We start from the raw sequence: 57,671 nt of genomic DNA, 5'->3' as shown, positions 1-57,671 counted from the left end.
CACTAAATCCAGATAATCCACTCAATCCCAGTAATCCACTCAATCCAAATAATCCAAATAATCCAATTAATCCCGACAATCCCAACAATCCGAATAATCCCAACAATCCCAACAATCCAATCGATCGCAATAACCCAAATTCGTTGCCACCATCGCTAATCGATAGATTTCCATTAGATAAATCGCGATCGATTTTTCCCGATTCCAAACAACCCTTAAATCCCGAACAGCTACGGAACCAAAACAGAATATCGCGAGATATAGGAAAACCCGATGAAAGGATGCCGCCGGAAAGAATGCAATCTCCGAGAGAACTCAGAAATTTCATCGGTGGAAATCCCAGAGAACCAATTTTTGGGGCAGCATTTCGCAGCGACATCGGCAGGAACTTGGATGCAGGGAAACTATCAGCAGCTTTACCTCTGCTGGAGAAATCTTTTGGTCAAGAATTCGAGGAATATTTCGGTCGTAACATCAGCAAGGATTTACTATCGGTAGACGACATCAAGAAAAAATTAGTATCGGTGGGCGCCGAAACGAAAACGAAACCCAGCTTAATTTATCTGTTTTCGCGATCGGAAAAATTAGATTTAATGTTAGTAGATTCTTGCGGTGCAGTGGTTCACAAAACTGTGCCGGAAGCGCGCCGGGAAGAATTGCTCAAAGTTGTAACTATGTTTAGGAATGAGATTACTAATCCAGCCAGGCGTAATACTACGAGTTATCTACCATCTGCCCAACAGCTTTATAAGTGGATGGTGAAGCCTTTGGAGGAGAATTTGAAGAAGTGCGAAACTGATACTATTTCTTTTGTAGTCGATCGCGGTTTGAGAGGTATGCCCTTTGCAGCTTTGCACGACGAAAAGCAATTTTTGATCGAAAAGTACAATCTCAGCCTGATGCCCAGCATTAATTTAACAGATACTCGCTACGTCGATATCAGGAAATCTGAAGTTTTAGCAATGGGTGCATCGCAATTTTCGGAGTTGAATCCTTTACCAGCGGTTCCTGCGGAAATAGCGGCTATTTCGCGAGAATGGCCGGGAATCAGTTTTCTGAATGAGGGTTTCACTTTCGATAATTTGAAGCAACAGCATGAAAGCCGACCTTTTGGGATTATTCACTTAGCTACTCACGGCGAATTTCGTCCGGGACTGCCGAATAATTCTTTTATTCAGTTGTGGGATAGTCGGTTAAGACTGAATCAATTGCGTAATTTGGGATTGAATAATCCGCAGGTAAATCTATTAGTTTTAAGTGCTTGTCGGACTGCCGTGGGTGATGACAGTGCGGAGTTAGGTTTTGGGGGTTTGGCGCTGCAAGCGGGGGTAAAAACGGCTTTGGGGAGTTTGTGGTATGTTTCGGATGAGGGTACTTTGGGATTGATGGCTGAGTTTTATCAGCAGTTAAAGATTGCCCCAATTAAGGCGGCGGCGCTGCGAGAAGCGCAAATTGCGATGTTGCGGGGAGATGTGCGTTTGGAGGGCGGCAAGTTGCGGGGTTCGAGTCGGGGTGAGGGAGTGGAGTTGCCGCAATCTTTGCAAGGGTTTGCAGATTTGAAGTTGTCGCATCCTTATTATTGGTCGGCTTTTGTGATGATTGGGAGTCCGTGGTGATTGGTAATCGGTAGTCAAGCCTTCAAATCTGAAAACCAAATAGAAACCTCAGCATCTGGATTTTCGGGTAGCCGAGTCCATCCAGTTGATTGGGCAAATCTCTGCTTGACTAGCGCCAGTTGATTTTCATTTTTCTCCAAAGCATTGGAGACAACAAGTATGACTCTCAAATCTTGCGCTGTTGTAATTTTACTCTTAGCTTCTTCACCGTCAACTATTGGGAGTGAGAGGATTCTGTGTCTCATTTCCAGCCACGAACCAAAACGCAATTCATCGGTATCTTTAGTTAAAACGACAACATCTTTAGGTGATTTAACGGCAGAGTTTATCTGAGTAACTACCGATTTAACATTCTTTTTTGACAAGATATCGACATAGAGAAAATTCTCTGTTGTTACGTAATTTTTCCGCAAAATTATAGCCTCAGCCCAATCAACTATATAATTGAGCGGGGGCAGCAATACAAAGAATACCAATACAACAGACAATACAATTTTTGACAGTATAGATTTTTCATGATTTGAAATCCAGTAAATGTAGTAAGAAATCACAAAGAAGACAGTAAGTATAAAGAAAGGATTGCTGTAACGACCGATGCCTGCCATTAATAGATTGATTCCAGTTTTATAAGATATATATGCAATGAATATAAAAGGAATCGTTGTAATGCAGCCCCAAAGAATAATAAGTTTTTTATTGTATATATTTTTGCGAGCAGACTCTGCAACAAACCAAAAAGCTGCTAAGGTTCCTGCCAGACCTACAAATATTTTAAAAGTTTCTGCTTTCCGTGAAATATCTAAGGTAAATAACTGTTTAAGAATAGTGCTTGTAAACGTCAACAGCCTACCTTGAGTAAAAATTTCTGAATTGAATAGACCTAAACCTGGAGCTCCTATTAAACTCAATAAAAAACGCATTCCTCTTGTAGAAGGCGATGCCACAGGAATAGCAGCTTCAAATTGGTCTATAGCACTATTGACTCCAGAAAGTGCATGGTGAATAGCGCTCAGACCAATTACTGGCAAAAGGGTGAATGCCGTACAAACTGCTAACAGGATAAAACGGTTTTTCAAGGTATATTGTTTGCTGAAAAACCATAAAAATACAGCTAGATAGGCGAGCATTCCTAGAGAAACTAAAAAAGCAGAGTATTTTAACCAGTAAATTCCTCCTAAAAGTAGACCTAGTAGAGCTGCATGAACTAGAAAGCGACTGTCAAATTTATTCCCTGAGTCTAAAATTGAGCACAGATACATTGCGTACAGTAATACCCAAGGCATGACTGCCCAAGGAATCACATCTCCTGCTGTACAAACCAATAATGAGCCAATTTCTATATAATAGATAGATAACAGGACAGCTATAATTATTTTGATTTTCTGGTCAGAGGTGAGAGTATCTATTACCTTTATCCACCCCAGACCGCCTGAAACAAACAAAAAGTATGCGGTTGTTCTGACTGCGATTCCTAAAGGCAATCCGAGGGCGATTAAAGGTAAAAATGCGAAGGTGACGCCGGGAGCGTGCCAGACTATCCAGGTTTGTATATCTTGAGAGATATCTTTTTGATTTACTGTGACAACTGAGTTGATCAAACTAGATCCTCCGCTCAACCACTGGTTGATTCCTTTGATTTGAGGGATTGGATCGAACTCTATTTGGTAAGGAAATACTGAGGCGATCGCAAAAAAGACAGTGACTATAAATAGAAATATTAAATATGGCGCTAATTGCTGATAGCGAGAATTTGTTAAATTCATATTACAGTTTTAATTGCGTGAAAAACAAACTATAAGTCACCTTTGCAAAAACTGGCGAAAATGTGATATTTCTTAATAGTTATGAAAATTTTGGCTGGTAGGTATGTTCGCCAGCAAGAGGTGGGAGTGTTGGGTGGGACGATCGCGCGTATGTTCGCTATTAGTCTGTGCGATCGACCTTTTGACCTATTTTTTCGGTTTGGTGCACCACCAGGTGATGCTGGCTGCGATAAGGGCGATCGCGCAACTCAACAAATAGGAATACTTTGTCTGTACCGCTTGATGCTGCGATACCGCCTGCTGCTAAACCTACGCCGATCGCCATACAGGATCTCAAATTAATCTCGCAACTGAGTTAAAATAGTCTTGAGCTTATTGTTGCCGTTCATATTGGTTGTCGTGGATGCTGTTCGGGCGATCGAAGTCAGCTTGTCAATCTATGTACATAGTATCGTTTAAATGCACAAAACTCGGCACCTAACCCCGCACTCTTCAACCCGCTCCCGTCGGGTTTCGTCTGTGTAGACGCGGTTTCAACCGCCGAAAAAACCGCCGTCTCAACCGCCGAAAAAATCCCGAATTATCTACGAGAAATATCCCAACATTCCCGCGCAATCTCCCAATCTTCCTGAGTATGAATCACCAAAACCCGCACCGCAGAATCTACCGCCGCAACATCATCATCAACCGGCGAATTCAAATTCTTTTCCCCATCCAACCTTAACCCAATAAACCCAAAAACCTCGCAAACAGCAGCCCTGACAGCAGGCGAATTTTCCCCAACACCCGCAGTAAAAATCAAAGCATCCAACCCGCCCAAACTCGCCAACATCGCCCCAATACCGGCGCGCAAACGGTGCACGTAAATATCGAAAGCAAGTTGAGCCCGAGAATTGCCATTTGCGATCGCCTCCGCAATCAGCCGCATATCGCTAGAAACCCCAGAAATCCCCTTCAAACCAGAATTTCGATTCAGAATATTATCGAGTTCCTCAGCAGTAAAGTGCGATCGCCTTAACAGATGAATTATGATACCAGGATCGATCGCACCCGATCGACTCCCCATCATCAAACCATCCAAAGGAGTAAAACCCATAGTAGTGTCAACACTCCGGCCGTCGCGAACCGCCGCCAGAGAGCATCCGTTGCCCAAATGACAGCTAATCAGCCGCAAATCGGCAGAATCGCGGTTCAGAATTTCAGCAGCCCTGCGCGCGCAATATTGATGGCTAATCCCGTGGAAACCGTAGCGGCGAATCCCGTCTTCCAGCCATTCGTAGGGGCCCGGATAGACAAACGCAGCGGGCGGCAAATCCGAGTGAAAAGCTGTATCAAAAACTGCGACTTGCGGCACATTTTTGAGGATTTTTTCAACGGCTTCGATACCTTCCAAGTTAATCGGATTGTGGACGGGAGCAAACTGGGATAAACGGGCAATTTCCTGTTTGACTTCCGGCGAAATTCGCGTGCTTTGCTGATATTTTTCCCCGCCATGTACGACGCGATGACCGACAATATCAATCTCGTTTAAACTGTTAATAACTTGAGTTTCACCCTGCCACAGAGTCTCTAGCATTCGAGCGATCGCCCCAGCACGATAATCCGAGGCAATTTCTTTCTCAAACCTATGGCCAGCAGCAGTTGTGACTTGCAACTCCCCCGCACCTTCGCGGTGACTCCAGTCGATTTTTGCTTCCCAGAGAGGTTGTGGCGGGCGATCGGGAAGCGTGTCATTTAGTTCGTAAAAGCAGCTTTTTTGACTGCTAGAACCTGCGTTTAAAACTAAGATTTTCATGGTAATAGATAATTGGTAATAGGTAATTCAGGGCTTACTCACTTCAACCTCAGAAACCGGGTTTTTACTTTTTCTGCTGGTTGGAACCTGTGTATTTTGCTCAAAAACCCGGTTTCTGGCTACCGTATTGATTGTTAGCTATCCATTAATGACAACTTTATTAAGAAATTTATCAAAATATTAAGTATTAATGCAATCTGTAGTCAAGCGTTACGGTTATTTGATATATCTTCGTCATCAGATTTTCATTGATTAAAATTTAAGGAGCCGATCGCCATGTTGACAACAATTTTATTAACCGTTGCCCCTCGTACCGTAGAATGGAGCCCCACCATTGGGCTGATTATGATTGCCTGCAATATTCTAGCCATTGCTTTCGGCAAATTAACAATCCAGCATCAGAGCACAGGTGGGGCGATGCCTTCAGCGAATATGTTCGGCGGTTTTGGTTTGGGTGCAGTCTTGGGAACCACCTGCTTCGGTCATATTTTGGGCGCAGGTACGATTTTAGGATTGTCTTACATTGGCGCGATTTAGAATCTAGGTGCGGACTGCACACCTTTTCTAAGTACCGGGTAAATTGCGGAGGTTTTCATCCAAGTGCGATCGATCGCCCAAAACCTCCAGCATCGGCCCGCGCACATCAAACTTAACTATACTAATAGAAGCGGCTAAAGTGGCAATGCGATTGCGATAACTTCCGAGATCGATTCCCAACAAACCGCACAGAATAATGCGAATAGTCGCCTTGTGGGAAACCACCAAAACATTACCAGTCTTGTACTTTTCCTGAATTTCGGCAATAACTAAGGAAGCTCTACTAGAAATCTGCACCGAAGTTTCCCCCTCAGTCGGTGCATTCCAAGCTGGTTCCGCCAACCAATTAATGTAATCTTCAGCATATTTTTCGCGAACAGATTCAACGGTTTCGCCTTCCCACTTGCCGTACTTAATCTCCTTCAATCCATCGCGGAGTTGCATTTCAATCCCCACAGCATCGCACAAAGGTTTTGCAGTTGCGATCGTCCGTTTCATCGGACTAACATAAACAGCATCCCAAGGCAATTTCGCATAAGTTGCGGCAAATTGTTCGGCCATCATAGAACCTTCCGGCGTTAATTCTGGGTCGAGGTCGCCGCAGAAACCGCCTGTTTTGCTGTAAACTGTTTCACCGTGGCGTAGAAAGTAGATTTTTAAGCTCATAAATTCCAGGTTCGTAGTGAGGACTTCAGTCCTCATAAATTACTTAATAGTGATACCAAATCCAGTTTACTCTTCAGTCTCGCGTTGCGCGGACTTCGTTCGTGTAGAAGCGGTTTCAACCGCCGATTATTTCAACCGCCGACTCTTTTATTTTATCATATTAACAAAAAAGTTTAAAAAACTCCTTCAAATCATCAAGAGCAGGATTATCCCAATCCCAAATATCTTTTTTATGTTCCATAACATAATCAAACTTAGACATACTGCATTTCTCTCCTGCTCGTTTCTGTTCCTGCTTTGAGCAAGTATCAAATCTAATATAGTTGCTAATCCAGAATTTATCAAAATCTTTCTGGTTGATTTTCTTTCCCTGGCTTTCTAGGCAAGTTTTCCAACTATCCAAACAATCAGCATAGGGAGAATCTTTAGCCTTGATTGCCTTTAAAAGCGTTTCCAGTTCCCCTCTACCTCCAACATTTGTAAAGTAACAAGCCAATTTTGCATTTGTTCCAAGTTTTGTACAAATATCGATAAATTGTTTAGTGCTTGACAAGCTTTCAGCTTCAAACACTGGTTTTATACATCTATCTACGAATTTCAGCCGTTCCTGCTCTGAATCATTATCAATATCGATAATAATTCCAATCTTTTCGATATCTTTTCGGTCAATTTTTCTTTCTAAATTTTTTAAAGCTTTGATTAACTCTGTTTCGCTCAAGCCTTCCAAACTTTGATAATCATCTATATAAATAGGTGATGCTACCTGGATATCGCAGTTTAGTTTCTCAACCATTGCCTGCATGAAAATTTTATCATTTTTGCTTTCTACTATGACAATATTACTCACCTCTCACTCCTTCTTGATGCTCTAGTGCGTAATTCAAAGTTTCCAAATCGAGCCGACTTCCGATTATTTGATTTGTTTTGAGTTTCCTTGCCATTTCAAAATAGGCGATGCTGCATTCTTGCTCTAATTCTAAACCGACATCAGCAAATGCTTGCAGCATTTCTAAACTGTGAGTTGTGGCAAAAATCTGGGTATCAAGTTCCACCGCCAACCGAAATAACATTCTCCAAAACTCTCGCTGACTTTTATAGTGAATGCCATTTTCTATTTCATCGATTAGAAGTATTTTGTGTTCGCTGTTTACCAGTTTAAGAATAATCTCTGCAACTCGGTTCATGGCATCTCCAAATAATGATAGAGGCAAACGCTTTTCGCCTTTTCTTCTCAAGTATAGTGTTGGTTCCCCAATATAAAAACTCTCTACTGATTCGATCGCCGGATCGATAACTTGAAAAGCTTTTAAAACTTCGCTATCTTTTTCATTCAAACGAGCGCGATCGTAGGCTTCTGTGAGTTCTATTCCCGAAATCCTGATAAAGGAGGGAATGATTGGTACTACGCCAGATACTAAGGCAGTAATATAATTTTTATCAGTAAAACCACTTGCACCCGCTCCTAAACCTTTAGCACTAACATTTAAAAAGGTCGAATGAATACTTTTTTCATTGATTATTGACTCAATATTTATATTAGTTTGATCTGGATCGATTGATAATTTAATTTCTACTTTTTCGGTATTATTGTTTTCATTTTTCCCAAAAATAACTATAATTTGATGAGCTTTTATTGGCGTATAAAATAAGTTATTCCATGCTCTTTCTGGCATAGCTTCTAAGGCTTTTGAGGACTCCCTTCTAATATCTCTTAGTATTTCTAGACTGCTAATATATGGAGCAACATTGAGAAAAAGTGCTTCTAGCAAGGCTGTTTTGCCAGCATTGTTTTTACCACCGATTAAATTGACTCTTTCAAACCCAGAAATTTTGATTTGCTCGAAGCACCTAAAATTTTGGATTTCTATTTCTTTAAGCATTACCGCTCCTTTTGAATGTACAAATCTTAAATCGTGGTTGATTTATGCTAAGATGACTTAGATATTATAACGCAGGTAGCGCAGGCATGAATATCGGCTAACCCGCAAGTCCGCCGGGGGTTAAAAACCCCCGTCTCATAGCGAAAGTCCTCTGAAAGAGGACTGAAAAGCCAATTAAATAAACCATTTAATTCCTAATTTCAAGTTTCAAATCTCCAATCTCCAATCAATAATTCCCAATCTAACATCTAACATCTAAAATCGATAGTCAGTTTCAACTGACTTTTGCTATGAGACAGGGGTTTTCAACCCCTGGCGGACTCGCGGACTAACGACAAACCTGGTTCGTAGTGAGGACTTTAGTCCGCATCAATCTAGGTGAAGAAGGACTAAAGTCCTGACTACGAACCTATTACCCAGGAGCACCCGATCGCACACCTTGATCTCCTACCACCGTCGGATCCTTAGTTTCCTTCGGCATTTCCGACGCAACCGCGCCCGCGTGAGGCCACTTCCAATCGCGGATTTCCGGCAGATCGTCGCCGTGTTTGATGATATATTCCCTGTGCTCGATCAGCTTATCCCGCAGCGCCTGTTTCCCATAAGCCGCAGCATAACTTAGTTTCGGAACGCGATCGATAACATCACCAACTAAATGGAAGCGATCGAGATCGTTCATCACCACCATATCAAACGGCGTGGTAGTCGTCCCCTCTTCCTTATAACCGCGGACGTGAATATTCGGGTGATTCGTCCGGCGGTAAGTCAAGCGATGAATCAGCCAAGGATAGCCGTGAAAAGCAAAAATCACTGGCTTATCTTTCGTGAACAAAGCATCAAAATCCTTGTCAGACAAACCGTGAGGATGTTCTGTTGAAGGCTGAAGCGTCATCAAATCCACCACATTTACCACCCGCACTTTTAACTCGGGATAATCTCGGCGGAGAATGTCAACAGCAGCCAAAGTTTCCAGCGTCGGAACATCACCCGCGCAAGCCATCACCACATCCGGTTCGCCGCCTTTATCATTGCTAGCCCATTCCCAAATGCCGAGGCCCGCCGTACAGTGTTTGATCGCAGCATCCATGTCCAGATATTGCAAAGCCGGCTGCTTTCCCGCAATAATCACGTTCACGTAGTGGCGACTGCGGAGACAGTGATCGGTAACAGACAGCAAAGTGTTCGCATCCGGCGGCAAATATATCCGCACCACTTCTGCTTTCTTGTTGATTACGTGGTCGATAAAACCCGGATCTTGGTGCGAAAAACCGTTGTGGTCTTGCCGCCAAACGTGAGATGTTAGCAGGTAGTTGAGAGATGCGATCGGTCTCCGCCAAGGAATCTCGCGAGTAGTTTTCAACCATTTAGCGTGTTGGTTGAACATCGAATCGATGATGTGAATAAATGCTTCGTAACAAGAGAAAAAGCCGTGCCTTCCTGTTAGCAAATAGCCTTCCAACCAACCCTGACACAGATGTTCGCTGAGGACTTCCATCACCCGCCCGTCGGGAGAAAGGTGCTCGTCATCCTCCGGTAAAATACTACCCATCCACTCCCGCCCAGTCACTTCAAACACCGGATCGAGGCGGTTTGAAGCAGTTTCGTCTGGCCCGACAATGCGGAAATTCTGGTTCTCCTGATTGAGTTTCATCACATCCCGCAGGAAGCGGCCAGTAATGCGGGTTGCTTCTGCCATTACAGTGCCGGGTTTTTGCACATCTACGGCGTAGTCGGCAAATTCCGGCATTTTCAAATCTTTCAGCAGCAGACCGCCGTTAGCGTGCGGATTTGCCCCCATCCGTCGATCGCCCTTGGGTGCAAGTTCCGCCAATTCTGCAATCAATTTACCCTTGTCGTCAAACAGTTCTTCCGGCTTGTAGCTTTTCATCCAATCTTCCAGGAGTTGGACGTGCTCAGGCTTAGAAGCCATTTCTGCTAATGGTACTTGGTGCGATCGCCACGAACCCTCAGTTTTCTTCCCGTCAACCTCCTTCGGGCCAGTCCAACCCTTGGGGCTTTTAAGTACAATCATTGGCCACTGCGGGCGATCGGAATAGCCCTTAGTCCGCGCTTCCTGCTGAATCGACTTAATTTCGCCGATCGCCGTATCCATCGTTGCAGCCATCAACTGGTGCATCGTTTCCGGGTCTGAACCTTCCACCCAATAAGGTTTGTAGCCGTAACCCACCATCAAACTCTCCAATTCCTCGCGGGGAATGCGCGCCAACACCGTAGGATTCGCAATTTTGTAGCCATTCAGGTGCAAAATCGGCAACACGGCCCCATCCCGAACCGGGTTGAGAAACTTGTTAGAATGCCAGCTAGCAGCCAGCGGGCCGGTTTCCGCTTCCCCGTCGCCGACAACCGCCGCCACAATTAAATCGGGATTATCAAAAGCCGCCCCGTAGGCGTGGACAAGGGCGTAGCCAAGTTCCCCGCCCTCGTGAATCGAACCGGGAGTTTCCGGCGCAACGTGACTGGGAATACCGCCGGGAAACGAAAACTGCTTGAACAGCCGTTGAATTCCCTCGGAATCTTGGGAAATGTTCGAGTAATATTCCGTGTAAGTTCCTTCGAGATAGGTGTTAGCCACCAAGCCCGGCCCGCCGTGTCCCGGGCCTGCGATGTATATGGCGTTGATGTCTTGGGATTTGATGACTCGGTTGAGGTGAACGTAGATGAAATTGAGGCCTGGAGTGGTGCCCCAATGTCCGAGGAGTCGGGGTTTGACGTGTTCGAGTTTGAGGGGTTCTTTGAGTAGCGGGTTGTCGAGGAGATAGATTTGTCCGACGGACAAGTAGTTAGCCGCCCGCCAGTAAGCGTTAATTTTGCCTAGTTCTGAGTCGGAAAGCGGCTTTAATTGTGGGATCTCGGTGGTTCCTAGCATCATCGGCTATTGACTCCTGAGTTGTGGTTGTTTGGTTAAAGTTTGTCGCGAAGTTTGTCGCGCAGTTTGTCGCGAAGTGCGATCGGGATTAATTTGTTATTTGTGACGTTTGGTATTTAAACTCCCTGTCTTTCACATAAACAATTGAATTGTAGCTTGTTTTTGTCTAAATAAAAGTTTAAATTAAGGTTAATTTCTGCCTGAATCTCGCGCAATTTTGAGGCGACAAAAGCAATAAATTGCGAGGGTTCAAGGAATTCGGCAATAAAAAATAGGATTTCTAACTTTAGGGTGTGTACTGTACATTTTCTCCGTAGGTGTTGCGCCTCATTGGATGTGTTCTACAAATCCCCAAAAATACTTCTTAAGGTAGATGTCAGAATGATTCGATATCAGAAATTTATCAACAACTTCAAAAGATATCGCAATGCTATTTAAATGGTGAACTGGCTTTTTTTTAATGAACCGCAGAGGCACAGAGGGCGCAGAGGAAGAGAGTGGAGAGAAAGAGGGATATGCAGCAATTCGGCATCGATTGCTATAGTAATTCAATATATAGCCTTTCTCAAAAAGATGAGGTATGACTGACAGCTTATATAACCGCTTAAAGAGGGCCCAAGCCCAACAACGTACCTCGTCTTTCTGATAACGGCTATATATTGAATTATTTGAGGTTATATAAAAAATAAAAGCTGTACCGGGGATGTACGTTGGGAAACCTTTGGTTAGGTATTTGTTTATATTTGTGGCTGGTTATAAAACAGCGAGACGAGAATTATGAATTGAGCCAAGCGAATAGTAAAATATTTTTTACCGGGAGTTTCAGCCTTGGTTGCCGAAAGGGTTTAATGTACAGTCGCTGAATTATTGGGCAAAAATTATCATGCTTTACTGAGTGGATGAAAGGGAGGGATTTGAGTATTTTTTTTGAAGTTGCTGGATGAGTTTTGTCAGCGGGATACAAGTTTAAAGGTTGATGGGGTTGAGGCTGAGGGGAGACAATTATTAGTCAGAGATAGATACGATCCAAGAATTTAATCTATATTTAAACTCTTGATTAAATATTTAACGAATTCCGGTCAAGTGAAGTTAAAACCTGCTGTGATGTGAGCTTCTTTATAACTATAACTTAACCTAAATCCCTACTTATTTTTAATGAAAGTATGAGAAGCTTTTTGTGGATATTGATTATTGATATGCCCGCTTTTTGGATGCGACGGGCGTCAAATCCTGGCATCTACACAGATTCAGAGCAAAATTTCCAGGTAATTTCCTAAGAACTAATCGGCAAACCTATGACTAATATTAACGGCAATACCGCCGCCCCTAGTTACGTCAACAATCTCAGTGACAGCAATCTGAGTGCAGGTTACAAACTGACTCCTCTCTTGACAGTAGGCGACGAAATTCCCCAATTGACGGGAAATTTTGGCAGCTACACCGCCAACGCAACCAATCGCTATGCTTTCACAGGCATTCCCGATGGTTTAGGTATTCAACAACGTCCCAACGGTAACTTCTATGTCTGGGTCAATCACGAATTAGGTAATACAACAACCACAGACATTTCTAGCACAGCAACAAATTCCAAAATCAAAGGTGCCAGAGTCTCCTTATTTGAGTTTGACTCAAATTGGAAGGCGATCGGCGGTCGGAATTTAATTGAACGAGTTCAAGACGGTGCAAAAACATTTGCCCTGGATTTAACAAGCGGAAACTACAGCTTCCAAAGTAGCACGGGCCCGGAAACTTTTAATTTTGGCCGCTTCTGTTCGGGATACTTGGCTGATTCTGGGTTTGTTGACAGCAGTGGCAACCCTACACCGATTTGGTTTGCGCCAGAAGAAACTGATTCGGCTAGCCGTGGTTTTGCAGTCAGGCCGGATGGAACTGCGATCGCCCTTAATGGCTTGGGACGCTATTCTAAAGAAAATGTCGTTTCTGCTTCTCAGTACCGCGCCGGTAACGCCAGCAAAAAGACTGTTCTGATCTCTACTGAAGACTCCAGCGACGGCGAACTTTATATGTTCGTTGGAGATCAAACCGCTGCTGATCCCAACGGGTTTAACAACGGGAAATTGTATGTCTTGCGTGTGGGAACCATTGACAACGAAGGACAAGTTTCCAAAACTGGCGCGATGACTGGAACTTGGACTGAGGTAGACTCTAGCGTGGTTTCTGATGGTACAGCCTTGAGTAATTGGGTGAATGCCTCTGGACGTTCAACTAACTTCCGCCGATTGGAAGACATTGCTGAAGACCCCAAAAACCCCGGTACATTCTACTTTGTTACTACTGGGACGAATAATTTGCCCGGAGTAAGCACTACAACGACTACCGCTAGTCAGGCTGAAAATCCTTACGGCAAACTCTATCGTTTCAGCTTAAATGCTACTAATCCGACGGGCCAAATTAGCAATTTTGAATTGTTGCTGGAAGGAGGGCCTGGTAAGGGTGTCAGCTACGACAACCTGGCTGTAGACGCCCAAGGCAATGTCTTGCTTCAGGAAGACGAGACAGCATTTGGCGGTGAGGTGATGAAGGCAGAAAAACGCGAAGGCCGGGTCTGGTCGTACAATATTGCTGCCAATAATGGTCGGGCTTTAGGTGCTCGAACGGTGTCACCGCTGTTTGAGATTAACGAAAATGCCGGAGGTGCCAACTTTAATAACTTCACCACGCCCGGTGAATGGGAATCTTCTGGGATTGTTGCTTTTGGGTCGAACTCCAGCCAAAGTTCTTATCTGTTTGACGTTCAGGCCCACACGATCAGAAATTCGGGAACTAGCACTACAATTTTGCGGGGGAACCACGCAGAAGGCGGTCAGTTAATTTTAGCTACTCCAGTAGGGGTGGCAAAACCAACGGTCGAAACAACGCCTCCACTGTTGGACGATCCGAATGTGTCGGCACAACTGCGGGCAGATGCGGACGATCCGGCGATTTACGTTCACCCTACAGATCCTGCTAAGAGTTTAGTGGTGGCGACGGCGAAAAATGCTGGGTTGCGGGTGTACGATTTGCAGGGAAATCTGTTGCAGTCGATTAATCCTGGGGTTTCAGCTACCGATCGCATTCGCTACAACAATGTTGATGTGGTGTATGGTTTCAAGATTGGCGATCGCACGGTGGATTTGGCGATCGCTAGCGATCGGCGCAATGACAAATTAGCTATTTTCCAGATCGATCCCAATGCGGCTACTCCAGCTCAGACTCTCAAAGATATCACCGATCCTAGCATTGGTACTCTTTTCCGCACGCCGACGTTTAGCGCCGCAGCTTCTGCTGACGAAAGTAATGCCTACGGTTTAACTTCGTACCGTTCTCTGACGACTGGCAAATCTTACGTTTTTGTCAACCGCCGCAATACTGGGGATGTCGCACAGTTTGAACTGTCTGCAACTGCTTCCGGTCAAGTAGGTGCTAAGCTAGTACGGAATTTTACGGTAGCTAATCCACCGACAGTACCGGCTGGACGATCGCCTCAACTCGAAGGTATGGTTGCCGACCAACAATTAGGATTCCTGTATGTTGGACAGGAAGATGTTGGCATCTGGAAATACTCGGCCGAACCGACTGGCAATTCTACCGGCACATTAATCGATCGCACGCGGGCGCAAGGCGGTACTGTACTGGTAGATGATGTGGAAGGACTGACCATCTATTACGGAGAGAACGGTAAGGGTTATCTTCTCGCCTCCAGCCAGGGAAGCAACACGTTTGCAGTGTACGATCGCGGTGGCAGTAATGGATTTATCGGTGAATTTGCGATCGGTACTAATGGTGCGATCGACAGCAACCAGCAATCTGACGGCGCTGATGTCGTTAACGTGCCTTTAGGCCCTAACTTCCCCTCCGGTTTGTTGGTGACTCAAGATGGATTCAACGATCCGCAGGTTTTGGATAGTCAAAACGAGAATTTCAGCACGAATTTCAAGTTGACGCCGTGGCAAAACGTAGCGACGAGTTTCCCTAAAGCGCTACTCATAGATCCAACAGGCTTCAATCCTCGGAATGTTACGGCGTTGTCAACACCAACACCCGCACCAACACCCGCACCAACACCAACACCTGCACCCACACCAACACCTGCACCCACACCTGCACCCACACCCACACCTCCGATTCCACCAACACCAATACGAACATCAACACCAACACCTGCACCCACACCTGCACCTACACCTGCACCAACACCTGCACCAACACCGACGACTGTACCAACAACACCAACACCAACACCTGCACCAACACCGACGACTGTACCAACAACACCAACACCTGCACCCACACCAACACCGACGACTGTACCAACACCAACACCCACTCCCGAGATAGATACTTGCCTCTGCGATACCTTGGATTTGAGTAACATCAGCTTGTTAGTGACTGATGTTAGTCTCACCGGGACTGCTGGCAACGACTCGATCGCAGGCAGCGCACGCAAAGATGCGATCGGCGGTTTGGCGGGCAATGACAAGCTTTTTGGCTTGGGTGGCAGCGATCGCATAATTGCTGGCTTGGGCGACGACACAGTATACGGTGGCAAAGATAACGATGTCATTCTGGGCGACGCTGGCAACGATTGGCTAAGTGGCGACTCAGGTAGCGACACGATTTTGGGCGGCAGCGGCAGCGATTCTATCTTTGGTGGCAAAGACAACGATCTACTATTAGGTGAAGGCGATCGCGATACTATCTTTGGCGGTGAAGGTAAGGACACTCTCTGTGGCGGTGATGGCAACGACTGGTTATCCGGCGACAAAGACAATGATGTTCTTGACGGATGCGCTGGCAACGATACGCTGTACGGCGGCAAGGGCAATGACATCCTCACCGGTGGCGCTGGCAATGATTTGCTGTACGGCGGTGCTGGCGATGATACGCTAACGGGTGGCAGTGGTAATGACACTTTTGTGTTAGTAGGCAATCAGTCAAGCGATTTAATTATTGACTTCAGAAAAGGTCAAGATTTAATTGGATTGTCTGGCGGTTTGGCCTTTAACCAATTAAGTATTACTGCTAGTGGCAGCGACACATTAATCCGCCTTGCAAATAGCGATCGGCTGTTAGCAACTCTCAAAGGCGTGATTCCAAGTGCGATCGCCTCGACTGATTTCACCCCAATCCTGATCTAATACCGTTTTGCCGATCGCGCTTTTTGAGTAAAAAGAGCGATCGGCTAATATAATACTTGGCAACCTTGTCTGTCATCAATCAAATCACAGACCTCTCGCAAAAATAGCTAAGACGGGCAAAATGCCCATCCCACACAAATCTTTTTTTCTTGTGGGATGGGCATTTTGTTTGTCCTGAAATTCTTATCTTTCCGAATGCTGCACCTCCAACCAAGCCTCCAAATCCGCCAGAGTAGCAAAATCCAACAGCGCCTCACTCAAATCTTCAAGCACTAGCAAGGGCAGATTAGCAAGGCGCGATCGCATTTCCTCAGAAATTTCTTGCCGCAACCGACGGGTTAATTGTCGGACAATCAGGGCACAGGCTTCTGCCTGCCGCCCTTCCTGCCGTCCTTCCTGCCGGCCTTCTGCCTTAGCTTCTTGATAGAATCTCGTTTCCTGCAATGTAATTCCCAACATTGATTCCACCTCAGCTCGACTCAACGATGTAAATTTGTACGACAAAATAGTAGCTAATAGGTCTATTATGTCACGACCTGCTGCTGGTGGAACTTCTTGCTGCACTCGGCTCAGCAAATATCTTGCTTCTGCTGGTGCTTGAGTCTCCCCGACAGTCGTCAACACCATCAGCGCAATCCCTAAAGGCAAAGCGCGAATATCCCCCAACTCATCCAAGCACACCCGATGCACCTGATTGCTGTTGAGCAAAGCTCGATAAGGATAAACATCGCTTTGTTCGGCGCTGCGAGATGGATAAATCACTACAGCTTGCCAATCGCTGTAACGACTACGATTTCGGTAAAAGTATAAAAACGATTCGCCAAACAATCGTTCGTAAAGCTGTTCGTCTTTCTGAAACTGAACTTCACAAAAATAGACGATGCCCGGTTCCTCGGATTCTGGGGGCAAAAATACGCCGTCAATTTCAAATTTAGGTTCTTTGACTGCAACCGAGTCAAAGCGATAATTGGCAGCATTTGCTGGAGTTGTCGCCAGTAGATCGAACAGCAAAGTGGGCGCTTGTCCGAACAGTTTGTAGAATATGGAATCCCGCCGCATGAAAGATTTGCACTCAAAGAGAGACAAATTAATACTACTGCATAATGGTTCGCGCCAAATATGCGATCGGCCTCCATCCAAATTCCGTAACAACGGTAGATTAAGCTTTCTAGTTCTGGATTATTAATGCAGTTTTTTCGTAGCTCATTAGCTTAGCGCCTCAATCAGAGCATCTTTCTTCATCTTATCTTGTGCTAGTAATTCGCCGATCGCCAGTAAGCGTTGATTTTACCTGGTTCTGAGTCGGAAAGCTGTTTTAATTGGGGGATTTCGGTCGTTCCTAGCATCATCGGCTATTGACTCCTGAGTTGTAGTTTCTTGGTTAAACTTTGTTGGGTAAGTTTGTCGCGAAGTTTGTCGCGAAGTTTGTCGCGAAGTTTGTCGCGAAGTGCGATCGGGATTAATTTGTTATTTGTGACGTTTGGTATTTAAACTCCCTATCTTTCACATAAACAATTGAATTTTAGCTTGTTTTTGTCTAGACAAAAGTTTAAATCAAGGTTATACCATTTCTCTAAAATCGTGCAACAATCTTTAACCCCCCACCTAACCCGCCCTTACTAAGGGGGGGGGACAAGAGTATTGTTATTTCGTTTAAAATTGGTATTAGCTGATGGAGGTGCTTAAATCATACTCATCTTGAATATTCTTGATTCGGAAACTAGCATTAAATTTTTTCTTAAACTGACTTTGTAGCTGTTGTATACTTGTGGTTTGTTTTGGCACACGTGTAGACACGACAAAACATAGCTTCTTAATCTTTTGGGGATTTTCCGAAAGTAATTTAATAGTTGATTCTATTTGTTTAACCGCCTGTGCAATATCGCTTCCCTTCAACTCTACATATATTTCTACCGCATCAGAAGGAATGAGTGCGTAGTCGCAACGCAAAGTCTCATTGTCACTAATCACGCAGCCATCAACCTTAATTATTACTATTTTATCTTGATTCGGGTTAAGGAACGTTATTTTACTTTTGTTTTCCTGCAAGACAATCTTGGTGTCGGATCTATGTTCCTCACACTCGGGAATACTTTTCATATACAATTCAGACTAAGTTCAGAAGTTGATCGAATTCAATAGCTAGTTCATCAGAAACAGAATCAATCACTCGCGCATCAATCAACCCAGTATCAGGACACACAATACTATTGCATTTTCCATTCATCAAAACATATGCTGAGAGATCGGAAATATCTAATGATTTGTATTTGGATACAATCTTTTCTAGTTGATGTTGTATATCGTCGCTGGACTCTTCATAAATAAGCCCAGCCTGGAGCAGATTATTAAGTGCTGTCAGGACATAGGGACTATGGGTAGTTATGAAGAATTGAAGTTGCTCTTTGCGAGAATTAAAGACAGTAGCGATCAATTCAATAATATTACGCTGTGCACTTGGAAATAAATGCGCTTCCGGCTCCTCAATATACACTGTCTGACCGACAGGAGGGGAAGCTAGAAAAGGTAGTGCCGCTAGAATAATTGTCAGAGGTAATGTTTCCTGTTGACCGGAAGATGAGTTGACAATATTCATGCGTCTTCCATCTGCGGCCTCCAGAAAATCTTGGCCTTTTTCCTGTATATGCTTACCGCATAAAGACTGCTCTATGAGCCTGTTTATTTCCTCTAGTATGTCTTTTGTATATTTATCTTCAAGATCATATTGTATACGCACTTTTTTTATCCTTTCGTATGTTAAGCCAAACGATATTAGAAATGGATCTAAGGTATTATTACTTGAGATAATAGAAAAAATATTGCTCTGAAGATTAGAGAAAAATGAACGACCAGCAGGAATAAAAAGCTGATTGAATGCTGCCTCTCGACAAATGGATCTGCCTAAACTTTCTACTAAGTGATTTCTTAAAGTGATTTCGCTAAAAAATGAATGAAAAACATAACTCAAATCCAAGCTTTTTCCTCTTCCTTTTTTTACCAAATTTCGTAGGTCTCTCAGTTCTTTCTTGAAGAAGTCTGAATAGCTGAGAGAAATCTTAGCTTTGCTATCCTGTCTTCTAGTAACCTCTATAAAAACATTGGAAATTTCATACGTTATGGAAAAATCTTGTTTTCCCCAACAATTTGGAGGAAAATATTCCTCAAATCTCTTGGAATAGTTTAAATCTAGATTACGTTTTGTCTGCTCATTTTCTACAATAGATAAAATTTCCCATACAAAGTTTTTAAAATAAAAGAGAAGTTTAGCACAAACGCTTTTGCCACTGGCTTGAGGGCCAATGAGTATGTTAATTCGCTTGATTTCAATTTCTAAATCCTTGATGCCAGCAAAGTTTTTAACGATTAATTTTTCAGCCATAATTGAAATCAAGTATGGTAAGGGCTGCTATCATCTTAACATACATTGTTAAATTTTCTGCTTAAAGTTGCTACTTCTGTGTTCAATAAACCGAATAAGTCACCATAGGAAAAACATGAAAACCTCTCATTAATATCAAGATTAATTTATACCATTTGTACAAATATAGTCCTAGATTACCGCATTTTTTCGTGAAAGTCGATCGCACATATCGTCTTTTTGGCGACTGAGGAGAGTTTAGACCAACGCGAGGTCACGGATAGGGGGTTGGTGCGATCGGCGTTGAGTGATTACAATTTGTGATAAGCTTTCAACTCCAATCTAAAATCTAGATTGTACTTTTGGACTATCAACCAATCAGTAAACAAGCCTTATGAATTCACAAGTACAACTTGAACAGGTAAAGCCAGAGCTAGTTTGGCGATCGCATGATGGACTGTCTCACCTTTATCACGGCGATACTTTGGAACTCATGGCTTTGCTGCCTGCTGAAAGCGTAGACTGCATCTGGACCGATCCGCCTTACAACCTTTCCAATGATGGTATTACCTGCGTTGCTGGTCGTATGGTCAAGGTAAACAAGGGGGAATGGGATCGCAGTCAAGGTCCTGAGCTAGACCATGAGTTTAACAAAGCATGGTTGGCTGCTTGTTATAGGCTTCTTAAACCAACTGGTACTATCTGGGTAACGGGCACTCTTCATGTGTATCCATCAGTCGGATTTGCCATGCAGCAGATTGGCTTTCGTATTCTCAATGACATTATTTGGGAAAAACCAGCTCCACCTCCAAATCTGGGGTGTCGCTGTTTCACTCATTCAACAGAACTAATACTATGGGCAACGAAAGCACGTAAAGGAAAAGAACGTTACACATTCAATTATGAGGAAATGAAGGCTGAGAATGGCGACAAACAGATGAAGAATGTTTGGCGAATGTCTACTCCTAGCAAACATGAAAAACTCTATGGTAAGCATCCGACACAAAAACCTATTGAACTTGTTGCGCGTTGTCTTCGAGCAAGCACAAACCCAGACGATCTAGTTTTTGATCCTTTTTCCGGTTCTTCCACAACTGGAGTTGCAGCTTTATCATTAGGGCGGAAATTTATTGGTTGTGAAGCAGATGCAGGTCATGTTAAACTCTCGATTAAACGTTTAACCGGAAGTACCCCGGCCGGGGATAACTTCGGTTTAATTAATCCCACTCAAGTAGAGTTATCACTGGCATTGAAGTAAGGTCATTTATGGAAAGAGTAGAGGCAATTAAAAGACTCACTACATTAGTAGGTCAAGATCTTCGACAACTAGCAGATCATCACCGTGTAACGGTTTGGAGCAAAGAAAATAAGAAAAACAAGGGTTGGGCTGGGCATACAATTGAACGCTACTTGGGATTAGCCCTTAACTCATCTCAATCGCCTGATTTTGGCAGTTGGGAGCTAAAGCTAGTTCCACTAATAGCCAAACGAACAGGAACACTTAAAGTCAAAGAAACGATGGCGATCACGATGATAGATCCAGATGATGTGAAAAACAAAGAATTTGAGGAAAGCCATCTCTTCAAAAAACTACAGAAAATGGTTGTTGTTGCACGGGAATTTGAGAGCCAAGCAGATAATCGTTCTCTTGTGCATTCAGTTGCTTCCTTCGATCTTGATAATCCTCAAATCTACGAGCAAGTGAAAGCAGACTACAACCTTGTTCGAGAAAAGATTATAACTAAAGGATTTTCAAAACTTACTGGAACAATGGGCAAACTTGTGCAGCCAAGAACTAAAGGGTCAGGGCACGGCAGTACATCTCGTGCTTTCTACGCTCGAACTAAGTTTGTCGCACATATTTTAGGAGAGGGGTATTCTGTTCCACTGCCTGTCAAGCCTTAACCTATTTTTGATTGGCACTGCTAATTAATTAAGTGTCTAAATGACATGAGGCTGCTATAACTTTAGCGTTAATTAATATGAAAATCCGATCTAGTTCGAGTAAACTTGCTAATTCTACAACCTCTTCTGAAGTTAAAAGATTAGCCTTTTTTGTCTCGGCTAATTCTTCTAATCTGGCTTGCAGGTTTTCCGTAAATTTGAATAAGTAAAAATTTCTGAATTTCTGCATCGAAATCTCCCGATCGATCCAGTAGGAAGGTTGTACCATAAGTTCAGCTATCATGGTGATTCAATTACTCCAATTACTACATGGATAGTCTTGATTATATCATGAAAACAAAATGTTCCGATGCCACGGTTTCTACAACCTGGATGTGAATCAATATTAACCTGCTGTTGCCAAAGAACGGACAGTTAAGATTTCATCAGGGCGGAGAACTTCTACAGTAGAGATAGGGACGGCTATAACTGCAAGAGACTCACCAACAGCATTAAATACTTCCAACAGACAGCCTTCTTCACCACCACTAGGATGAGGAACAAAATCAACCAATGTGGCAATATCTCCAGCTCTGAGTTGATATTCTGGTAAGTCACGAGTTAAAGCAACTTCCTGATATCAATGGTTCGGACACTTTTTTTAGTGCTGGATGACGTATCCTCTAGGGTTTCGGGTTGCCAGCGATAATTAAATCAATGTCACGTCTGAGCCTCAGTTGCATTTTATTCGTAATTTCTACGATCTATACGCTGTAAAGCTTGTGGTTTCGTTCTAAAAACTGTCCGGAGTATTGTGATATAGCTTTAGAATCATGTTAAGTCTCCTTAATTCGTGAGTTTTGTAGGGACACAGCACTGCTCATAGGTGTCAACTTAAGCCTGAAATCCTTGATATCTCTAGTTTTTACCTAAGTCTAGATCCCCCTAAATCCCCCTTAAGAAGGGGGACTTTGAAAAGACTCCTGTCCCCCCCGACCTAAGGGGGGCTAGGGGGGATCTAGATTTAATAGTCAAATAACAGTCTCTGACTGGGTTTGACCTTAAGTTGACACCTATGAGCACTGCTGTGTCCTTAGTAATTTTAAGGTCTCCTTACTAATTTCACTCTGCTTTCTTCTTACTCGCCGTAGCAGTCGCCGCCTTCTTAGTAGTTGTTTTCTTCGCAGCAGTTTCCGACTTCGCCGCAGTGGTTTTCTTCGCAGCAGTTTCCGACTTCGCCGCAGTTGTTTTCTTAGCAGTAGTTGTTTTCTTAGCCGCAGTCTCAGACTTCGCCGCAGTAGTCTTCGTTGACTTCTTCGACTTGCTAGATTTGCCGCCGCCCGCTGCTTCCTTCGCTGCTAACAAATCCAGTGCTTTTTGTAAGGTGAAATTCTCCAAAGATTCATCCTTAGCCAAAGAAGCATTGATATCCCCATGTTTGACGTAGGGCCCGTAACGGCCGTCGTAAACATTGATTTGTTCTCCCGATTCTGGATGGGCGCCCAATTCCTTTAATGGTGTGGTTGATTTGCTTCCCCGAACGGCTTTCGGTTGCGCTAACATTTCTAAAGCCCGATCGAGCGTTATAGTCAAAACATCATCTGGCGGCTTGATCGATCGATAATCCTTACCAACCTTACCCTGGTCGTGCACCACATAAGGGCCGTACATCCCCAAATTAGCCTGCACCTTCGCCCCCGTATCCGGGTGAGTCCCCAACAGGCGAGGTAGAGTCAACAAACTCACCGCCATATCAACCGTCACACTATCCTTATCCGTCCCCTTCGGTAAAGAAGAACGCTTCGGTTTCTTATTCGTTTCCGAAACATCCCCCAACTGAACGTAGGGGCCGTAATTGCCAATCAGCACATAAATCGGTTCCCCAGTGTCCGGGTGCAAACCCAATTTTTCCGGGCCTTCAGTTTTTTGCTTTAACAGAAACTCGACTTTTTCCGGGTCTAAATCTGCCGGAGTCAAATCCTGGGGAATCGATGCCTTCACCTGGCCTTCTTCGTTTTCAGCTTCGAGGTAAGCGCCGTATTTACCGATGCAAACTTTGGCCGTGATATTTTCCAATACCACAGTTCTGGCAACTTTGGCATCGATTTGACTTTCCTGTTCTTTAACTTGAGTTGCGAGTCCCGTTTCCCCTGTATAAAACTTTTGCAAATACGGCAGCCATTTCGCCTCGCCGGTGGCAATTTCATCGAGGGTTTGTTCCATGCGGGAAGTAAAACCCGTGTCTACTAAGTCGGGGAAATGTGTTTCTAATAAAGTCGTGACAGCAAAAGCGGTGAAGGTCGGAATTAGCGCGTTAGCTATTAATTTCGCGTATCCTCGATCGACAATTGTACCGATAATACTCGCATAGGTACTCGGACGGCCCACACCCTCGCTTTCCAGCATCTTCACCAGAGAAGCCTCGGTGTAGCGGGCGGGAGGTTGAGTTTCGTGCCCCACAGCCTCCAAATCCTTGCAATTAGGCTTATCCCCCACCTTCAGCGCCGGCAAAATCACCTCTTGGTCTTCCAGCGCCGCATTCGGGTCATCGGAACCTTCCACATAAGCGCGCAAAAAGCCCGGAAAATCAATGCGTTTCCCGCTGGAACGGAAACCGGCATCTTCTACCTGAGTTAATACCGTGACGTGAGTTTGGCGCGAATCCGCCATTTGAGAAGCGACTGTCCGCTTCCAAATCAAATCGTAGAGGCGGAAGTCAACGCCATCTAGCCCGGTTTGCTGCGGCGTCCGAAAAGTGCTGCCGGCCGGACGGATAGCTTCGTGGGCTTCCTGGGCACCTTTGCTTTTGGTGGTGTATTTGCGCGGTTGGGGGCTGAGGTATTCGCTACCGTACAGTTCTTGCACGCAACTGCGGGCGGCGGTAATCGCCTGTTCGGACAAATGTACCGAATCCGTCCGCATATAGGTGATAAAACCGCGTTCGTACAAACTTTGGGCGATTCGCATAGTTTCCCGCGCACCCAGCCTCAGCTTGCGGTTAGCCTCTTGCTGTAAAGTCGAGGTCGTAAACGGCGGCGACGGTTTGCGGGTGACTGGCCGTTCTTCGATATTCCCGACAGTCCAGGGTTTGTTTTGAATGCGGGAGAGTAAAGCCCGCGCCTGTTCTTCGTTCAGCAGAAGTACCCGGCGGCCTGCGGTAATTTGTCCGGTATTTTCATCGAAATCGCTACCGTTGGCAACTTTTACATTCCCGACTGTCACGAGTTTGGCATCAAAGGCACCCCCCTGTCCCCCCTTACCAAGGGGGGTAGGGGGGGTCAAAGTTGCTTTCAAATCCCAGTAGCTACCTTGGCGGAAAGCGCGACGTTCCCGTTCCCGGCGTACCAAAAGGCGGACGGCGACGGACTGGACTCTACCGGCGGACAAACCCCAGGCGATTTTCTTCCACAGTAGCGGAGAGAGGGTGTATCCGACGAGTCGATCGAGAATTCGGCGAGTTTCCTGGGCCTGTACCACTCGATTGTCGATATCGCGGCAGTGAGTTAGGGCGTCGCGGATAGCTTCGCGGGTGATTTCGTGAAACACCATCCGCTTGATGGGAACTTTGGGTTTGAGGATTTGCAGCAAATGCCAGGAAATGCTTTCGCCTTCCCGGTCTTCGTCAGTGGCTAGAATCAGTTCTGTAGCTTCTTTTAGCGCGTCTTTGAGTTCTTTAACAATTTTCTTTTTATCTTTGGGGACAACATAGAGGGGTTCAAAGTCTGCCTCCACGTTGACGCCGAGTTGCGCCCATTTTTCACCTTTAACGGCTTCTGGTATTTCTTCGGCGGAGGATGGGAGGTCGCGCACGTGGCCCATAGATGCCTCTACCCGGTACGTAGAGGGCAGGAAGTTACGAATGGTACGGGCTTTGGTGGGAGATTCGACGATGACTAAAGTTGACATGGCATCTTTTTATATATGGATGGCGGCGCAGTTAGAGTGTCTAATTTACAGAGTGTAGGTCGGATGTCAAGACTTAGGGGAACTTTAGGGGATGATTTCAAATTACCTTAATGTTTAAGTTACTGCCGATCGGGTTGCAGGTCACAAGCTGATGGGATTTTACTGCTTTTGGGGCAAAGACCGGGAACCCTTGTCTCTGCAAGATGCACGGAATGTCTCTCACCTGACTCTAGCAGAATTGGCGGTAACTGGATGCTGAGACTGTTGGATGCGGGCGGATGGTTCCTCTGTTGTAGATTTGAGATTGTAGATTTGAGATTGGGCAAGATTTGATGGTTTCCCCACGACAAAGACTTGAAATGCGATCGAGAATTTGTCCAATAGTCGATCGCACTCACCAGCTAACATCAGATATTGTGCGACTTATTGATAGCATTTTGGGTATAAATAATTTAGAATTGCTATAATATGGCGTTGAAGTGGATATTCGATATTATTAGAATAATCAAACTTATTGTATGAAGTTTTGACCGACCGCAGATGTAAGGCTGACAGACACAAATAAACGCAGATGCTTTTTAAGAAGCGATCGAATCTTCTGTATCAGAACAGTAGGTCGCAAATTCAGCAAGTTTGAAATAATTCAGGTGCGTCGCTATGAGATTGTCGATCTTTGTTAGGGATTATATCGGAATGATTTAACCGCAGAGAACGCAGAGGGCGCAGAGAAAGAAGAGAGAGATGAATAATTCCGATGCTACCGGATTTGATATTATTCATAGCGACACACTCTACAAGTAAAGTAGTTTAATCCGATTTAACACATAACTTTTATGGCATTTGAATTCGACCATATCTTCATCTTAACTGATATTGGTGCCCCGATCGCCGATCGCCTATTATCATTCGGTTTAGTCGAGGGCTCGTCTCGCATTCACGCTGGACAAGGTACCACTAATCGCTGTTTCTTTTTCCATAACGCCATGTTGGAACTGTTGTGGGTGCGCGATCCAGACGAGGCGCAATCTGAGCCAATTTATCGGACTCGTCTGTGGGAGCGATCGACAAATCGCAATAATGGCGCCTGTCCCTTCGGCATCTGTTTGCGTTCAACCACAGGTTCTGAGGACACAGTAGCATTTTCTAGTTGGGCATATCGTCCGCCCTATTTACCTGAAACAATCAGTATCGCGGTAGCCACAAATAGTGATAATTTAACTGAGCCGATGCTGTTCCAAATTCCCTGGGGAAAACGTCCAGATTCATCCTCTGCTGAGAAATTACAGCCCCTGAATCACGGTGTTGGCTTCCGCGAAATTAGTCGTGTAGAATTAGTCAGTCCTGCTGCGAATAATCCCTCACCAGAACTGCAAGCAGTAATTGATACAAATCAGGTCAAGTTACGACTCGGAACCGAGTATTTTGTGGAACTTGGTTTTGATGGAGAAGTGCAGGGAAAACTGCTAGATTTCCGACCTGGATTGCCGCTGATTATTAGTTGGTAGCGTGAATCGGCAACCTACTCCTATAGCTGAAAGCGATTTTATGTATGACAAAAATATTGTCACTATTTCTATTCTATGGACTGTTGATTTAGTTGTAAAATAACCCTTGTAGTATCGAGAGTATCATTCGATTAAAAATAAAATTGACTGGCAGTTCAGGCAATTGCGGCCAGGATAATTTTACCATTAACTGTTATAGCCTTTCTCAAAAAGATGAGGTATGACTGACAGCTTACAAAACCACTAAACTCAGAGGGCTGAAGCCCAACAACGTACCTCACCTTTCTGAGAACCGCTATACATTTTTTATCGATTCCCCAGTCATCGATCGCAATCCTCGCGCCAATTCCTCCATACCCACAGCAACCGCTTTTATTTGAACTCCAGATGGACATAACATCGAAGCTATTTGTCACATCCCTATTTAACCTCATTTAACCTCAACCGAAGCAGTTGAAAACGAACTTTCAAAATCAACGCAAGCAGCGACGATTGACGTACACCCTGCCACCTCCGCCGATTTTGATCTGTTAATATATTATTGGGTCAGTGCTAAAAATATGCCAAAAATAAAGGTAGATAAAATGATGTTGAACCTCCGCCCGGCCACCTCCGCTGATTTGCCTGTGCTACAATATTGGGATGAACAAGCTCATGTAGTTAATGCAGATCCTAACGATGATTGGGGTTGGGAAATAGAACTCGATCGCACTCCTGACTGGAGGGAGCAATTAATTGCTGAAATTGATGGCCGTGCGATCGGATTTATCCAGATTATCGATCCAGCACTTGAGGATAGTCACTACTGGGGCGATTGCGAACCGAATCTACGGGCGATCGATATCTGGATTGGAGAAGAGACAGATTTGGGCAAAGGCTACGGCACACAAATGATGCAGCTTGCACTGACTCGATGTTTCGCCGACTCTGCTGTGACGGCTGTACTCATCGATCCACTTGCTAGCAATACCCGCGCCCACCGCTTCTACGAACGTCTTGGCTTTCAATTTGTTGAACCGCGACGTTTCGGCGAGGATGACTGTTTTGTTTATCGCCTGAACCGGGCAGATTGGCATCCCAGTAATCAGAAGAACGCTGAATAACTTGTTCTTGCACAAGCATCGCCCTGGAAAGGAGGTTAGTGAATGACAAAAATCGTACTTTATATCGCAACCAGTCTGGACGGTTATATTGCCCGTAAAGACGGTAGTATTGATTGGCTTACAGCTTTTGAGACGCACGAAACTGACCACGGGTATGGTGAGTTTTATCAGGCAATTGATGGATTGGCTATGGGCCGCAAAACCTACGAACAGGTGTTGAGCTTTGGCGAGTGGCCGCATTCCGGCAAGCCATCCTACGTTTTTACCCAGCAAAGCCGATCGCCCGATCGCGATGATGTGTTATTTACCTCCGCAACTCCCGATCGATTTCTGCACGAAATGGAGTTGCAAGGACTCAAACGAATTTGGCTAGTTGGAGGTGCCGAATTAATCGCCTCATTCCTCCAATGTCAACTGATTGATGAATACCTTCTGTCGATCGCACCGATCGTGTTAGGCGAAGGAATTCCCTTATTCTTGCCATCTCCCATGGAGATGAAATTAAAGTTAATAGAAGTACAGAAGTATCCGACGGAATTAGTTCAAGTAAGATATACCAAATATAAAAGTCAATAAAAAAGACATACAAAGGAAGCTCTCACAGGGCAAAGTTCGCATTGAATTCTGCTGGTAAATCAGTACAGGTTCTATTTGTCGAGTGATGTCTAGCTTTAAAATGATTAGATGCGTACCAATTGCATCGGGATAGCGACGGTTAACAACAACTTTGAGTGCCAGAACAGCAGCAATCAGGTAAATTCCAAACCTCTGTCCACAACCAGAAGTTTGATGAAAGCCGGCGAAGTCCCGTGATTGCTATCAGTCAAATGTGTATCTATCCCAGGGCTGATTTATTCTAATATCAATTTATGATTTAAATCTGGAAAAAGTCTTCAGTAGCAAGAAAAACAGAAATTTTTGATAATTTGCTAAGCCTGCTACAGAAAGATCTACCCAAAGCCTCATAAAATAAGCGTCAGAGAAATTGGAGAATTTTAGAAGGCATCAGTCCTGCTATCAATCCCAATCTCCTGTTGCTTAAAAAGAAGAGCTTGCCTAATATCGATAGGGAATGTTGAGATTTAGTAAAACCCCCATTACTGGTATTGTTAACAAAAAATTTGTACTACATGAGGACGATGATTATATCTATTTAGGCGATCGTCTCAATTGAGACTGATTACCAGGAATATTTGGTAAGGTGAGACAGGAAAATGTCAGTGATGCAACCGCATCAAAATCTCGCAATCGAATCGGATTTCCAGCGGTATGGTTAACGGCTTGAAAACACTCAGGCTGTTATGAGTTTCCTTGGGTGCTGCCCTACAGCTTGCTTGGAACAATTGAGATCGATGGTAATGGCACCGACAAAGTTATTGTCAAACGTGCTCTGAGTATGAAGGCACTAGCTTTGAGTTCTAGGAATACAAAATGGTCAACTCAATCGCATTTTAAGGGGTGAAGGGTACGGTTGTCAAAGTTGTTTTCCAGGAATGTAAATTCGTTGAGGATTTTATGCCAAACTCTACTTTGAAATCATCGATCCCAGAAGCAAAACTCGAAGCAGTTGAAACAGCAATTCAAACTGCTTTTAATACCAGAAACGTCGAAAGTATCCAGCTTCTAACTGGAGGGTTCTCCTCGGCGCTTGTTTATAAAATTATCGTGCGTGGTAAAGCTTATGTATTAAGGCTGATTATGCAGGTCGATGCCCTCAGCGATCCAGTTCGGCAATATGCTTGCATGAATTTGGCCGCAGAAGCTGGCATTTCACCACAGGTTTATTATTTCAGCACGGAAGATGCTTTAGCAATTACCGACTTTATCGAAGCTGTGCCTTTGTCAAAATATGTTGGCTCGCGAGATGATTTGCTGACAGAATTCGCAAAAATGATTGAATCGATTCATGCTATCTCGCTTTTTCCAAAATTCGTGAATTTCATGGATGGCATTGACGGTTTGATTCGGGAGTTTAAGGATTCAAAAATATTGCCAAAAACTGCAACAGCAGAAGTTTTCAAATATTACTCAGAAATCCAGATGGTTTATCCGCGTCACGATCGCCATTTAGTCTCAAGTCACAACGATTTGAACCCACACAACATTCTTTTTGATGGCAATAAATTCTGGGTTATTGATTGGGAGGGAGCCTTTGGGAGCGATCGCTATGTGGATTTGGCGATCGTTGCCAATAGCTTTGTGACTACCGAAAAGCAGGAAAACATCTATCTCAAGGCATACTTCGGTGACGCACTGGACGACTGCAAGCGCGATCGCTTTTTCCTGATGCAGCAAATTTGTCACATTTTCTACGCACTGCCGTTTATGAAGTTTGCTGCGGCGTTGCGTCCTCCCAATTTCGTCCATGATAGCAACATGGATACGCCTGGTTACAGACAATTTTGCTGGCAAGTTGGGGCTGGTGAAATTTCGCTCAATTCCTATGAAGGGAAACTATTGTTTGGTAAAGTATTGTTGAACGAGGCTTTGCACAATATGAAAACAGCGCGATTTGTAAGAGCGATCGAGAAAATGGCATAATAAGATATGATGTTCGCAACCTAACTCTGTGAATTCAGATTCCATCTCTGGAGAGCAAAACAGTTCCATAGATCCCGATTAAGGGGTAGCACATTGATTTCCACAGCAATGCAAAATCAAGAAATCACAGATTTTGGAATCAGGCTGATTGCAACGGTGAATGGGATTGCAGCCTTACTGCACTTGGGTTTCTGGATATTTGCTTTCCTCCGGCTGCCCCGTCCATCGGTTGTCGAGACAGAAGCAGAACGTGTTGATTTAATCGTGACTTACGGGTTGGGAGTTGCGGATCTTTTATGGTCTGTACCTCTGTTGATTGTGGGTTGTTTTTGGCTTTACAATGGCAGCGATATTGGTTGGCTAGCGGCACAAATGGCAAACGTGCTTTATTGGTACTCTTTTACCTTCATTCTGATGCGCGAACTGAATGCCAAGTCTATTCGTTTTGGCACTCTGCTATTTTCGCCGTTTGCGATGTTCTCGCTGTGGGCGGCCTGGTATTTATGGCAGGTTCGCACCATGTTTTACTAACCAGACAACAGGTTAATAGTGCAGGAAAAGTTCTAGCTGGATGATTCTGAAGCAAAACTACTGATTGGAAAAGTATTGTGAAATGAGGCTTTGCACAATATGAAAACAGCGTGATTTATAATGGCGATCGAGCAAATGGCTCGATAAGATGTACGCTTTAGTTATGACATTCTGGAAAATTGCCTGCGTTTAGTAGGCGGGATAGTTAGATCTAAATTTTACCTTGTTGCCGATCGTTAAATGAAACATACCGCAATCGGGTATTGCAGAAGGTGGGGATGCGGTTTGTGTCCGATGTTGCTCATTCTCAATTAGGTACAATCTGGCTCTGGCAGATCGATCGAGATTCTGCCAATCGTTGGTTGACAGTTGACAGTTGACAGTTGACAGTTGACAGTTGACAGTTGACATTTAAGCACGAAAATCAAACGGTTGATTTGTAAAGAAGTCTAGGCTTTATTCATGAGGTTATTTACCACAATTATTGTAGAGACGGGTTCGCGGGCGATCGCAAATATCAGCCATAACACCCGCAAACCCGATTCAACTGGGAAATTTTAAGCTCGCAAATCGCCTAAAGCTTTCAATGCAAATTGTGGCAAAGCCAACATCCGGCGCCAGCGCCAAGGTTCTTGATAAAGCCGGTACAACCATTCTAAATGATTGTCGCAAAACCACGCCGGTGCGCGGTCTTTTGTTCCCGCCCAAATATCAAAACTGCCGCCAACTCCCACCCAAATTGACTGCGGGCAAAGGTGGCGGTGTTCAGCAATCCAAAACTCTTGGCGCGGCACTCCCAAGCCGACAAAAATGATTTTTGGCTGCATTTGTTTGAGGCTTTCACAGAATTCTGTTTCTTCCTCAGCAGAAAGATAGCCGTGTTGAGCAGAAATCGACAATCGATTAACTTTTTGCTGCCAACTTTCCGCCGCCTTCGCCGTGACTCCGGGCGCACCTCCAAAGAAAAATATCGGTTCGGAATTCGGCAATTTTCCGGCCTGTTGCAGCAGCGATTCTGCTAGTTCAATCCCCGGAAACCGCTGTGCGGATTTGCCGCGCATTCGCAAATACAGCACTACTCCAGAACCGTCGGGTATCACGAGCTCCGCAGAACGAATTACATCGGCTAAAGCCGGGTTTTGCTCGGCTTGCATTGCCATTTCAGCATTCAGCGTCACGACGTGAGTGCCTAACCCTTGATGCAGGCGCTCTATCAGCCAACCTGCATAATCGTCTAATATGTGAACTGGTAGCCCCAGGACTGAGAATTGCAGGCGCGATCGATCCATATTTCTTTACTTTGAGATTCCTACATACCTAGTTGTTTAAATTAGCTTAGTTTGGCGATCGCTCCTACACAAGTCTTGAACGTCCAAAACCCGATTTTTGCCACCAAAAGTCTGTTAAGTCATCATTCCGTGGCCGATAAACCGGGTTTTGTACGAGACGCAATGCGTCACTGAGTTAGAGTTGTGGTCTAAATTACGCGCGTGCGAAGCTATCCCTCTTCGTGAATCGCCCCTTAGCGTTCAATTTTCTTTACAGAGCCGTCAGCGTACCATTCCATCGGCACGAGTTCAATTTTACCATTAATTTTCACTGTAGAGTAGACAATTTTTACCAAAGGAACGCTGTTGTTATTGTTGTTGTTGCGGCTAGACATGGCAATTACCTTGTTATGTTTGCAGAACTTGAGAAATGATAGAAACTCTGATATATTTAAAAGTCTATTCACCGCAAGTCGGCTCGCATCAGGAAAACTAAGGAAAACGAAATGGCGATCGCAACAACCCAGCGGCAAATCCGGTTAGATTATTACTACCAGCAAATCAAAACCGTCATCCTCAAACGCCAGAACCCAATAACCGGTTTGCTGCCGGCGAGTACCGCCGTTAACGCCCACGGCGACTACACCGATGCCTGGGTGCGCGACAACGTGTACAGCATTTTGGCAGTTTGGGGTTTGGGTTTAGCTTACCGCAAAATTGATGGCGATCGCGGTAGAACATTTGAACTCGAACACAGCACAGTCAAACTAATGCGCGGCTTGATGTTTGCCATGATGCAGCAAGCAAACAAAGTCGAACGTTTTAAAAATACTCAATTGCCCCTAGATGCCCTGCACGCTAAATACAATACTCAAACCGGAAATATTGTTGTGGGCGATGACGAGTGGGGACATTTGCAGTTAGATGCTACATCTATATTTTTGTTGATTCTTGCTCAAATGACGGCTTCGGGATTGCATATAGTTTTTACAATCGATGAAGTCAATTTTGTCCAAAATTTAGTTTACTACATCGGTAGAGCTTACCGCACGCCCGATTACGGGATTTGGGAAAGAGGTCATAAAATTAATCGCGGTAATGCCGAATTAAATGCCAGTTCTGTTGGCATGGCAAAAGCAGCGCTGGAAGCAATAAATGGATTGGATTTGTTCGGAGTTAACGGTTGTCAAGCATCAGTAATTCACGTTTTGCCGGATGAAATTGCTAGAAGCCGCATCACTTTGGAATCGCTTTTGCCTCGCGAATCTAGTTCAAAAGAAGTAGATGCTGCTTTATTGAGCGTGATTAGTTTTCCTGCTTTTGCTGTGGAAGACAAAGAATTAGTAGCACGGACTCGCAATAAAATTATTGACAAATTGCAGGGAAATTACGGCTGCAAGCGGTTTCTGCGGGACGGACACCAAACAGTTTTAGAAGATGCCGATCGCCTGCATTACGAACCGACAGAATTAAAGCAGTTCGAGAATATAGAATGCGAGTGGCCGCTATTTTTCACTTATCTGCTCTTGGACGGTATATTTGAGGGAAATCAAGCCCAAGTCGAAGAGTACCAGCAGCGTCTGGCATCTCTGGCAGTCGATCGCGCTGGTTTACCGCTCCTACCAGAATTGTACTACGTCCCTAGCGTAAATATAGAAGCCGAAAAATTAAATCCCCGCAGCCAGAAGCGCTTGCCCAACGAAAATGTTCCCCTAGTTTGGGCGCAAAGTTTATATTTTCTCGGTCAATTGCTGAACGAGAAATTAATTGCAGTGGGCGATATTGACCCGCTAGGAAGGCATCTGTCAGTCGGCCAGCAAAGAGAACCTTTAGTCCAAATTGCCCTGTTAGCTGAAGACGAAGATTTGCAAGCAGAATTAGCAGCTAACGGCATTGCAGCCCAAACGCCCAAGCAGGTAGCACCAATTCAAGTCCGCCAGACTAAGGAATTATCCGCTATTTACGCGGAGATTGGACGCAACGATCCCCTAGGCTTAACCGGTCGCCCCGTGCGCCGTTTGCGGAGTTTGACCACTTCCCGAGCGTTCAAAATTCGCGGAGAGGCGATCGTATTTCTCCCCTCATTTTTGGACAGAGAAGAATTTTACCTAACTCTAGACTACCATTTTCTAGTATCCAAAATCCAAAGTGAAATCGCTCACATTCACCGCCACTGGTATCAGTTGGGACGCCCCACAGTAACGCTAATGTTAACTCATGCGATGCTGGAAACCGGCCGGGAAGCATTGTTAGACTTGATGAAAGAACTCCGGGACGGACACTGCAAAAACACGCCAGTTAAACTCGGGAATCTCAACCAGTTAATGCTGACTGCGGGTACGGAAAGAATTGATTTCATGCACGATTTTGAATTCACCGAATCTCCGGTAACAGGTGCAATCGAAACCCGCAGCTATCTAGCTTACAATCCCGAAAAAACTTGGCCTTTGGGTCACACGCAAGAATTTAAACTAGAGTGCGAAACAAATACTAAATTGCTGCTCGCCAGCCTGCGCGGTTCAGAGAACTTGTACGAACAAATAGAGCTGCTGCACACATTGATCCGACTCAAAGGACTAAATTTCGATACAGGATTTGGGGGTGCTGAAGCAACAGTAAAAGTTGTGGATTTGCTCAACGAAGTTTATACAAAAGCGGGAGAAAGTTCGCAATCAAAAATCCAATGGGCAGTCATCCGCTATGCCGCAGGTTTGCTCGACAAAGTTGATATCAGCTTGTCAGATGCGGTGACAGATATTTTGGTCAGACAAAAACAAATTGCTGTCGGGAAAGCCTACAGCGAAGATTCGGTGATTTCGCGGCCTGGTTCTTACATGGAAGTGATGGATAAAATTCGGGAATTCTGCGGAGAAGATGTTCGCGATCGAGTTCTCACCCAAGAAGTTATTATCTATCTCAGCGTCCTAATTAAAGCCGAACCGCAGTTATTTAAAGGTTTGCTGACACTGAGAGTTAGCTACTTTATTTTGTTGTTAACCAGCGAATTAGCCCGCGAATTGGGAGTTACGCAAAATGAAGCTTACGAACATTTAATGCAGCTAAGTCCCTTTGAAATCAAAAATCGCCTGCGCCAAGTGTTGACAGAATATGAGGAAATGAATCAAATCCTCAAAGAGCAAGAATCTTTGCGCGTCAAACAGCCGGAAAAAGATATTGAATGGGTAGTCGCGCCTGTTTTTGAAGAACCACAAATGCCTGCGGGAGGATGGCGTCGCAAGCGGCAAATGGAAGGCGCAGTCAATCGCGTACCGAAGGATTTTTATCCGAGTGTCTGGGGACTGCTGCGGCACTGTAAAGGCTTGATTATTGGCGACAAATTAGAGCGTCGCAATCGGTTAGATAGCGAACTTATTTTATCAGAAATGACCCCTGGTGAAAAGAATTTCGCGCTGCAAATCGAGCATTTGCTGAACAAGATTGTGGCGCCGGAATACCGGCAAGTGAATATTGAAGCGCTGATGGAATTATCTGCGATCGCCCAGCGCAATCCAGAATTGAAAGTTGAAGAATACATTGTTTTAGATGTATTAGTCGGTCACGCAGTGAGGCTGAATTGGCAGGGAAAATACCCGGAAAGAGCGGACAAGTACGACGAAGATAAGGCGGCGGCGTGGCAAGGTTTTTACAATACTTCGCCTTACGTTTGTGCGAGTCACGTGCTTGATGCTTTCCGATTTTTGACAAAGTTTGGATAGATAGAGTTTGTAGTAAGGACTTCAGTCCTTTCTTCGCCAAGTCATGACTAAGGACTAAAGTCCTCACTACAAACCTATTCCAGCACCTTACTCAAATCGAATTGTAGGGTGCGTCAGAGAAAGTTCTCTAACGATGATCGAAGTTTGCCAATCTGACGCACCTTACTCAAATCGAATTGTTTATGCTTTAGCTAATTGACCCAATACTTTGGAAAGGTAAGGTAATATAGATTTATGAAGTAGCCACGGCTGGACATGAAACTACCCGATCGCATCACAACCTATAAATACCCGATTAAAAGTCAGGTAGAACTCGAAGCGCAGTTTAATAGCCTTGCAGAAGAATGGCGCGCCCAGACAAGGATGCTGTCATTAGTTACACAAAAGTCAATGCACCCAGCTTATCAAAGAATTATTGGCATGGGACAGCCTGTTGTACCGTTAATTTTTCGCGATCTCGAACAAAAACCCGATCATTGGTTTTGGGCGTTGAGAGCAATTACTGGTGATAATCCGGTAAAATCAGAGCAGCGCGGTCGAATGAAACAAATGACTCAAGCGTGGATACAATGGGGAAAAGAACACGGTTATGAATGGTAGGCTGGAATATCGCAAACTACTCAGATTTCCTAATTTAGAGAATACTGAATATGAAGTAACAAGTGAAGAAACAGTAGATTATAATTGTTTTGCTTTCGTAGCTGGTGAAGAGGACTGTAGATGGGATCCCGTAGACCCAGATGGATACTGGCCCGATGGTGTACCAAGGGAGTTAACGTTGGATGCTTTTATCAAGGCTTATCAAACTATTGGATATGAATGTTGCGATAATAGTGACATTGAACCGGGCTTTCAAAAGATAGCAATATACACCTATAACGGTGAACCGCAGCACGCTGAAATACAAACAGAGAATGGTATGTGGAAAAGTAAATTAGGGGATTGGGAAGATATCCAACATGAATTAAAAGGGTTGGAAAATCCTAATTATTATGGCGTGGTTCAACAAATTTTAAAACGACATCTAAATCTACTAAAATAAATCAAGTATCTGCAACAATTTATGCAACAATTAATGCTTCAATACGTTTCAGTCAAGAAAACTTGTAGCAAAAATGTTGTGTTTCGTTCCTCTTTTATCACAAGTATAGTCAACAGAATATTTGCAGTAAAATAATGTCAGCCATTAGCTCAACTACGCGCGTCATAATCAAAGCATACTTAGAAGTTTTCATCGAAAATCTTGTCAATGAATACAGAGGACGGCTAATACCAAAACTTGATATTCCAGCAGCATATTTATCTTCCCCATCCTCTACAGAACAATCGGAACTACTACAGGCTGCGATCGTCCCGTCAGAGTTGCTGCGGATTAACGAGTTTGAAATAGGTTTCAGCCGCTTGAGTACAACCTATGAAGAATGTGCGAAGCTTATTGCGTTGGAACATCACAAAGAGGCCCATCGAAGCTATGAAATTTCTGGCGAAGTTAGCATAGAGGCTGTCAATGAAATTGAGCGTCAGATAGCGCTATTTGAACAGTCAGCAGACAAGAATGTAACTAAACCTGGTTTTGAGAAAATGATAGAAGCTGTTCTTGAGGCTCAAAAAACTAACCATTTAGTGAGGCGATCGGTCAAAGCAGATTTGTACGTGCTATCCCATGACGGGAGGAAATTTTTCTTTGAAATTAAAGGGTCAAAACCCAACAAAGGACAATGTTTGGAGGTAATTCAACGCCTGCTGAGATATCATTTACTGTGCGGGCAGTCTCGCCCCGATGCTCAATCTTATTATGCTATGGCTTACAATCCTTATGGGCCAAATCGTTCAGATTATAAATGGTCAGTGGCCAGGAAGTATACGCCCTTTGAACAAGCTGTCATTATGGGACATGAGTTTTGGAATATTATAGGGGGAGAGACTGCTTACGAAGAACTTTTGGATATATATCAAGAAGTCGGGCGGGAGAAGGGTAAGCATATGCTTGATGCTCTTGCTTTTGGATTTTAGTAAAGTACAATTTTCATTCCAGCAATATCTAGTCTTGAGGCTTAAAGCTTTGATTAAGAACAAACCGATAACTATTAGCCTCTTTGCTGGAGCATACGGTTTAGATTTAGGTCTAGAAAAAGCAGGATTTCAGACAGTAAGTTTAGTAGAAATCGAACCTGATGCTACCAAAACAATCTCTCTAAATCGTCCTCACTTATCCCCATGCGCTATACCGAGAGATATTTGCGAAGTCAGCGCCAAAACTCTCTTAGAAGAAGGCGGACAAATCTTTGGTTTAGATAGACCTCTGCGCGCTGACGAAGTAGATTTAGTGACTGGTGGCCCCCCGTGCCAACCCTTCAGTACAGCCGGAAAACGGGGGTCTGTAGGCGATCCGCGCGGCAGCTTATTTATGGATTTCATACGCATTGTGGATGAAATTAAACCGCGCTTTTTTATCATGGAAAATGTTAAGGGATTGCTGTCAGCTCCGATTCGACATCGACCTCACGATCGTAGAGGTTTAGGTTGCGCGCAATTAGAACCTGATGAGATGCCTGGTGCTGCTTTACAAGTGATTTTGGCAGAGATGAAACGCATTGGTTATGAAGTTGTGTACGATCTGCTCAATACTGCTGACTACGGCGTTCCTCAAGCTAGAGAAAGAGTAATTTTTATTGGTTATAAAGGTGATGATTCAGTTACTTTGCCGCTGCCAACTCACAGTCAGAAAGGTACTGGTAAAAAAACAAAATGGCTGACGCTTAGAGAAGGATTAAAGGATTTAGTAGACTCTGGGCCAGAATTTACCCACTACTCAGAAAGTCGCCTCAAGTATCTGCGCCTATTAACAGCAGGTCAAAACTGGAGGGATTTACCCAGCGAATTAAAGCAAGAAGCAATGGGAGGAGCTTATAAATCTGAAGGCGGCAAAGTTGGTTTTTATCGGCGCTTGGCATGGGATAAACCGTCACCTACTGTCACAACGAGTCCCCATCAAAAGGCTACAGATATGTGTCATCCTGATGAATTGCGTCCTTTGAGTGTCAGGGAGTGCGCGCGAATTCAAACGTTTCCAGATGATTGGGTTTTTTATGGATCGACTGCTTCTAAATATCGGCAAATTGGGAATGCAGTTCCGGTATTATTGGCAGAGGCGATCGGTAAGTACCTTTGTCAGGCAATTAAGGGCGATCGAGTGCAAGGGCGAGAAATAATTAAACAACTTTCTCTCTTTAATTAACTGATATTTAAAACCTATTTTAGGAGAAATAAAAGTGTCCCAGCAACTTCATGAATTATTAGCATTTGTTTTAGAAAAAGAAGTAGGATTGCCAGCCAGCAAGTCTCGCTCTTTCGCCAGTCACTTTGCAGATTTAGAAGAATTTCTTAGTTTGACAGCAGAAACACTTAGAAACGGTATCAGCAGTATTTCTGGCAAAAGAGCTCTTAAATTTACTCCCGATGAGATAGAACGCATTTTAGCATTTACATCTTCAGGTAAGCTTTCGCTTCAACTTACTATAGCTGAAAATTTTCTAGCTAGTATCTGTCGGGACTTTACAAGGCGTCAGTTAGCTATGGTTGACAATCTGACTTTAGAAAAAATTCATCCCAACCCATTTTTAATTAGGGCGTTAAATCTTGATACTCCAGCAGAAGTTGTCAGACTTAATGTTTATATGGCTGCCACTAGGTCTATTGTTACTTCAATGGGTTTTTTTATTGAAAAACTATTGATATCTTGCTCGGAAAGTGCAGAAAGTCCGCCCGGTAAGTCAGGATGGGACGCAATTAAAACTACCAGTGATGGCGAGAAATGCTGGATACAGGTAAAAAGCGGCCCGAATGATATGGATAAAGACCAGATAGTATATTGGGCTGCGAAAATTGAGGAAAAAATTCAGGAGGGCGATCGCGCTTATATTGGTATAGCTTACGGCAAGAGAACTAATAAGACTGTCACGCTTGGTTTGCTGAAGCAAATTTTGCCCAATTCGGAAATGATTACTTTAATTGGTCGAGAACTGTGGGATTTTGTCAGTGAAGATACTGATTTCACTGTAAATCTGTTTGAAGTTTTGCGTCTGTCGGCCAGTCAAGTTTTAGCACAAAGTTCTATTGCTGATGCTATAGAAAGGTGTAGCGATCGACTAATCGCTGAATTTATCGGCAAGTACGGCGAGGGAAGTCAAGGTGTTTTTAACTACATCGCAGATATATTTTGATTTACAGGTTTGCAGCAGCCCAGAAGCGCCACTGCAAACCCCTAAACTACAAAACTCCTTTAGAACTCGGAATCCGACTGGCGCGCCGAGGATCGATCGCCACCGCCATCCGCACAGCCCGCGCAAATGCCTTAAACGCGGCTTCGACAATGTGATGGGAATTCCCCCCCTGCAACTGTCTGACGTGCAGTGTCATTTGAGAGTGGTTCACCACCGCAGCAAAAAACTCTCTCACTAACTCGGTGTCGTAAGTGCCGATGCGCTGGGTGGGAATTTCTAAGTTGTAACTTAAATGAGGCCGTCCCGAAAAATCTAGCACTACTTCAATTAATGCTTCATCCAGCGGGGCGATGAAGTGTCCGAAGCGAGAAATTCCCGATCGATCTCCGACAGCTTTTGCCAAGGTTTGACCTAAGGTAATGCCCACATCTTCGTTGGTGTGGTGATCGTCAATGGCCAAATCCCCGATCGCCTGCACGTCCAAATCGATCAATCCGTGAGAAGCAATCTGCTGCAACATATGGTCTAAAAACGGAATTCCTGTGGAAGCCTTGCAAGTTCCCGAACCGTCGATATTGAGGCTGACAGTGACATCCGTTTCCAGTGTTGTGCGCTTCACCAAGGCGGCCCTGGCGACTGTGTTACTAGAACTTGGAGGAGGTACAGGAGGGCGATCGATTATTTCCATAATTCGCAATTGGTCATTCATTAGAATTAATTAGTAATTTGGGATTAACACTTTTGTAGCGAACAAAAGACTGTTATTGACTGTCAACTGTTGACTGTTAACTGTTGACTGTTGACTGTTAACTGTTGACTGTTGACTGTTAACTGTTAACTGTTAACTGTTGACTGTTAACTGTTAACTAATAACTGTTGACTGTTAACTGTTGACAACTGTCAACTGACCACTGACCACTGACCACTGTCAACTGTCAACTTACAACTAAGAGAGGGCGGGCACGCACCATCCACCGCCCCTACCAAATGTCAACTGTCAACTGTCAACTGTCAACTGTTACATTCCCATGATTTCGTAACCGGCATCGACATACAAAACTTGACCCGTAATCCCGCTAGATAGATTGCTGCACAGAAAAGCCGCAGCATTTCCCACTTCCTGCTGAGTTACCGTCCGCCGCAGCGGGGCCACTTCCTCAACGTGGTGGATCATGTCCAGAATGCCGCCAACTGCTGACGAAGCCAGAGTCCGAATCGGGCCTGAAGAAATGGCATTTACCCGAATATTTAACGGGCCGAGTTCCGCCGCCAGATACCGAACATTCATTTCCAAAGCAGCCTTAGCAATTCCCATGACATTATAATTAGGAACTACCCGCACACCGCCCAAATAAGTTAGCGTGATGATACTGCCGCCTTCTGCCATCAGCGGTTTAGCCGCAGCACAAAGCCGTACCAGGGAGTAAGCGCTAATATCCAAAGCATTGGAGAAGCCTTGACGGGAGGTGTTGCTGAAATCTCCGGAAAGTTCGTCCTTACCGGCAAAAGCCAGACAGTGAACTAGGACATCTAACTTGCCCCATTTGTCGGCGATGGTTTTAAAAGTAGACTCGATTTCGCTTTCGTCTTGGACATTGCAGGGCAGATACAGACTGGGATTGAGCGGTTCCACGAGTTCAGCGACTTTGCGCTCGTGCTTGCCTTTTTCGTCCTTCAAATAAGTTATGCCGAGATTAGCCCCAGCTTTGTGGAGCTGCTGGGCGATGCCCCAGGCGATCGAGCGATTGTTGGCAATGCCCGTAACAAGAGCATTTTTTCCGGTCAAATCTATCATCTGTATTTTTTCTAGAAGCAACTTGCACCGTTCTCGTTGGCTGTATGCGACAACCCCGCCAGTTTAGACACAACTGATTCAGATTTAACTGATTCAGACACAATTGAGACACAATTGAGACACAATTGATATTAATTTTGCTGTGGAGCTACATGGGGGCGGAATTGAAAAAGTTAAGAGAAGGGCTAGATTTAATCATACAGCGTGTGCTTACCTTAACATTAAGTGACAGTAACAGAATCCCTGGAGATTGGAGGTTGGGCAGTATATTTACTCAATAAGGTTAATCGACAAGTTAAAAACTATTGGTTAGTAGAAAGGATCTCGTCGTGACACATGATAGACCGCTAGCAGCCGTGTTCCGCCAAATCAGCGGCGGGGCGTTTCCACCCATTGTGGAAAATTTTGAACGGGGCAAGACAATTTTTTTCCCTGGAGACCCGGCTGAGCGCGTCTACGTTCTCATTAAAGGTGCTGTGAAGCTCTCCAGGGTGTACGAAGCAGGGGAAGAAATTACAGTCGCCCTCCTGCGCGAAAACAGCGTATTTGGGGTGCTGTCTCTGATTACGGGACACAGATCGGATAGGTTTTACCACGCGGTAGCCTTTACACCGGTGGAATTGATCTCGCTGCCGATCGAACAAGTGGAGAAAGCGCTCAAGGAAGACCCGGAATTGTCGATGGTGATGCTTCGGGGACTCTCATCTCGGATTTTGCAAACCGAGATGATGATCGAAACGCTGGCACACCGAGATATGGGATCGAGACTCGTCAGCTTTTTGTTGATTCTGTGCCGGGATTTTGGGGTGCCGAGTACGGATGGGATTACGATTGATTTGAAGCTGTCCCATCAGGCGATCGCCGAGGCGATCGGCTCGACGCGGGTAACTGTGACTCGCTTGCTGGGGGATCTCAGACAAGAAACAATGATCTCGATTCACAAGAAAAAGATCACAGTTCACAATCCGGTGGCCTTAAGCCAGCAATTCACTTGATGCCGAGAAATTATACGATTTTGGATTTTGGATTCTAGATTCAATCCAAAATCCACAATCTAAAATAAGAAATCGGAATGACTGCTGGATACATCTTAGTATTTGTAATGTTAGTGTTGGGCGGCGTGATCGCTACTGTTAGCGATCGCCTTGGGACGAAAGTCGGCAAGGCTAGATTGAGTTTATTCAAACTGCGCCCCCGCGATACTGCTGTTGTAGTGACAGTGATGGCCGGCAGCATCCTGTCAGCCATTACTCTGGGCATTTTATTTGCTACCAGCAAGCCGCTGCGAACCGGAGTTTTTAGCATAGACGAGATTCAAAAAAGACTCAACAACGCCCGCAGAGAAATCAAACAAGCCACTCAAGAGAAAAATCGAATTGAAACTGAATTAGCAGGGGCCAGAGCCGCTCAAGCGCAAGCTAAAGCCAATTTAGAGCAAATTAATCAATCGCTCCAAGCAGCTAATGCCGAGCAAGCCAAGACGCAAACAAAATTAAATTCGCTGCGGGCCCAACTTAACAGCGTGCAAGCAGCCAAGTCTAAAACTGAACAGCAGTTAAGTCAGGTAGAAGCGGCTAAATCGCAAACGGAAGAACAGCTTGCTACTGTGGAAGCGGCTAAATCTCAGACAGAAGAACAATTGAAATTGGTGGAAACGGCGCGATCGACTACCAGAGCTCAGCTCGATCGCACTGAGAACCAATTGAAAACAGTTTCAGGTCAAAAAACGACTTTGAGCTCGGAAATCGCCCAACTGCAAGCGGAACGCCAACAGTTAATCGAGCAGCGAGAGCAGGTAAAAACTCAAATTGCTCAGCGGGACAAGGAAATTGCCCAGCGAAACGAAGCAATTGCCGAGCGAGAGGCAGAAATTACGAAACGAAATGCGGCAATTGTCGATCGCAACAAGCTAATTGCTGAGCGAGACAAGGAAATTGCCCAGCGCGCGGAAAATCTCGCCCAGCGCGATCGCATAATTGTCGAGCGGGACAAAGTAATTGCCGAGAGGGAAGCACTCTTGGAAGCCCTGGGACAGCAACAAGCTCAACTCGAACAGCAACAAACTTTATTGCAGCAGCAAATGCAAGTTTTGGAACGCGATTTTCAGGCAATTCGCGAGGGAACAGTTGCAATCAGGCGCGGTCAAATTTTAGCTGCTGGCGTCGTTCGCATACAAGAACCGGGTACGGAGAGTCGCGCGATCGATCGACTCTTGCAAGAAGCAAATAAAACCACCGTCGGACTGATGCAGCCGGAAAATACTAAGGTAAGAGAGCAAGTTATTCAAATTACTAAAGCGGAAATCGATCAATTAATCAGTCAGATCAAAGACGGTCAAGATTACGTAGTGCGGATTGTCGCCGGCGCTAATTACCTGCGACAAGAAAAGCTAATTAAGGTATTTGCAGAAGCCGAAATCAATCGAGTGGTGTTCCGTGCTGGAGATGTGATTGCAGGGGTTGCTGTCAATCCCGTAGCTGTGCCCGACGAACAGGTGCGGGAACAGTTACAGCAATTGATTGAAGCTTGTCAATTTCGCGCTCGGTTAATTGGTGTTGTCGGCGGTAGAGTCCAAGTTGCGGACAATCGGATTGAAACTTTGGGCGGTTTTGTCGATCGACTGCAACAGTACGATAAACCGTTGGAGGTTCGGGCGATCGCCAGTGATGTCACATACATCGCCGGGCCGCTGAAAATAGATTTAGTTGCTCTGTCAAACGGAGTCGTGGTTTTCCGCACCGGACAACAAGAGCCAGCTAGGGGAGATTTGAAACTTAGATAAGAAGTGCGATCTATCGAATTTTATTAAAAATTTTGGGCGATCGAACCACAATTTTGCTTGACTTTTTCGCGCTATTGACATATCATTAAATAATGGGAATCCGTGCGCCCATATATATAGTAATTGTAAAGTGTATCGCCACCAAAAATCTGGAAGCACCACCAACAATCAAACGAGCGACGCACCATACCCAATTAGTAGGGTGCGTCGCCACCAAAAATCTGGAAGCACCACCAACAATCTCACAGCGACGCACCGCACAGCTAAGAAGGCAAAGAAAGAAACCAAGAATCCATCCCTGAGATATTGACATCACAGAAGAAATTTTTGCTCAATTAAAATGCAGGAGCGTGCGGTGTAATGTCAAAGAATCAAAATGAACCCAGAGCATACGATGCCGTCCGTGGCGGACAAAATTCAATTCCTATCAATGCAGCGGTACTCGGAGGCTTACCCGGTGTTAAAAGCCGATTAGCCTCACCCATTGTCGAAGTGAGAATCGCCGCCCTCTCCGAAGCGCTCAAACATGGAGAAGCAGGTTTAGATTTGATAATGCAAGCATTGCAGCACGATGAATCTATGCAGGTGAAATTTGCTGTCTATTCACTGCTGAAAGGTAGAAATGAGGAGAAGATAAAGCAACATTTACGTAACTATTTTGAATTTGATGTCATCACAGTCGATGCTGAAGGAAAAGAAAACAGTCGCATAAAGTCTTTTGCTCATTACTTCCCTGAAGACTTAGGTAATGGAGTTGTACTAGAAATGGTTTACATTCCTGGTGGCACATTTATGATGGGTTCGCCAGCAACAGAATCAGGTAGAATGAGTTGTGAAAGTCCGCAGCATCAAGTAACAGTACCGACTTTTTATGTAGGAAAATACCCCATCACCCAAGCACAGTGGCAAACAGTGATGAGAAATAATCCATCGCGCTTTAAAGGTAAAAAACGTCCTGTAGAAAGTGTAAACTGGCATGATGCTGTAGAATTCTGCCGAAAACTTTCTGAAAAAACAGGCAAGATTTATCGCTTACTTTCGGAAGCAGAATGGGAATATGCTTGTCGCGCCGGAACTACAACACCTTTCTATTTTGGCGAGACAATTACCACAGATTTAGCTAATTATAACGGGAATTATCCCTTCGGTGGTGAACCGAAGGGACTTAACCGCGCACAAACAATGGATGTGGGGAGTTTTCCTCCGAATCCCTTTGGACTTTATGATATGCACGGTGAGCTTTGCGAATGGTGCAGCGATAAGTGGCACATTAACTATGACGGCGCACCGACTGACGGAAGTTCTTGGGAAACTGGAACACATGATTACCGAGTCAAGCGTGGAGGTTCGTTGTACCGCAATGCGTTCTATTGCCGTACTGCCTTCCGTAACTACGACTATGCGGGCAACTTGCTCCTGATGGTGGGTTTTCGTGTTGCGGTAGCTTTGGCTGTCCCTTCCTCCCTGTCTTCCCTGTGAGGACTCTTCTCTACTCTTTAGATAGTAGGGTGCGTCGCCATCTACAATTTGCAAATCACATCGACAATCTCACAGCGACGCACCGCCCGCACAAGGGCGAGAGCAACCGAGTTTTTGCGCGGGGTGAAAGAAACCGGGTTTTTTCGATAAATCAAAACTGGGAAGCAAATATTGTGGCAAAAACCTGGTTTCTGATTTGTGCGCGGGGGTCAAAGAAACTGGGTTTTTTCGATAAATTAAAACGGGGAAGCAAAGATTGTGGCAAAAACCTGGTTTCTGATTTTAGGCTTTATATGGCCGCACGGATTCCTATGATGATATAGTATGTCAATCCTGCAAAAAAGTCAAGCAAAATAAGTGCGATCGCCCGCCAAGATTTTGAGACAGTCAAGAATGCAAGTATCAGATTAGATATAGGTTGGCGATTGAGTTTGTCGGCGCTCGATCGCAACTACAAACTTATTAACACAGGACTCATAAATATGATTTTAGGTTTCGATCCGGGGAAAGACAAGTGCGGCATCGCCGTGATGGGTAGAGATAAGAACATCTCCTACCATCAAGTAGTGCTGTCCGACGAAGCAATATCTACCATTCAATCACTGTGCAAACAGTTTCCCATTGAGTTATTAGTCATGGGAGACCAAACAACTTCTAAAAGTTGGAAACAAAAACTCAGTCAGAGTTTGTCGCCCTTTATAAAAATTGTGCAGATTGACGAGAGATTCAGCAGTCTAGAAGCGAAGGATCGTTACTGGGAAATGTACCCTGCGACGGGACTTTCTCGCTTGATTCCCCAGGGAATGCGGACTCCGCCGCGGCCTGTAGATGATATAGTGGCGATCGTCCTAATTGAAAGATATTTGAACAAACAGTTGACAGTTGATAGTTGACAGTTGACAGGTAGGGGCGGTGTCCCCGTGCCCGCCCTCTTAGTTGACAGCGAGGTTTTCAAGCAAGTTCTAAAAACTTTGGGTTTCGTGCGAAATCCTATTTTTTAGTGCATAAGTGAAATCTACCTAAGTCTGTTGAACCATCCACACCAAGAATCCTAAAATGGTTTCCACGGGAAGCAGCGGATAATCGGTAAGGTCGATCGCCACAGTCGTTCCTGAAAGCTTCAGAAAACGCCATTGAGTGCCGCTGCTGATACAACCGTAGATAGTTGCGATCGGGTGTTCTGCTGCTTCGTTAAAGCGCTGTGCTGCTACCATTTCAGCAATACATTGACCGATCCCTTCGTTCAAATCGGCTTTTTTTGCTTCCACAACTACGATCGCGGGCGCTTCTACGGTAAGCTGTTCGGGCGATCGGCTAATTAAAAAATCGACGTATCCGGTGAGATCGCAACTGGGGTCAACATTGAATTCCCGTCCCGAAAATAAACTGATTTGGCGGTTCATCAAGCGGCGGACTTCTTGCAAAACTGGGTAGACAAGGGCTTCCGATCTCGCTTTTTCTGAACCAACTGCGATCGTCCAAGGCAAATCTTCTAATTCGCTAGTCAATCTCGGACTGGGATTAATTGATTCTACCTCAGGAAAAAACCGAGTTTCCTCCACGATAGTTAACTGAAAGTCTTTTTTAGCTTTAGTAATTGTGAATTGACTGTAAGGCATAATGTGCGATCGCTGTTTATGAAATTGAAAATGCTATAGACAAGATACGCAAGGCGCACTCTGATTTTTTACTATCGATCGCCCATTTCCTGCAACCAACTCACCAAATCGTCCGCGCTATTAAAATCAAGCACAGCTTCTGTCAAACTATCGATTCGCTCGCTAGATAACTGTGCAATTCTAGATTTAATTGACTCATCCAAAGTTCCCAGCTTTCGTTCCAGCAAACGAATCGTACTATTAATTTGACGCTGCAAAGCCTGCTGCAAAGCCTGCTGCAAACCCTGCTGCAAACCCTGCTGCAAACCCTGCTGCAAACCCTGCTGCAAACCCATTTCTAATCCTGTTTCTAACATTTCTTCCCTCGACCTTTGCTGATCTTGCAGATAAAACACCTGTGCTTCCAATTGATCTAATTCTTTGCGGCTGAGGTTGACAGTATTAGCAATACCAAAAGCTTGCTGAATCGGTGCAGTTGTTTCCAGCGATTCTGGAACCATTTCCAAATTTGGTGCTTCTCGGATAAAATAAATCCACTTGTCAGCTAGAGATTCTAACTCATCAACAGACTTATTAAATTTTGGTAATTCCACAAAAATTAGCGTCATTGTCGGACAGATATAATCAAAATGTTCCTCTTCTTCTCTAAAAGAAAAACGCGAAATAATTTTATTGGTGTTTTCAAACAAAATAAAATCCGTAATTGTGATGGCAATTACTGGGTCTAAACTGAAGTAGCCTTTGCCCCGCGTGAGTTGATTTCCGTAAGCTTTCGCTGCATTGTAGGCAATCCTTTTTTCAAAGGCTTTAACATTCAAAACTTGCATTTCGATAATCACGATCGTCCCGTTATCTAGGGTTGCTTTGACATCTAAATACGAGTCTTTAGATCCCACAACTTCTCCGGCTTGATACGGATCGAGAATTCGTAGATCTTGAATCGTGGGATTCCCTTGATAAATCAGGGCATTTAAAAAACTGATGAGAATCGGCTTGCTTGATTCGGAAGCAAAGATTCTTTTAAATGCAAAATCTGTCCTGGGGTCGATAAATGTCATGGCTTTTAACTCCGATTTATAATTATTTTTAAGTTTGTAGTAAGGACTTTAGTTTTTTCATTCTTAATTTTTAAGGACTGAAGTCCTTACTACAAACCAGGAATTCAACGAACAGCAGTTAACTGTTTGTCTTTGATTTCAACAGGTGCAGTCAAAGCTTCTTCCAAATCCGCACAGCCCAACTTTTCCTCCAAAATTGCCATCACTTCGCGGCCGAAATCATTGGAATTTCGCTGCCAAGCTTCTAAACAAATTTGTCCGAAAAACGAACCCAAAGGTTCCGGATTCCACAGCAATTTGCGCGCTGTCCAAGGCATCAAACTCATCGGATCGTAACCGGGTTGGAGAATATCCTTTTTAAAGGCGTATTCTTCTAAAATTGTGTGCGGCTGTAACCCGATGAAGAAAATCGCTGGTTCTACTTTATCGACTCCGAAAATCCGCTCTAATTCCCGGTGATAGGCAATAGTTTGGCGGATGGTTTCAAGGGTTTCGTCAATGACGTTGAATGAATAATTTACTGAAACTACATCGTTGTAACCGGCGGCTTTTAAATCGCGGCAATTTTCCAAAACTACTCGCAAGTTGTAGCCCATCCGCATTTTGCGAACCAGTTCCTGGGAACCGCTGGTGATGCCGATTTCAAAGTAATTCATTCCCGTTTTTACCATCAAATCGCACAATTCGGGTGTGAGATTGTCCGCACGGATGTAAGCAGCCCAGTGGATGTCTGTCATCCCGTCGGCGATGATTTTTTGCAATAATTCGATCGCATCATCGATGAATTTGCGCGCCGGGATAAATTGCGCGTCGGTAAACCAGAAATTGCGGATACCTCGATCGTACAATTGGCGCATCTCCGCCACCACCTCATCCGCCGGATTGATCCGCACTTGCTTCCCTTCAATCACCGTATAGATGCAGTAACAGCAATTGTGAGGACAGCCGCGCTTGGTTTGGACTCCCAGGTAGAAGTCCATATCCTGTAGATAATAGGAAAATTCTGGCCAAATGCTCTCAATGTAGTTATAGTTGCAGGCAGTTTTCTCGATGTTGGCTGGCTTTTCGTGAATTAGTCGATCGCGCGGCACCGTTTCTCCTACCACATAACACCTTTCCTGCGCCAAATCTTCGCCCTTAATCAACTTCTCCAGCAAAGCTTCACCTTCGCCCACCGAAACCACAGTCCCGGCCGGCAAGCTGCGGCCCAACTGCTCGTAAAACACGCTCACAGCACCGCCACCGACGACTGCGCGCGCTTCCGGATGGTATTTCCGGGCCCGCTTCAATCCGCGCTTAATCAGTCCCAGATTGCGCCAGAGTTCGGTGTAGTAGGAGGTGGCTAAACGCAATCCTCCGAGAGCTCCGCGAAACTTGGTTAGGGGATTTTTGGCGTAGTAAAACTCGAAGGCATTTTGCAGCGGATTTCCGCCTCTACCGCCGACGGGCGCGTAAATTTGAATGTCCCGCCAAGAAAAAACTAACAGCGTTGGCCCAAACTGATCTACGATCGCATCCAAACCTTTAGCGTAATCCAGCGGGGGCACCGCGCCTAAGTCGAAAATCCGCTGTTGGACATCGGGAAACAGCTTGTGCACGTGATCCGAAAGGTACACAACTCCGATCGGGAATATCGGATTGCAAGGGAGGCGAACGTACAAAACTCGGTTTTCTCGGCTTTCCATGATTGTCATATCCTAATGTGGAGCTTTTTTAACTATGTTTATATTCTTTTAATATAACTTTACATTCAATCTAATTTTCGCAATTTAATATTAAATATTTTTAAATTTTGCTAAGAGGCTTAAGGGTGAGCTGGTGGGTGTCGATGGGCGATCGCAGCAGAAAAAAGTTAATTTTTGAGCAAATACAGCGTATTTTGAGCTAAAATCGCAGGAAAAAGTCAAAAATCTGGTATTTTTTTTTGTAAAGACAAGTATGAGGTGCGATCGGTCTCTCATCTGTTATTCAGTTGGTAGTCGGCTTTACAGTAGGCCGGGATCGCAAGATGTTAGCCTGAGAAGATAACTAAAACTTTTAGGCAAAGCCCCTCAGCATTTATGGCTCAAATTCTTGACCCAGTACCCTCAGACGCCGACAGCAAAATTCTCTGCTGCTACGTCAACGCCACGAGTCAAATTCAGATTGCTCGCATCTGCAACATTCCTAACTGGTATTTTGAACGAGTGGTGTTTCCCGGACAGCGTTTAGTCTTTGAAGCGATGCGGGCCGCAGCATTGGAAATTCACACCGGGATGATGGCCAGTGCAATTTTGTCGGATAAAATTCCTTGCGATCGCTTGCAGATTAACGAAGGCCCGTATTCTGCAATCAATCCTAACAGATCGCGAGGTGGTGGTAAGGGCGATCGCACCATGATGGCCGGCCGCCCCAAATCCCGAGAAATCTCAGAACCTTTGACAGTACCCGCATTAACAGCCGTTGATTAATATAAGTTGTGAGTTTTGAGTTATAAATTGTCAGTTAATTGATAACTGGGTACTCAAGATTCCAACTCTTGCAAAGCGGTAAAAACTCAACAGTTAAGAATCAAAGTTTCTGAATAGAATTTTAGCTCGACACTCAACACTGCAAATACAGTCATGTTTTGCATATTTGCCTGAGTTTGGTTCACCAGCCTAACAGTTGTGCGAAAATAGCATTAAACAGCTTATCAAATTTCACCGAATAGCAGGTTTGAAGCCCTTACTCAGGTCGGCAGATTCTGATAAGAACGGAGTTTAAATCTCCATTCTTATCACTTCGCTGTCAACTGTCAACTGTCAACTGTCAACTGTTTACCCATGTCAGCAGAACCGATCGCACTTTCGCCATCTTCCCCCCCAGTATTTGAGCCGGCAGTATTCCGGCTTTCTCCGCTGATTAGAATCACGCTGTTGAGTTTGTACTTCGCCCTGAGTATTCCGTTGCCGTTTTTGTCGGAAGTAACGAAAGCACCCGTTCCGCCCGCTGCACTCTGGGCGGCAATTGCGATCGGCGCAGCGGGCCTTTACGGCGTGCTCAGCGAACGGGTAATCCTCAGCGAGGAGGCGATTGAAGTTACCTATCCGAAATGGTTTCCGCGCGTGTTTCGCAGGGGTTGGAATCTTCCTTGGACTGAGGTGAAGGCTCTTAAACCTCGATCGACCGGTCAAGGAGGGCTTGTTTATTATTTTTTGAGTCATGCGGGTGAAGGTTATTTGCTACCGATGCGAGTGGCTGGATTTGCTAAATTAGTGCGTTTAGTGCAAGCAAAAACAGGCATTGATACTAGAGATGTTCGCCCTTTGTCTCAGCCTTGGATGTATCTTATTTTACTTTTATGTACGCTGTTGTTGCTGTTGGTGGATGCGTGGACGATCGCAACTGCTATTAGCTTAAAAAGTTAAGAATTTCAAGTAATAATTGGTAATTGGTAATCGGCAATTGGTAATCGGTCAATCCTGGACGCAACTATCAAAGAAATAGGGGCAACCACGAGTGGATTGCCCCTACAAAACGCTATATGTTGGTGTGTTATATGGCGTCATGCACCCTGCATGACTCGATTATGGATGCTTTATTTCGAGCAGATTCCTAAACGCTAAAGAACGAGGAATTAGGCACATTGATCGTGTCTTGAATAACAGCAATCCGGTTTCCGTTTAACAGAATCTCCGTGTCAAATGCGCTGCCCCCCAGTTGAAGATCGCGATCCTTCCTTACCGTGTATTGAGACAGACTGCCCTTAATCTGAATCTTGTCGCCCTCGCCCGGCGCAAAACCTCGGATCAGCGCGAATTGGCTGGATGCAGTGTAGAAGGCAGTGGAGAAATTGCCAAGCACATAGGTATCTGCACCACCTCCACCTAAAAGATCGTCAACTTGAGCACCAGATTGATTGCCGAAGCCATTCAAGATGTCATCGCCCAATCCCCCCGTGAGGAAATCTGAGCCCGCCTCACCATTCAAGACATCGTTGCCTTGGCCACCACTCAACACATCGTTGCCAGTACCACCGAAAAGTACGTCATTGCCACCATTACCCTGGACGTTATCATTTCCGTTTCCAGCAAAGATTGTGTCGTTACCATCGCTCGGCAGGGCTGCACCACCGTTATCACCAAAGATGCGATCGTCTCCGTCAAGACCTTGAATGAAATCGTTTCCTCCAAGTCCCCTGATTGTATCAGCTTGTAAAGAGCCGATCAGATTGTTGTTGCCGTTAGTACCTGTAATATCCATGTTGGGTTTCCTGTTTCTTGTTAATCCAGTGATGTGTAGACCCTAACAAGGCATCGTCTACGCACCGTCCACAGCAGCGTGAATCGATCGTGAATTGGTAAAAATTTCTGGCTTTACTGTTTTAGCTACCCTTGCCAAACTCAGCAATTTTATAAACATCATCTTTTTCATCAGTACCTCTGTGGGTACTTTGTATGCTCCTGAATGAATACATACGACTTTTTATGACTTTTTCTGGCTGGCATTGTCAGTGCATTCGTTTAACTTGGGTTTATCAGGTCAAATAAACCCGCTGATACTAATACTATTTTCTAAAACTCATGCAACAGTAAAAAAAGTAGGTTGATTGCCTGAAATCAAGCCAAGGATGCAGAGTGTAGCAAGAATTTTAAAATTGGCATCCCCAGCAAAGATAACTGACTCAAACGCACAATTTAAGTTCGGAAAAGTGACCCAAATCACACACTATTCACTCAATTAAGTTTTTGTAAGAGGCACAATATTATGACTCGATTAGCGTTAGCATTGCTCGGACAGATGCAAGTAATGGTGAACGGGCAGCCAATCCTGAATTTCCCCTATGAGAAAGTGCGGGCGCTGTTTGCTTATTTAGCGATCGAATCAAGCTATCCCCATCACCGCGATTCTCTGGCTGCGCTGTTGTGGTCAGATCGGTGCGAGTCAAACGCTCGCAGCAATCTTCGCAAAGCCTTATGCACGCTGCGTCATCTGCTAGGAGATTCGACGGTTCACTCACCGCTATTTCTCACCACGCGCAATACGATTCAGTTTAATCCTGCGGGCGAGCATACGTCTGATGTCGCTATATTGACTCAATTGCACGCGCGGCGAAGCTATCCCGCTCTTAATCGAGCAAGCGAACATTCCCATGCCGGTGGTGAACTCGATCGAGAATGCGTGTCTGATTTAGAACAAGCAGTTGGTTTGTACCGGGGAGCATTTCTCGATCGAATTCAACTTCCAGATAGCGAAGCCTTTGAAGCATGGGTGATGCTGAATCGCCAACGCTTCCACGAATTTGTGGTCAACGCCTGTATGGCACTTGTCACACACTACGAACACCAGCATAACTATCAAAAAGCACAACATTACGCTCAACGGCAGCTTGAACTAGAACCCTGGAATGAATCAGCCCATCAATGTTTGATGCGGATTTTGGCACAGTGCGGGCGGCGCACGGCTGCTTTGAAGCAGTACGATCGCTGCTGTCAGATTCTAGAACAAGAATTAGCCACCGAACCAGAACCCGCAACGATCGCATTATGGGAAGCGATTCGATCGGGTACATTTCCCGATCGGGCGAGTGCAGATTGCGATCGGGTGAAGCTACTATCTATGTCTGCGGTTTCTGTGCGATCGATTCGAGAACCCTTAGCGGTAGTGGGACAGTGCGGACGGCCGACATGATATAACTTTGGATATGGGAATGTGCGATCGCCACAGATCAATTAGACGATCCCTGAAACTAAGTGCTTGACACTCCCACGCCTAAAGGCAGTGGGCTTTCAAGTTCCCATTGGTTATTTGTAATAAGGCAAGGAGATTGACAATGCAGTATCAGGTCTTTGTTCAAAACCCGTCAGAACAGCGCTTTGTGGCATCGGTTGTGGGACTGCCAAGCGTCATGGTTGAGGGTGAAACTGAAAAAGAAGCGATCGCGAAGGTTAAAACTGCCCTAGAGTTGCAGTTGGCGATGGGTAAGTTTGTGACGATCGAAATTAGTTCTCAACAATCCAACCCTGAAACTGACCCTTGGCTCAAACACCTGGGCATATTTGCCAACGATCCAACATTTGAAGATTTTTTAGAAGAAGTGGCAGCATACCGTCAACAAGTGGATGCTCAAGAGACCCAACCATGACCCTTTATGTAATGGATACGGATCATCTGAGCCTATACGAACGGGGGCATCCAACGATCGGAAATCGTATTCTATCAGCCAGACAAAATTCCTTCCATGACCTCGCAATCACCGTAATTAGTGTGGAGGAGCAATTTGGGGGACGGTTGGCTCAAATTCGCAAAGCAACGACTCCTCAAACGGTTATCTCAGCTTATGAACGCCTCAAAGCAACGTTTGTTTTGTTCTCTGATTTAGATATTTTGGATTATTGTTCTAGAGCTGACGAGCTTTTCCGAGAATTTAGAAAAGCTGGAATTCGTATCGGAACGCAAGATTTGAGAATCGCCTCTATCACCCTTGCTCGCGATGGAATTCTTCTCACAAGGAACTTGCGCGATTTTGAGAAAGTTTCAGGGCTTTCAATTCAAGATTGGTCAACTTAGCTGATTTCCTCTTTCCTCTTCTCCTAATTTCTGACCTAATTGCTCAACTCCACCAAATTAACGACACGATCTGACTAATAACTATTACCAGTCTCCACTGCTCCGAGCGCCTTGAGTGTTGATTTTTGAGCGTCGGTTATACCCGTGACACCAGCAATATTCATGCCTTCATACAGCCTGGGCGATCGCATATTTCCAACAGATTCTCCCGTCTCCATTTCCCACAGATTAATAGCTCCATTGGCGCTGCCGCTGGCTGTGGTTTTACCATCGGGAGAAATTGCGATCGCCCAAACTTCAGATGTATAGTTCTGGATGGTTTTGACGCATTCCCCCGAGCAAACATCCCACAACTTAATTGTTTTATCGTGACTGCCGCTGACCAAAATTCGCCCATCTAAACTAAACCGCACGCACCAAACTAAAGCTGCGTGACCTTGCAAGGTTTTCAGACATTCTCCCGACTCAACTTCCCACAGTTTTATCGTTTTATCGTCACCGCTACTTGCCAGAATCTTTCCATCTGGGCTAAAAGCAACCGAAAACAGCAAACTGGTATGACCTGAAAGGGTTTTGAAACATTCCCCAGAACCCACATCCCACAATCTCACCAGTCTATCATCGCTGCCACTGGCTAAAATTGTGCCATCTGGACTGAAAGCAACTGACCAAGCACGACAATTATCTGACAAAATTTGGCAGCATTCACCAGTCTGAACGTTCCACAATCGGAGAGTATGAGCATTATCGCTACTTGCCAATGTGCGACCGTCTGGACTGAAACTAATGGCAAACACGACATTCGGAATGCTTGTACTTCCCTGCATTACCCGCAGCAATTGACCTGTAGCGACATCCCACAAGCGGATAATGCCACGATTACTGCTGCTAGCAAGCATTTGACCATCTGGACTGAAGGCAACCCACCAAACCCAATTTGTATGTCCTTGCAGTGTTTTGCTGCACTCACCAGATGGGACATCCCATAATTTGAGCGTTGTGTCATCGCTACCGCTGGCTAATAACTGCCCGTTTGGACTAAAGGCAAGCGATTTAATCCCTGCACTGTAGCCGTGCAGCGTCCTGAATGATTCTCCTGTTTCCCGATTCCAGAGGGTGACGGTGCAATCTAAGCTACCACTTGCCAGAGTATGACCTTGCGGGTGAAATGCGATCGACCAAATCCAACCGCAGTGTTTCTGCATAATTTTGAAACACAGTCCAGTTGCAACATCCCAGAGTCGAACTGTGCAATCATAACTCGCACTGGCGATCGCGCAACCATCGGGACTAAATGCGACTCCTGCAACAGGATCGGTATGTCCCCGCAGAATCTTTAAACATTCTCCTGTAGAAATCTCCCACAAACGAACAGTACCATCCCAACTGCCGCTGACCAAAGTTTGACCATTTGGACTAAAAGCGATCGACCGAATGATGTGTGTATGCCCTTGCAATGTGTTAATAATTTCCCCTGTTTCAAGCAGCCACAATTTTATAGTTTTGTCGTAACTACAAGTTACTAAAAGTTGACCGTCGAGACTAAAAATCACCGAAGTTACAAAACTCGTATGTCCCTGAAGCGTCTTTAAACATTCACCAGTTGCCACATCCCACAACTTAATTGTGCAGTCCCAACTCCCACTAGCTAAGGTTCGACCGTCGGGACTAAATACAACAGAATCCGCCCATCCGGTATGCTCTGTTAATGTTTGAATACACTCACCAGTAGCCAAATCCCATAACTTGACGGTATGGTCAAAAGAGGCACTTGCTAAAGTTTGATTGTTGGGACTGAAAGCAACACGAGCAATCCAACTGGTGTGTCCTTCACAGGTGAGAAAATCTCGATAATCTTGGGTTCGGCAAACTCGAATCTTACCATCCGCATTGCCGACTGCCAAAAATTTACCATCGGAGCTAAAGGCAACAGATACAGCCCCATTTGAATTGCTGGTAAAAACGGATTTAGATAGATCGGAATTGGCAAAGTTCACTCGATGCAAGTTTGTACCAATCAGATAAGCTTGCCAGATACTCAAGTACGAGAAATCATAGTCGCTTAAATTTATTTTCAATTGAAGTAACAG

General features: G+C 44.8%; 49 protein-coding genes and 1 pseudogene (2 of these 50 only partly in view). 25 read left to right on the top strand and 25 right to left on the bottom strand.

Annotated elements, in window-relative coordinates; translation table 11 throughout:
- Positions 1 to 1,616, top strand: partial view of a CHAT domain-containing protein gene (locus tag QZW82_RS05130; protein WP_293145559.1) — the 3' end only. Its footprint begins 3,694 nt before the window's first position; only the last 1,616 of its 5,310 coding nucleotides appear in the window; its start codon lies beyond the left edge, outside the window; the stop codon is at positions 1,614 to 1,616.
- 14 nt (positions 1,617 to 1,630) lie between these two features.
- On the opposite strand, the gene QZW82_RS05125 is transcribed toward QZW82_RS05130, so the two are convergent.
- The 3 genes from QZW82_RS05125 to QZW82_RS05115 form a co-directional block, all read right to left on the bottom strand.
- Positions 1,631 to 3,379: a hypothetical protein gene (locus QZW82_RS05125; protein WP_293145556.1), complete on the bottom strand. Its 1,749-nt coding sequence runs from the start codon at positions 3,377 to 3,379 to the stop codon at positions 1,631 to 1,633.
- Positions 3,380 to 3,539: 160 nt separating this feature from the next.
- A complete protein-coding gene (locus QZW82_RS05120; protein ID WP_293145553.1) occupies positions 3,540 to 3,704 on the bottom strand; it encodes a hypothetical protein in 165 nt (54 codons plus the stop codon).
- Positions 3,705 to 3,959: 255 nt separating this feature from the next.
- Positions 3,960 to 5,174 carry an acetate kinase gene (locus tag QZW82_RS05115; RefSeq protein WP_293145550.1) on the bottom strand — a complete coding sequence of 405 codons (1,215 nt, stop codon included), beginning with the start codon at positions 5,172 to 5,174 and terminating at the stop codon, positions 3,960 to 3,962.
- 276 nt (positions 5,175 to 5,450) lie between these two features.
- Between QZW82_RS05115 and psaK the strand changes: the two genes are divergently transcribed.
- Complete coding sequence (gene psaK / locus QZW82_RS05110) at positions 5,451 to 5,711, top strand: photosystem I reaction center subunit PsaK (RefSeq protein WP_293145547.1); 261 nt, start codon at positions 5,451 to 5,453, stop codon at positions 5,709 to 5,711.
- A gap of 27 nt (positions 5,712 to 5,738) precedes the next feature.
- Here the strand turns inward: psaK and QZW82_RS05105 are convergent, their stop codons facing one another.
- The 4 genes from QZW82_RS05105 to QZW82_RS05090 all read right to left on the bottom strand — a co-directional run bounded on the left by QZW82_RS05105 (position 5,739) and on the right by QZW82_RS05090 (position 11,147).
- A complete protein-coding gene (locus QZW82_RS05105) occupies positions 5,739 to 6,377 on the bottom strand; it encodes a histidine phosphatase family protein (protein ID WP_293145544.1) in 639 nt (212 codons plus the stop codon).
- A gap of 160 nt (positions 6,378 to 6,537) precedes the next feature.
- On the bottom strand, positions 6,538 to 7,224 hold the full coding sequence (locus QZW82_RS05100) for a DUF3226 domain-containing protein (RefSeq protein ID WP_293145541.1): 687 nt from the start codon (positions 7,222 to 7,224) through the stop codon (positions 6,538 to 6,540).
- Positions 7,217 to 8,257, bottom strand: a complete 1,041-nt coding sequence (locus QZW82_RS05095; RefSeq protein WP_293145538.1) for an ATP/GTP-binding protein — start codon at positions 8,255 to 8,257, stop codon at positions 7,217 to 7,219. The genes QZW82_RS05100 and QZW82_RS05095 overlap by 8 nt, the downstream gene beginning before the upstream one ends.
- A 412-nt stretch (positions 8,258 to 8,669) precedes the next feature.
- Positions 8,670 to 11,147: a phosphoketolase gene (locus QZW82_RS05090; protein ID WP_293145535.1), complete on the bottom strand. Its 2,478-nt coding sequence runs from the start codon at positions 11,145 to 11,147 to the stop codon at positions 8,670 to 8,672.
- Between the two features lie 1,292 nt (positions 11,148 to 12,439).
- Here QZW82_RS05090 and QZW82_RS05085 point away from each other — a divergent pair.
- Complete coding sequence (locus tag QZW82_RS05085; protein WP_293145532.1) at positions 12,440 to 16,282, top strand: phytase; 3,843 nt, start codon at positions 12,440 to 12,442, stop codon at positions 16,280 to 16,282.
- Positions 16,283 to 16,465: 183 nt separating this feature from the next.
- Here QZW82_RS05085 and QZW82_RS05080 read toward each other — a convergent pair whose 3' ends face one another.
- The 3 genes from QZW82_RS05080 to QZW82_RS05070 form a co-directional block, all read right to left on the bottom strand.
- A complete protein-coding gene (locus tag QZW82_RS05080; RefSeq protein WP_293145529.1) occupies positions 16,466 to 17,341 on the bottom strand; it encodes an Rpn family recombination-promoting nuclease/putative transposase in 876 nt (291 codons plus the stop codon).
- Positions 17,342 to 17,947: 606 nt separating this feature from the next.
- On the bottom strand, positions 17,948 to 18,382 hold the full coding sequence (locus tag QZW82_RS05075; protein ID WP_293145526.1) for a hypothetical protein: 435 nt from the start codon (positions 18,380 to 18,382) through the stop codon (positions 17,948 to 17,950).
- A gap of 7 nt (positions 18,383 to 18,389) precedes the next feature.
- Positions 18,390 to 19,661, bottom strand: coding sequence for an ATP-binding protein (locus QZW82_RS05070; RefSeq protein WP_293145524.1), 1,272 nt, complete (start codon positions 19,659 to 19,661; stop codon positions 18,390 to 18,392).
- Positions 19,662 to 20,034: 373 nt separating this feature from the next.
- Between QZW82_RS05070 and QZW82_RS05065 the strand changes: the two genes are divergently transcribed.
- Complete coding sequence (locus QZW82_RS05065; protein ID WP_293145522.1) at positions 20,035 to 20,898, top strand: site-specific DNA-methyltransferase; 864 nt, start codon at positions 20,035 to 20,037, stop codon at positions 20,896 to 20,898.
- A gap of 8 nt (positions 20,899 to 20,906) precedes the next feature.
- Positions 20,907 to 21,545, top strand: coding sequence for an MvaI/BcnI family restriction endonuclease (locus tag QZW82_RS05060; protein WP_293145519.1), 639 nt, complete (start codon positions 20,907 to 20,909; stop codon positions 21,543 to 21,545).
- Positions 21,546 to 21,573: 28 nt separating this feature from the next.
- Here the strand turns inward: QZW82_RS05060 and QZW82_RS05055 are convergent, their stop codons facing one another.
- From QZW82_RS05055 to QZW82_RS05040, 4 genes and pseudogenes are all read right to left on the bottom strand, one after another.
- Positions 21,574 to 21,828: a hypothetical protein gene (locus QZW82_RS05055; RefSeq protein ID WP_293145516.1), complete on the bottom strand. Its 255-nt coding sequence runs from the start codon at positions 21,826 to 21,828 to the stop codon at positions 21,574 to 21,576.
- Positions 21,829 to 21,930: 102 nt separating this feature from the next.
- A pseudogene (locus QZW82_RS05050) lies at positions 21,931 to 22,152 on the bottom strand (DUF4926 domain-containing protein); the annotation flags it as partial.
- A 494-nt stretch (positions 22,153 to 22,646) separates the two neighbouring features.
- Positions 22,647 to 25,430: a type I DNA topoisomerase gene (gene topA / locus QZW82_RS05045; protein ID WP_293145513.1), complete on the bottom strand. Its 2,784-nt coding sequence runs from the start codon at positions 25,428 to 25,430 to the stop codon at positions 22,647 to 22,649.
- Between the two features lie 219 nt (positions 25,431 to 25,649).
- Entirely contained in the window at positions 25,650 to 25,838 is a 189-nt protein-coding gene (locus tag QZW82_RS05040; protein WP_293145510.1) for a hypothetical protein, read from the bottom strand.
- Positions 25,839 to 26,263: 425 nt separating this feature from the next.
- Here QZW82_RS05040 and QZW82_RS05035 point away from each other — a divergent pair, with 425 nt between their 5' ends.
- The 5 genes from QZW82_RS05035 (at position 26,264) to QZW82_RS05015 (ending at position 31,110) form a co-directional block, all read left to right on the top strand.
- Complete coding sequence (locus QZW82_RS05035; RefSeq protein ID WP_293145507.1) at positions 26,264 to 26,935, top strand: hypothetical protein; 672 nt, start codon at positions 26,264 to 26,266, stop codon at positions 26,933 to 26,935.
- A 560-nt stretch (positions 26,936 to 27,495) separates the two neighbouring features.
- On the top strand, positions 27,496 to 28,038 hold the full coding sequence (locus QZW82_RS05030) for a GNAT family N-acetyltransferase (RefSeq protein ID WP_293145504.1): 543 nt from the start codon (positions 27,496 to 27,498) through the stop codon (positions 28,036 to 28,038).
- Between the two features lie 42 nt (positions 28,039 to 28,080).
- Entirely contained in the window at positions 28,081 to 28,614 is a 534-nt protein-coding gene (locus QZW82_RS05025) for a dihydrofolate reductase family protein (RefSeq protein ID WP_293145501.1), read from the top strand.
- A gap of 939 nt (positions 28,615 to 29,553) precedes the next feature.
- Entirely contained in the window at positions 29,554 to 30,579 is a 1,026-nt protein-coding gene (locus tag QZW82_RS05020; RefSeq protein ID WP_293145498.1) for a phosphotransferase, read from the top strand.
- A gap of 108 nt (positions 30,580 to 30,687) precedes the next feature.
- On the top strand, positions 30,688 to 31,110 hold the full coding sequence (locus QZW82_RS05015) for a hypothetical protein (RefSeq protein WP_293145496.1): 423 nt from the start codon (positions 30,688 to 30,690) through the stop codon (positions 31,108 to 31,110).
- A gap of 189 nt (positions 31,111 to 31,299) precedes the next feature.
- Here QZW82_RS05015 and QZW82_RS05010 read toward each other — a convergent pair whose 3' ends face one another.
- The 3 genes from QZW82_RS05010 to QZW82_RS05000 form a co-directional block, all read right to left on the bottom strand.
- The gene (locus tag QZW82_RS05010; protein ID WP_293145493.1) at positions 31,300 to 31,521 is read right to left on the bottom strand and encodes a hypothetical protein; all 222 of its coding nucleotides are present in this window, start codon (positions 31,519 to 31,521) and stop codon (positions 31,300 to 31,302) included.
- Positions 31,522 to 31,667: 146 nt separating this feature from the next.
- Complete coding sequence (locus QZW82_RS05005; RefSeq protein ID WP_293145490.1) at positions 31,668 to 32,399, bottom strand: WecB/TagA/CpsF family glycosyltransferase; 732 nt, start codon at positions 32,397 to 32,399, stop codon at positions 31,668 to 31,670.
- Positions 32,400 to 32,632: 233 nt separating this feature from the next.
- On the bottom strand, positions 32,633 to 32,773 hold the full coding sequence (locus QZW82_RS05000; protein WP_293145488.1) for a hypothetical protein: 141 nt from the start codon (positions 32,771 to 32,773) through the stop codon (positions 32,633 to 32,635).
- A 111-nt stretch (positions 32,774 to 32,884) separates the two neighbouring features.
- On the opposite strand from QZW82_RS05000, the gene QZW82_RS04995 reads away from it, so the two are divergent.
- The 6 genes from QZW82_RS04995 (at position 32,885) to QZW82_RS04970 (ending at position 40,317) form a co-directional block, all read left to right on the top strand.
- A complete protein-coding gene (locus QZW82_RS04995; RefSeq protein WP_293145485.1) occupies positions 32,885 to 36,094 on the top strand; it encodes a glycoside hydrolase family 15 protein in 3,210 nt (1,069 codons plus the stop codon).
- Between the two features lie 255 nt (positions 36,095 to 36,349).
- A complete protein-coding gene (locus tag QZW82_RS04990; RefSeq protein WP_293145483.1) occupies positions 36,350 to 36,694 on the top strand; it encodes a hypothetical protein in 345 nt (114 codons plus the stop codon).
- Positions 36,684 to 37,136, top strand: a complete 453-nt coding sequence (locus tag QZW82_RS04985) for a hypothetical protein (RefSeq protein ID WP_293145481.1) — start codon at positions 36,684 to 36,686, stop codon at positions 37,134 to 37,136. Before QZW82_RS04990 ends, QZW82_RS04985 begins: the two co-directional genes overlap by 11 nt.
- Before the next feature lie 134 nt (positions 37,137 to 37,270).
- Entirely contained in the window at positions 37,271 to 38,107 is an 837-nt protein-coding gene (locus QZW82_RS04980; protein ID WP_293145479.1) for a TdeIII family type II restriction endonuclease, read from the top strand.
- A 49-nt stretch (positions 38,108 to 38,156) separates the two neighbouring features.
- A complete protein-coding gene (locus QZW82_RS04975; RefSeq protein ID WP_293145477.1) occupies positions 38,157 to 39,332 on the top strand; it encodes a DNA cytosine methyltransferase in 1,176 nt (391 codons plus the stop codon).
- 34 nt (positions 39,333 to 39,366) lie between these two features.
- On the top strand, positions 39,367 to 40,317 hold the full coding sequence (locus tag QZW82_RS04970; RefSeq protein WP_293145475.1) for a PmeII family type II restriction endonuclease: 951 nt from the start codon (positions 39,367 to 39,369) through the stop codon (positions 40,315 to 40,317).
- 46 nt (positions 40,318 to 40,363) lie between these two features.
- Here the strand turns inward: QZW82_RS04970 and hisB are convergent, their stop codons facing one another.
- Positions 40,364 to 41,026 (bottom strand): imidazoleglycerol-phosphate dehydratase HisB, encoded by a 663-nt coding sequence (gene hisB / locus QZW82_RS04965; protein WP_366664970.1) that lies wholly within the window; start codon positions 41,024 to 41,026, stop codon positions 40,364 to 40,366.
- A 309-nt stretch (positions 41,027 to 41,335) separates the two neighbouring features.
- Entirely contained in the window at positions 41,336 to 42,112 is a 777-nt protein-coding gene (fabI, locus tag QZW82_RS04960) for an enoyl-ACP reductase FabI (protein ID WP_293130545.1), read from the bottom strand.
- Between the two features lie 329 nt (positions 42,113 to 42,441).
- On the opposite strand from fabI, the gene ntcA reads away from it, so the two are divergent.
- Both ntcA and QZW82_RS04950 read left to right on the top strand, forming a co-directional pair.
- The gene (gene ntcA, locus QZW82_RS04955) at positions 42,442 to 43,107 is read left to right on the top strand and encodes a global nitrogen regulator NtcA (RefSeq protein ID WP_293145473.1); all 666 of its coding nucleotides are present in this window, start codon (positions 42,442 to 42,444) and stop codon (positions 43,105 to 43,107) included.
- 77 nt (positions 43,108 to 43,184) lie between these two features.
- Entirely contained in the window at positions 43,185 to 44,894 is a 1,710-nt protein-coding gene (locus QZW82_RS04950) for a DUF3084 domain-containing protein (RefSeq protein WP_293145469.1), read from the top strand.
- Positions 44,895 to 44,979: 85 nt separating this feature from the next.
- On the opposite strand, the gene QZW82_RS04945 is transcribed toward QZW82_RS04950, so the two are convergent.
- Positions 44,980 to 45,207, bottom strand: a complete 228-nt coding sequence (locus QZW82_RS04945) for a hypothetical protein (protein WP_293145466.1) — start codon at positions 45,205 to 45,207, stop codon at positions 44,980 to 44,982.
- Positions 45,208 to 45,254: 47 nt separating this feature from the next.
- Here QZW82_RS04945 and QZW82_RS04940 point away from each other — a divergent pair, with 47 nt between their 5' ends.
- Together QZW82_RS04940 and QZW82_RS04935 are read left to right on the top strand one after the other, a co-directional pair.
- On the top strand, positions 45,255 to 46,373 hold the full coding sequence (locus QZW82_RS04940) for a formylglycine-generating enzyme family protein (RefSeq protein WP_293145463.1): 1,119 nt from the start codon (positions 45,255 to 45,257) through the stop codon (positions 46,371 to 46,373).
- Positions 46,374 to 46,855: 482 nt separating this feature from the next.
- Entirely contained in the window at positions 46,856 to 47,266 is a 411-nt protein-coding gene (locus QZW82_RS04935; protein WP_293145691.1) for a pre-16S rRNA-processing nuclease YqgF, read from the top strand.
- Between the two features lie 126 nt (positions 47,267 to 47,392).
- Here the strand turns inward: QZW82_RS04935 and QZW82_RS04930 are convergent, their stop codons facing one another.
- The 3 genes from QZW82_RS04930 to QZW82_RS04920 all read right to left on the bottom strand — a co-directional run bounded on the left by QZW82_RS04930 (position 47,393) and on the right by QZW82_RS04920 (position 50,735).
- Positions 47,393 to 47,992: a hypothetical protein gene (locus QZW82_RS04930; RefSeq protein ID WP_293145460.1), complete on the bottom strand. Its 600-nt coding sequence runs from the start codon at positions 47,990 to 47,992 to the stop codon at positions 47,393 to 47,395.
- 71 nt (positions 47,993 to 48,063) lie between these two features.
- Positions 48,064 to 49,050, bottom strand: coding sequence for an Rpn family recombination-promoting nuclease/putative transposase (locus QZW82_RS04925; protein WP_293145457.1), 987 nt, complete (start codon positions 49,048 to 49,050; stop codon positions 48,064 to 48,066).
- A gap of 104 nt (positions 49,051 to 49,154) precedes the next feature.
- The gene (locus tag QZW82_RS04920) at positions 49,155 to 50,735 is read right to left on the bottom strand and encodes a photosystem II high light acclimation radical SAM protein (RefSeq protein ID WP_293145688.1); all 1,581 of its coding nucleotides are present in this window, start codon (positions 50,733 to 50,735) and stop codon (positions 49,155 to 49,157) included.
- 375 nt (positions 50,736 to 51,110) lie between these two features.
- On the opposite strand from QZW82_RS04920, the gene QZW82_RS04915 reads away from it, so the two are divergent.
- Both QZW82_RS04915 and QZW82_RS04910 read left to right on the top strand, forming a co-directional pair.
- Positions 51,111 to 51,500 carry a DUF1830 domain-containing protein gene (locus QZW82_RS04915; protein ID WP_293145454.1) on the top strand — a complete coding sequence of 130 codons (390 nt, stop codon included), beginning with the start codon at positions 51,111 to 51,113 and terminating at the stop codon, positions 51,498 to 51,500.
- 354 nt (positions 51,501 to 51,854) lie between these two features.
- Positions 51,855 to 52,439, top strand: a complete 585-nt coding sequence (locus QZW82_RS04910) for a hypothetical protein (protein ID WP_293145451.1) — start codon at positions 51,855 to 51,857, stop codon at positions 52,437 to 52,439.
- 187 nt (positions 52,440 to 52,626) lie between these two features.
- Here QZW82_RS04910 and QZW82_RS04905 read toward each other — a convergent pair whose 3' ends face one another.
- Positions 52,627 to 53,274 (bottom strand): calcium-binding protein, encoded by a 648-nt coding sequence (locus QZW82_RS04905; RefSeq protein WP_293145448.1) that lies wholly within the window; start codon positions 53,272 to 53,274, stop codon positions 52,627 to 52,629.
- A 504-nt stretch (positions 53,275 to 53,778) separates the two neighbouring features.
- Between QZW82_RS04905 and QZW82_RS04900 the strand changes: the two genes are divergently transcribed.
- The 3 genes from QZW82_RS04900 to QZW82_RS04890 all read left to right on the top strand — a co-directional run bounded on the left by QZW82_RS04900 (position 53,779) and on the right by QZW82_RS04890 (position 55,581).
- The gene (locus tag QZW82_RS04900) at positions 53,779 to 54,702 is read left to right on the top strand and encodes a BTAD domain-containing putative transcriptional regulator (RefSeq protein ID WP_293145445.1); all 924 of its coding nucleotides are present in this window, start codon (positions 53,779 to 53,781) and stop codon (positions 54,700 to 54,702) included.
- Positions 54,703 to 54,844: 142 nt separating this feature from the next.
- Positions 54,845 to 55,156 carry a hypothetical protein gene (locus QZW82_RS04895; protein ID WP_293145442.1) on the top strand — a complete coding sequence of 104 codons (312 nt, stop codon included), beginning with the start codon at positions 54,845 to 54,847 and terminating at the stop codon, positions 55,154 to 55,156.
- On the top strand, positions 55,153 to 55,581 hold the full coding sequence (locus QZW82_RS04890) for a type II toxin-antitoxin system VapC family toxin (RefSeq protein WP_293145439.1): 429 nt from the start codon (positions 55,153 to 55,155) through the stop codon (positions 55,579 to 55,581). Before QZW82_RS04895 ends, QZW82_RS04890 begins: the two co-directional genes overlap by 4 nt.
- A gap of 74 nt (positions 55,582 to 55,655) precedes the next feature.
- On the opposite strand, the gene QZW82_RS04885 is transcribed toward QZW82_RS04890, so the two are convergent.
- Positions 55,656 to 57,671: the 3' portion of an NB-ARC domain-containing protein gene (locus QZW82_RS04885; protein WP_293145436.1), read on the bottom strand. It continues 1,662 nt past the right edge of the window; the window shows 2,016 of its 3,678 coding nt (coding positions 1,663-3,678); the start codon falls outside the window, past its right edge; it ends in the stop codon at positions 55,656 to 55,658.

The organism is Microcoleus sp. bin48.metabat.b7b8b9.023, assembly GCF_013299185.1.
Taxonomy (GTDB): domain Bacteria; phylum Cyanobacteriota; class Cyanobacteriia; order Cyanobacteriales; family Microcoleaceae; genus Microcoleus.
Note: the sequence above shows the minus strand (reverse complement) of the source record. Positions and strands in the feature narration are given on the sequence as shown.

Excerpts from the sequence above, each read along its gene's own strand:
- QZW82_RS05125 (WP_293145556.1), bottom strand. The coding sequence starts at position 3,379 with ATGAATTTAACAAATTCTCGCTATCAGCAATTAGCGCCATATTTAATA.
- QZW82_RS05120 (WP_293145553.1), bottom strand. The coding sequence starts at position 3,704 with ATGGCGATCGGCGTAGGTTTAGCAGCAGGCGGTATCGCAGCATCAAGC.
- QZW82_RS05115 (WP_293145550.1), bottom strand. The coding sequence starts at position 5,174 with ATGAAAATCTTAGTTTTAAACGCAGGTTCTAGCAGTCAAAAAAGCTGC.
- psaK (WP_293145547.1), top strand. The coding sequence starts at position 5,451 with ATGTTGACAACAATTTTATTAACCGTTGCCCCTCGTACCGTAGAATGG.
- QZW82_RS05105 (WP_293145544.1), bottom strand. The coding sequence starts at position 6,377 with ATGAGCTTAAAAATCTACTTTCTACGCCACGGTGAAACAGTTTACAGC.
- QZW82_RS05095 (WP_293145538.1), bottom strand. The coding sequence starts at position 8,257 with ATGCTTAAAGAAATAGAAATCCAAAATTTTAGGTGCTTCGAGCAAATC.
- QZW82_RS05090 (WP_293145535.1), bottom strand. The coding sequence starts at position 11,147 with ATGATGCTAGGAACCACCGAGATCCCACAATTAAAGCCGCTTTCCGAC.
- QZW82_RS05085 (WP_293145532.1), top strand. The coding sequence starts at position 12,440 with ATGACTAATATTAACGGCAATACCGCCGCCCCTAGTTACGTCAACAAT.
- QZW82_RS05080 (WP_293145529.1), bottom strand. The coding sequence starts at position 17,341 with ATGCGGCGGGATTCCATATTCTACAAACTGTTCGGACAAGCGCCCACT.
- QZW82_RS05075 (WP_293145526.1), bottom strand. The coding sequence starts at position 18,382 with ATGAAAAGTATTCCCGAGTGTGAGGAACATAGATCCGACACCAAGATT.
- QZW82_RS05070 (WP_293145524.1), bottom strand. The coding sequence starts at position 19,661 with ATGGCTGAAAAATTAATCGTTAAAAACTTTGCTGGCATCAAGGATTTA.
- QZW82_RS05065 (WP_293145522.1), top strand. The coding sequence starts at position 20,035 with ATGAATTCACAAGTACAACTTGAACAGGTAAAGCCAGAGCTAGTTTGG.
- QZW82_RS05060 (WP_293145519.1), top strand. The coding sequence starts at position 20,907 with ATGGAAAGAGTAGAGGCAATTAAAAGACTCACTACATTAGTAGGTCAA.
- QZW82_RS05055 (WP_293145516.1), bottom strand. The coding sequence starts at position 21,828 with ATGATAGCTGAACTTATGGTACAACCTTCCTACTGGATCGATCGGGAG.
- topA (WP_293145513.1), bottom strand. The coding sequence starts at position 25,430 with ATGTCAACTTTAGTCATCGTCGAATCTCCCACCAAAGCCCGTACCATT.
- QZW82_RS05040 (WP_293145510.1), bottom strand. The coding sequence starts at position 25,838 with ATGTTAGCTGGTGAGTGCGATCGACTATTGGACAAATTCTCGATCGCA.
- QZW82_RS05035 (WP_293145507.1), top strand. The coding sequence starts at position 26,264 with ATGGCATTTGAATTCGACCATATCTTCATCTTAACTGATATTGGTGCC.
- QZW82_RS05030 (WP_293145504.1), top strand. The coding sequence starts at position 27,496 with ATGCCAAAAATAAAGGTAGATAAAATGATGTTGAACCTCCGCCCGGCC.
- QZW82_RS05025 (WP_293145501.1), top strand. The coding sequence starts at position 28,081 with ATGACAAAAATCGTACTTTATATCGCAACCAGTCTGGACGGTTATATT.
- QZW82_RS05020 (WP_293145498.1), top strand. The coding sequence starts at position 29,554 with ATGCCAAACTCTACTTTGAAATCATCGATCCCAGAAGCAAAACTCGAA.
- QZW82_RS05015 (WP_293145496.1), top strand. The coding sequence starts at position 30,688 with ATGCAAAATCAAGAAATCACAGATTTTGGAATCAGGCTGATTGCAACG.
- QZW82_RS05010 (WP_293145493.1), bottom strand. The coding sequence starts at position 31,521 with ATGTCAACTGTCAACTGTCAACTGTCAACTGTCAACTGTCAACTGTCA.
- QZW82_RS05005 (WP_293145490.1), bottom strand. The coding sequence starts at position 32,399 with ATGGATCGATCGCGCCTGCAATTCTCAGTCCTGGGGCTACCAGTTCAC.
- QZW82_RS05000 (WP_293145488.1), bottom strand. The coding sequence starts at position 32,773 with ATGTCTAGCCGCAACAACAACAATAACAACAGCGTTCCTTTGGTAAAA.
- QZW82_RS04995 (WP_293145485.1), top strand. The coding sequence starts at position 32,885 with ATGGCGATCGCAACAACCCAGCGGCAAATCCGGTTAGATTATTACTAC.
- QZW82_RS04990 (WP_293145483.1), top strand. The coding sequence starts at position 36,350 with ATGAAACTACCCGATCGCATCACAACCTATAAATACCCGATTAAAAGT.
- QZW82_RS04985 (WP_293145481.1), top strand. The coding sequence starts at position 36,684 with ATGAATGGTAGGCTGGAATATCGCAAACTACTCAGATTTCCTAATTTA.
- QZW82_RS04980 (WP_293145479.1), top strand. The coding sequence starts at position 37,271 with ATGTCAGCCATTAGCTCAACTACGCGCGTCATAATCAAAGCATACTTA.
- hisB (WP_366664970.1), bottom strand. The coding sequence starts at position 41,026 with ATGAATGACCAATTGCGAATTATGGAAATAATCGATCGCCCTCCTGTA.
- fabI (WP_293130545.1), bottom strand. The coding sequence starts at position 42,112 with ATGATAGATTTGACCGGAAAAAATGCTCTTGTTACGGGCATTGCCAAC.
- QZW82_RS04950 (WP_293145469.1), top strand. The coding sequence starts at position 43,185 with ATGACTGCTGGATACATCTTAGTATTTGTAATGTTAGTGTTGGGCGGC.
- QZW82_RS04945 (WP_293145466.1), bottom strand. The coding sequence starts at position 45,207 with ATGTCAATATCTCAGGGATGGATTCTTGGTTTCTTTCTTTGCCTTCTT.
- QZW82_RS04940 (WP_293145463.1), top strand. The coding sequence starts at position 45,255 with ATGTCAAAGAATCAAAATGAACCCAGAGCATACGATGCCGTCCGTGGC.
- QZW82_RS04935 (WP_293145691.1), top strand. The coding sequence starts at position 46,856 with ATGATTTTAGGTTTCGATCCGGGGAAAGACAAGTGCGGCATCGCCGTG.
- QZW82_RS04930 (WP_293145460.1), bottom strand. The coding sequence starts at position 47,992 with ATGCCTTACAGTCAATTCACAATTACTAAAGCTAAAAAAGACTTTCAG.
- QZW82_RS04925 (WP_293145457.1), bottom strand. The coding sequence starts at position 49,050 with ATGACATTTATCGACCCCAGGACAGATTTTGCATTTAAAAGAATCTTT.
- QZW82_RS04920 (WP_293145688.1), bottom strand. The coding sequence starts at position 50,735 with ATGGAAAGCCGAGAAAACCGAGTTTTGTACGTTCGCCTCCCTTGCAAT.
- QZW82_RS04915 (WP_293145454.1), top strand. The coding sequence starts at position 51,111 with ATGGCTCAAATTCTTGACCCAGTACCCTCAGACGCCGACAGCAAAATT.
- QZW82_RS04910 (WP_293145451.1), top strand. The coding sequence starts at position 51,855 with ATGTCAGCAGAACCGATCGCACTTTCGCCATCTTCCCCCCCAGTATTT.
- QZW82_RS04905 (WP_293145448.1), bottom strand. The coding sequence starts at position 53,274 with ATGGATATTACAGGTACTAACGGCAACAACAATCTGATCGGCTCTTTA.
- QZW82_RS04900 (WP_293145445.1), top strand. The coding sequence starts at position 53,779 with ATGACTCGATTAGCGTTAGCATTGCTCGGACAGATGCAAGTAATGGTG.
- QZW82_RS04895 (WP_293145442.1), top strand. The coding sequence starts at position 54,845 with ATGCAGTATCAGGTCTTTGTTCAAAACCCGTCAGAACAGCGCTTTGTG.
- QZW82_RS04890 (WP_293145439.1), top strand. The coding sequence starts at position 55,153 with ATGACCCTTTATGTAATGGATACGGATCATCTGAGCCTATACGAACGG.